Annotated in this window: 72 protein-coding genes; 61 read left to right on the top strand and 11 right to left on the bottom strand. The window is 34.1% G+C overall.

Translation table 11 applies throughout. From position 1 onward, the window contains the following. From CD127_RS00955 to CD127_RS00920, 8 genes are all read left to right on the top strand, one after another. The coding region (locus CD127_RS00955) for a transcriptional regulator, SarA/Rot family (RefSeq protein WP_206168807.1) at positions 1–593 on the top strand (593 nt) is incomplete at its 5' end. 19 nt (positions 594–612) lie between these two features. After that, on the top strand, positions 613–936 hold the full coding sequence (locus tag CD127_RS00950) for a PH domain-containing protein (RefSeq protein WP_103365414.1): 324 nt from the start codon (positions 613–615) through the stop codon (positions 934–936). Positions 937–1,218: 282 nt separating this feature from the next. Next, positions 1,219–1,563: a transcriptional regulator, SarA/Rot family gene (locus tag CD127_RS00945; RefSeq protein ID WP_103298870.1), complete on the top strand. Its 345-nt coding sequence runs from the start codon at positions 1,219–1,221 to the stop codon at positions 1,561–1,563. Between the two features lie 171 nt (positions 1,564–1,734). Further along, complete coding sequence (locus CD127_RS00940) at positions 1,735–2,880, top strand: acyl-CoA dehydrogenase family protein (RefSeq protein ID WP_103365413.1); 1,146 nt, start codon at positions 1,735–1,737, stop codon at positions 2,878–2,880. A gap of 155 nt (positions 2,881–3,035) precedes the next feature. Continuing rightward, positions 3,036–3,959 carry an ABC transporter substrate-binding protein gene (locus CD127_RS00935; RefSeq protein WP_103365412.1) on the top strand — a complete coding sequence of 308 codons (924 nt, stop codon included), beginning with the start codon at positions 3,036–3,038 and terminating at the stop codon, positions 3,957–3,959. A gap of 107 nt (positions 3,960–4,066) precedes the next feature. Continuing rightward, positions 4,067–5,011 carry a nucleoside hydrolase gene (locus tag CD127_RS00930; protein WP_174694751.1) on the top strand — a complete coding sequence of 315 codons (945 nt, stop codon included), beginning with the start codon at positions 4,067–4,069 and terminating at the stop codon, positions 5,009–5,011. A gap of 73 nt (positions 5,012–5,084) precedes the next feature. Continuing rightward, positions 5,085–5,633: a biotin transporter BioY gene (locus CD127_RS00925; protein ID WP_103365410.1), complete on the top strand. Its 549-nt coding sequence runs from the start codon at positions 5,085–5,087 to the stop codon at positions 5,631–5,633. A gap of 37 nt (positions 5,634–5,670) precedes the next feature. Further along, positions 5,671–6,435 (top strand): GNAT family N-acetyltransferase, encoded by a 765-nt coding sequence (locus CD127_RS00920; protein ID WP_103365409.1) that lies wholly within the window; start codon positions 5,671–5,673, stop codon positions 6,433–6,435. 29 nt (positions 6,436–6,464) lie between these two features. On the opposite strand, the gene fdhD is transcribed toward CD127_RS00920, so the two are convergent. Next, positions 6,465–7,265, bottom strand: a complete 801-nt coding sequence (gene fdhD, locus CD127_RS00915) for a formate dehydrogenase accessory sulfurtransferase FdhD (protein ID WP_103298876.1) — start codon at positions 7,263–7,265, stop codon at positions 6,465–6,467. 235 nt (positions 7,266–7,500) lie between these two features. Between fdhD and modA the strand changes: the two genes are divergently transcribed. From modA to CD127_RS00885, 5 genes are all read left to right on the top strand, one after another. After that, the gene (gene modA / locus CD127_RS00910) at positions 7,501–8,295 is read left to right on the top strand and encodes a molybdate ABC transporter substrate-binding protein (protein ID WP_103365408.1); all 795 of its coding nucleotides are present in this window, start codon (positions 7,501–7,503) and stop codon (positions 8,293–8,295) included. Between the two features lie 11 nt (positions 8,296–8,306). After that, a complete protein-coding gene (gene modB / locus CD127_RS00905; RefSeq protein ID WP_103365407.1) occupies positions 8,307–8,978 on the top strand; it encodes a molybdate ABC transporter permease subunit in 672 nt (223 codons plus the stop codon). Further along, positions 8,979–9,584 carry an ATP-binding cassette domain-containing protein gene (locus CD127_RS00900; RefSeq protein ID WP_103298879.1) on the top strand — a complete coding sequence of 202 codons (606 nt, stop codon included), beginning with the start codon at positions 8,979–8,981 and terminating at the stop codon, positions 9,582–9,584. 475 nt (positions 9,585–10,059) lie between these two features. Continuing rightward, positions 10,060–11,064 (top strand): ThiF family adenylyltransferase, encoded by a 1,005-nt coding sequence (locus CD127_RS00890; protein WP_103365405.1) that lies wholly within the window; start codon positions 10,060–10,062, stop codon positions 11,062–11,064. Positions 11,065–11,077: 13 nt separating this feature from the next. Next, complete coding sequence (locus tag CD127_RS00885) at positions 11,078–11,584, top strand: MogA/MoaB family molybdenum cofactor biosynthesis protein (RefSeq protein ID WP_103365404.1); 507 nt, start codon at positions 11,078–11,080, stop codon at positions 11,582–11,584. 80 nt (positions 11,585–11,664) lie between these two features. Here CD127_RS00885 and moaC read toward each other — a convergent pair whose 3' ends face one another. Beyond that, complete coding sequence (moaC, locus tag CD127_RS00880) at positions 11,665–12,147, bottom strand: cyclic pyranopterin monophosphate synthase MoaC (protein WP_103365403.1); 483 nt, start codon at positions 12,145–12,147, stop codon at positions 11,665–11,667. Between the two features lie 61 nt (positions 12,148–12,208). On the opposite strand from moaC, the gene CD127_RS00875 reads away from it, so the two are divergent. The 7 genes from CD127_RS00875 to CD127_RS00845 all read left to right on the top strand — a co-directional run bounded on the left by CD127_RS00875 (position 12,209) and on the right by CD127_RS00845 (position 16,920). Next, complete coding sequence (locus tag CD127_RS00875) at positions 12,209–13,468, top strand: molybdopterin molybdotransferase MoeA (RefSeq protein ID WP_103298883.1); 1,260 nt, start codon at positions 12,209–12,211, stop codon at positions 13,466–13,468. Then, on the top strand, positions 13,465–13,935 hold the full coding sequence (gene mobB / locus CD127_RS00870; RefSeq protein WP_103365402.1) for a molybdopterin-guanine dinucleotide biosynthesis protein B: 471 nt from the start codon (positions 13,465–13,467) through the stop codon (positions 13,933–13,935). Before CD127_RS00875 ends, mobB begins: the two co-directional genes overlap by 4 nt. 8 nt (positions 13,936–13,943) lie before the next feature. Further along, the gene (locus CD127_RS00865) at positions 13,944–14,393 is read left to right on the top strand and encodes a molybdenum cofactor biosynthesis protein MoaE (protein ID WP_103298885.1); all 450 of its coding nucleotides are present in this window, start codon (positions 13,944–13,946) and stop codon (positions 14,391–14,393) included. Between the two features lies 1 nt (position 14,394). After that, a complete protein-coding gene (gene moaD / locus CD127_RS00860; protein ID WP_103298886.1) occupies positions 14,395–14,628 on the top strand; it encodes a molybdopterin converting factor subunit 1 in 234 nt (77 codons plus the stop codon). A 6-nt stretch (positions 14,629–14,634) separates the two neighbouring features. Beyond that, positions 14,635–15,240: a molybdenum cofactor guanylyltransferase MobA gene (mobA, locus tag CD127_RS00855; protein ID WP_103365401.1), complete on the top strand. Its 606-nt coding sequence runs from the start codon at positions 14,635–14,637 to the stop codon at positions 15,238–15,240. Between the two features lie 13 nt (positions 15,241–15,253). Then, positions 15,254–16,276 (top strand): GTP 3',8-cyclase MoaA, encoded by a 1,023-nt coding sequence (gene moaA, locus CD127_RS00850; protein ID WP_103298888.1) that lies wholly within the window; start codon positions 15,254–15,256, stop codon positions 16,274–16,276. A 293-nt stretch (positions 16,277–16,569) separates the two neighbouring features. Then, positions 16,570–16,920: a SarA family transcriptional regulator gene (locus CD127_RS00845; protein ID WP_103365400.1), complete on the top strand. Its 351-nt coding sequence runs from the start codon at positions 16,570–16,572 to the stop codon at positions 16,918–16,920. Positions 16,921–16,986: 66 nt separating this feature from the next. Here the strand turns inward: CD127_RS00845 and CD127_RS00840 are convergent, their stop codons facing one another. Together CD127_RS00840 and CD127_RS00835 are read right to left on the bottom strand one after the other, a co-directional pair. Then, positions 16,987–18,192: an MFS transporter gene (locus CD127_RS00840; protein WP_103365399.1), complete on the bottom strand. Its 1,206-nt coding sequence runs from the start codon at positions 18,190–18,192 to the stop codon at positions 16,987–16,989. Further along, positions 18,189–18,629 carry a MarR family winged helix-turn-helix transcriptional regulator gene (locus CD127_RS00835; RefSeq protein WP_103365398.1) on the bottom strand — a complete coding sequence of 147 codons (441 nt, stop codon included), beginning with the start codon at positions 18,627–18,629 and terminating at the stop codon, positions 18,189–18,191. Before CD127_RS00835 ends, CD127_RS00840 begins: the two co-directional genes overlap by 4 nt. A gap of 168 nt (positions 18,630–18,797) precedes the next feature. On the opposite strand from CD127_RS00835, the gene CD127_RS00830 reads away from it, so the two are divergent. After that, a complete protein-coding gene (locus tag CD127_RS00830) occupies positions 18,798–19,559 on the top strand; it encodes a VOC family protein (protein ID WP_103298892.1) in 762 nt (253 codons plus the stop codon). 3 nt (positions 19,560–19,562) lie between these two features. Here CD127_RS00830 and CD127_RS00825 read toward each other — a convergent pair whose 3' ends face one another. Continuing rightward, positions 19,563–19,814, bottom strand: a complete 252-nt coding sequence (locus CD127_RS00825) for a hypothetical protein (protein ID WP_103365397.1) — start codon at positions 19,812–19,814, stop codon at positions 19,563–19,565. Positions 19,815–19,988: 174 nt separating this feature from the next. Between CD127_RS00825 and CD127_RS00820 the strand changes: the two genes are divergently transcribed. Continuing rightward, complete coding sequence (locus CD127_RS00820; RefSeq protein ID WP_103365396.1) at positions 19,989–21,251, top strand: lipid II:glycine glycyltransferase FemX; 1,263 nt, start codon at positions 19,989–19,991, stop codon at positions 21,249–21,251. Positions 21,252–21,378: 127 nt separating this feature from the next. Further along, positions 21,379–24,573: an efflux RND transporter permease subunit gene (locus CD127_RS00815; RefSeq protein WP_103365395.1), complete on the top strand. Its 3,195-nt coding sequence runs from the start codon at positions 21,379–21,381 to the stop codon at positions 24,571–24,573. Between the two features lie 87 nt (positions 24,574–24,660). Here CD127_RS00815 and mspA read toward each other — a convergent pair whose 3' ends face one another. Next, complete coding sequence (gene mspA, locus CD127_RS00810; protein ID WP_103365394.1) at positions 24,661–24,978, bottom strand: membrane stabilizing protein MspA; 318 nt, start codon at positions 24,976–24,978, stop codon at positions 24,661–24,663. Between the two features lie 72 nt (positions 24,979–25,050). Further along, positions 25,051–25,218: an SE1832 family protein gene (locus CD127_RS00805; RefSeq protein WP_103365393.1), complete on the bottom strand. Its 168-nt coding sequence runs from the start codon at positions 25,216–25,218 to the stop codon at positions 25,051–25,053. Between the two features lie 139 nt (positions 25,219–25,357). Between CD127_RS00805 and CD127_RS00800 the strand changes: the two genes are divergently transcribed. Then, positions 25,358–26,266 (top strand): AEC family transporter, encoded by a 909-nt coding sequence (locus CD127_RS00800; RefSeq protein WP_103298897.1) that lies wholly within the window; start codon positions 25,358–25,360, stop codon positions 26,264–26,266. A gap of 125 nt (positions 26,267–26,391) precedes the next feature. Here the strand turns inward: CD127_RS00800 and CD127_RS00795 are convergent, their stop codons facing one another. The 3 genes from CD127_RS00795 to CD127_RS00785 all read right to left on the bottom strand — a co-directional run bounded on the left by CD127_RS00795 (position 26,392) and on the right by CD127_RS00785 (position 29,127). Beyond that, entirely contained in the window at positions 26,392–27,183 is a 792-nt protein-coding gene (locus CD127_RS00795) for a glucose 1-dehydrogenase (RefSeq protein WP_103365392.1), read from the bottom strand. 26 nt (positions 27,184–27,209) lie between these two features. Then, a complete protein-coding gene (locus tag CD127_RS00790; protein WP_103297678.1) occupies positions 27,210–28,073 on the bottom strand; it encodes a GRP family sugar transporter in 864 nt (287 codons plus the stop codon). 178 nt (positions 28,074–28,251) lie between these two features. Continuing rightward, the gene (locus tag CD127_RS00785) at positions 28,252–29,127 is read right to left on the bottom strand and encodes a GNAT family N-acetyltransferase (RefSeq protein ID WP_103365391.1); all 876 of its coding nucleotides are present in this window, start codon (positions 29,125–29,127) and stop codon (positions 28,252–28,254) included. A 151-nt stretch (positions 29,128–29,278) separates the two neighbouring features. On the opposite strand from CD127_RS00785, the gene CD127_RS00780 reads away from it, so the two are divergent. Then, a complete protein-coding gene (locus CD127_RS00780) occupies positions 29,279–31,414 on the top strand; it encodes a DNA topoisomerase III (protein ID WP_103365390.1) in 2,136 nt (711 codons plus the stop codon). Positions 31,415–31,526: 112 nt separating this feature from the next. After that, a complete protein-coding gene (locus CD127_RS00775; protein ID WP_103365389.1) occupies positions 31,527–32,861 on the top strand; it encodes an NCS2 family permease in 1,335 nt (444 codons plus the stop codon). Positions 32,862–32,921: 60 nt separating this feature from the next. Here the strand turns inward: CD127_RS00775 and CD127_RS00770 are convergent, their stop codons facing one another. Continuing rightward, on the bottom strand, positions 32,922–33,317 hold the full coding sequence (locus tag CD127_RS00770; protein WP_103365388.1) for a hypothetical protein: 396 nt from the start codon (positions 33,315–33,317) through the stop codon (positions 32,922–32,924). Between the two features lie 398 nt (positions 33,318–33,715). On the opposite strand from CD127_RS00770, the gene rpsJ reads away from it, so the two are divergent. The 35 genes from rpsJ (at position 33,716) to rpsI (ending at position 52,373) form a co-directional block, all read left to right on the top strand. Continuing rightward, on the top strand, positions 33,716–34,024 hold the full coding sequence (gene rpsJ / locus CD127_RS00765) for a 30S ribosomal protein S10 (RefSeq protein WP_001118667.1): 309 nt from the start codon (positions 33,716–33,718) through the stop codon (positions 34,022–34,024). Between the two features lie 28 nt (positions 34,025–34,052). Continuing rightward, positions 34,053–34,715 (top strand): 50S ribosomal protein L3, encoded by a 663-nt coding sequence (rplC, locus tag CD127_RS00760; protein ID WP_103297682.1) that lies wholly within the window; start codon positions 34,053–34,055, stop codon positions 34,713–34,715. A gap of 26 nt (positions 34,716–34,741) precedes the next feature. After that, complete coding sequence (gene rplD, locus CD127_RS00755; RefSeq protein WP_103329036.1) at positions 34,742–35,365, top strand: 50S ribosomal protein L4; 624 nt, start codon at positions 34,742–34,744, stop codon at positions 35,363–35,365. Next, positions 35,365–35,640 carry a 50S ribosomal protein L23 gene (gene rplW / locus CD127_RS00750; RefSeq protein ID WP_002448403.1) on the top strand — a complete coding sequence of 92 codons (276 nt, stop codon included), beginning with the start codon at positions 35,365–35,367 and terminating at the stop codon, positions 35,638–35,640. Before rplD ends, rplW begins: the two co-directional genes overlap by 1 nt. Positions 35,641–35,679: 39 nt before the next feature. Further along, positions 35,680–36,513: a 50S ribosomal protein L2 gene (rplB, locus tag CD127_RS00745; RefSeq protein ID WP_103297684.1), complete on the top strand. Its 834-nt coding sequence runs from the start codon at positions 35,680–35,682 to the stop codon at positions 36,511–36,513. A 64-nt stretch (positions 36,514–36,577) separates the two neighbouring features. Beyond that, positions 36,578–36,856 (top strand): 30S ribosomal protein S19, encoded by a 279-nt coding sequence (rpsS, locus tag CD127_RS00740; RefSeq protein WP_001829710.1) that lies wholly within the window; start codon positions 36,578–36,580, stop codon positions 36,854–36,856. A gap of 27 nt (positions 36,857–36,883) precedes the next feature. Then, a complete protein-coding gene (rplV, locus tag CD127_RS00735) occupies positions 36,884–37,237 on the top strand; it encodes a 50S ribosomal protein L22 (RefSeq protein WP_103297685.1) in 354 nt (117 codons plus the stop codon). 23 nt (positions 37,238–37,260) lie between these two features. Continuing rightward, positions 37,261–37,914, top strand: a complete 654-nt coding sequence (gene rpsC / locus CD127_RS00730; protein ID WP_103297686.1) for a 30S ribosomal protein S3 — start codon at positions 37,261–37,263, stop codon at positions 37,912–37,914. A 2-nt stretch (positions 37,915–37,916) separates the two neighbouring features. After that, positions 37,917–38,351, top strand: a complete 435-nt coding sequence (rplP, locus tag CD127_RS00725) for a 50S ribosomal protein L16 (protein ID WP_103297687.1) — start codon at positions 37,917–37,919, stop codon at positions 38,349–38,351. Beyond that, positions 38,341–38,550, top strand: coding sequence for a 50S ribosomal protein L29 (gene rpmC / locus CD127_RS00720; RefSeq protein WP_000644737.1), 210 nt, complete (start codon positions 38,341–38,343; stop codon positions 38,548–38,550). Before rplP ends, rpmC begins: the two co-directional genes overlap by 11 nt. A 26-nt stretch (positions 38,551–38,576) precedes the next feature. After that, positions 38,577–38,840, top strand: a complete 264-nt coding sequence (gene rpsQ / locus CD127_RS00715) for a 30S ribosomal protein S17 (protein WP_011275131.1) — start codon at positions 38,577–38,579, stop codon at positions 38,838–38,840. Positions 38,841–38,871: 31 nt separating this feature from the next. After that, a complete protein-coding gene (rplN, locus tag CD127_RS00710) occupies positions 38,872–39,240 on the top strand; it encodes a 50S ribosomal protein L14 (RefSeq protein WP_002466492.1) in 369 nt (122 codons plus the stop codon). Positions 39,241–39,275: 35 nt separating this feature from the next. Next, the gene (rplX, locus tag CD127_RS00705; protein ID WP_002448459.1) at positions 39,276–39,593 is read left to right on the top strand and encodes a 50S ribosomal protein L24; all 318 of its coding nucleotides are present in this window, start codon (positions 39,276–39,278) and stop codon (positions 39,591–39,593) included. 25 nt (positions 39,594–39,618) lie between these two features. Further along, entirely contained in the window at positions 39,619–40,158 is a 540-nt protein-coding gene (gene rplE, locus CD127_RS00700) for a 50S ribosomal protein L5 (protein ID WP_103297688.1), read from the top strand. 23 nt (positions 40,159–40,181) lie between these two features. Next, complete coding sequence (locus CD127_RS00695; protein WP_001140799.1) at positions 40,182–40,367, top strand: type Z 30S ribosomal protein S14; 186 nt, start codon at positions 40,182–40,184, stop codon at positions 40,365–40,367. A gap of 30 nt (positions 40,368–40,397) precedes the next feature. Then, positions 40,398–40,796, top strand: a complete 399-nt coding sequence (rpsH, locus tag CD127_RS00690; RefSeq protein ID WP_002448514.1) for a 30S ribosomal protein S8 — start codon at positions 40,398–40,400, stop codon at positions 40,794–40,796. 24 nt (positions 40,797–40,820) lie between these two features. Next, on the top strand, positions 40,821–41,357 hold the full coding sequence (gene rplF, locus CD127_RS00685) for a 50S ribosomal protein L6 (RefSeq protein ID WP_103297689.1): 537 nt from the start codon (positions 40,821–40,823) through the stop codon (positions 41,355–41,357). A gap of 54 nt (positions 41,358–41,411) precedes the next feature. Further along, a complete protein-coding gene (rplR, locus tag CD127_RS00680) occupies positions 41,412–41,774 on the top strand; it encodes a 50S ribosomal protein L18 (RefSeq protein ID WP_103297690.1) in 363 nt (120 codons plus the stop codon). Positions 41,775–41,794: 20 nt separating this feature from the next. Beyond that, positions 41,795–42,295, top strand: a complete 501-nt coding sequence (gene rpsE / locus CD127_RS00675; RefSeq protein WP_103297691.1) for a 30S ribosomal protein S5 — start codon at positions 41,795–41,797, stop codon at positions 42,293–42,295. A 16-nt stretch (positions 42,296–42,311) separates the two neighbouring features. Continuing rightward, positions 42,312–42,491, top strand: coding sequence for a 50S ribosomal protein L30 (gene rpmD / locus CD127_RS00670; RefSeq protein ID WP_001096576.1), 180 nt, complete (start codon positions 42,312–42,314; stop codon positions 42,489–42,491). A gap of 19 nt (positions 42,492–42,510) precedes the next feature. Continuing rightward, positions 42,511–42,951, top strand: a complete 441-nt coding sequence (gene rplO / locus CD127_RS00665) for a 50S ribosomal protein L15 (protein WP_011275139.1) — start codon at positions 42,511–42,513, stop codon at positions 42,949–42,951. Next, positions 42,951–44,243 (top strand): preprotein translocase subunit SecY, encoded by a 1,293-nt coding sequence (gene secY / locus CD127_RS00660; RefSeq protein WP_103297692.1) that lies wholly within the window; start codon positions 42,951–42,953, stop codon positions 44,241–44,243. Before rplO ends, secY begins: the two co-directional genes overlap by 1 nt. A gap of 18 nt (positions 44,244–44,261) precedes the next feature. Further along, the gene (locus tag CD127_RS00655) at positions 44,262–44,912 is read left to right on the top strand and encodes an adenylate kinase (protein ID WP_103297693.1); all 651 of its coding nucleotides are present in this window, start codon (positions 44,262–44,264) and stop codon (positions 44,910–44,912) included. Positions 44,913–45,111: 199 nt separating this feature from the next. After that, positions 45,112–45,330: a translation initiation factor IF-1 gene (infA, locus tag CD127_RS00650; protein WP_001829792.1), complete on the top strand. Its 219-nt coding sequence runs from the start codon at positions 45,112–45,114 to the stop codon at positions 45,328–45,330. A gap of 31 nt (positions 45,331–45,361) precedes the next feature. Beyond that, positions 45,362–45,475 (top strand): 50S ribosomal protein L36, encoded by a 114-nt coding sequence (gene rpmJ, locus CD127_RS00645; protein WP_001829709.1) that lies wholly within the window; start codon positions 45,362–45,364, stop codon positions 45,473–45,475. Positions 45,476–45,497: 22 nt separating this feature from the next. Further along, positions 45,498–45,863 carry a 30S ribosomal protein S13 gene (rpsM, locus tag CD127_RS00640; RefSeq protein WP_002448629.1) on the top strand — a complete coding sequence of 122 codons (366 nt, stop codon included), beginning with the start codon at positions 45,498–45,500 and terminating at the stop codon, positions 45,861–45,863. 23 nt (positions 45,864–45,886) lie between these two features. Then, positions 45,887–46,276: a 30S ribosomal protein S11 gene (gene rpsK / locus CD127_RS00635; RefSeq protein ID WP_000101625.1), complete on the top strand. Its 390-nt coding sequence runs from the start codon at positions 45,887–45,889 to the stop codon at positions 46,274–46,276. A gap of 84 nt (positions 46,277–46,360) precedes the next feature. Continuing rightward, positions 46,361–47,305 (top strand): DNA-directed RNA polymerase subunit alpha, encoded by a 945-nt coding sequence (locus CD127_RS00630; protein ID WP_103365387.1) that lies wholly within the window; start codon positions 46,361–46,363, stop codon positions 47,303–47,305. Between the two features lie 21 nt (positions 47,306–47,326). Further along, positions 47,327–47,698: a 50S ribosomal protein L17 gene (gene rplQ / locus CD127_RS00625; protein ID WP_011275144.1), complete on the top strand. Its 372-nt coding sequence runs from the start codon at positions 47,327–47,329 to the stop codon at positions 47,696–47,698. 298 nt (positions 47,699–47,996) lie between these two features. Further along, positions 47,997–48,809, top strand: a complete 813-nt coding sequence (locus tag CD127_RS00620; protein ID WP_103365386.1) for an energy-coupling factor transporter ATPase — start codon at positions 47,997–47,999, stop codon at positions 48,807–48,809. Next, on the top strand, positions 48,806–49,669 hold the full coding sequence (locus CD127_RS00615) for an energy-coupling factor transporter ATPase (protein WP_103365385.1): 864 nt from the start codon (positions 48,806–48,808) through the stop codon (positions 49,667–49,669). The genes CD127_RS00620 and CD127_RS00615 overlap by 4 nt, the downstream gene beginning before the upstream one ends. Continuing rightward, positions 49,659–50,465, top strand: coding sequence for an energy-coupling factor transporter transmembrane component T family protein (locus tag CD127_RS00610; RefSeq protein ID WP_103365384.1), 807 nt, complete (start codon positions 49,659–49,661; stop codon positions 50,463–50,465). Before CD127_RS00615 ends, CD127_RS00610 begins: the two co-directional genes overlap by 11 nt. Positions 50,466–50,469: 4 nt before the next feature. Next, positions 50,470–51,273 carry a tRNA pseudouridine(38-40) synthase TruA gene (gene truA / locus CD127_RS00605; protein ID WP_103365383.1) on the top strand — a complete coding sequence of 268 codons (804 nt, stop codon included), beginning with the start codon at positions 50,470–50,472 and terminating at the stop codon, positions 51,271–51,273. A 250-nt stretch (positions 51,274–51,523) separates the two neighbouring features. Then, the gene (gene rplM, locus CD127_RS00600) at positions 51,524–51,961 is read left to right on the top strand and encodes a 50S ribosomal protein L13 (protein ID WP_103297697.1); all 438 of its coding nucleotides are present in this window, start codon (positions 51,524–51,526) and stop codon (positions 51,959–51,961) included. Positions 51,962–51,980: 19 nt separating this feature from the next. Then, positions 51,981–52,373 (top strand): 30S ribosomal protein S9, encoded by a 393-nt coding sequence (gene rpsI, locus CD127_RS00595; RefSeq protein WP_011275150.1) that lies wholly within the window; start codon positions 51,981–51,983, stop codon positions 52,371–52,373. Positions 52,374–52,684 lie beyond the last annotated feature (311 nt).

Below are 52,684 nucleotides of genomic sequence, written 5' to 3'. Positions count from 1 at the left end.
GAGTATATATAGAAGATTTAATTAAGACAATGCATATGTCTAAACGGAATATTAGATATAATTTAGAACATTTATATCATTTAAAGTGGATTATTAAAATTCGAGATGATGCTGATCAGCGACGTTTATTAATTTTACCAACTGACTTATATCATAAAAAGCTAGACATTTTATTTATAGAAGTTGAAGAAGTAATTAACTTAAAATATTTCAGTACAAATATGAAACATCTTAATTCTTTGAAACTATCTTATGTCATTATTATTTATAGTGCTTTAAATCAAGTGAAGCAAATTGCACAACAATTTAATTTAACATTAGATGAGTTATTTGTCTTAGGAAAATTAATATACTATCACGATACCATTTCATTAAAGTCAGTATGTGGTTTCTCTCATCATTGTTTAATAGGAATTCCTAATACCATTAATCGTTTGTCTCAAAAAGGTTATATCACTAAATGTAGGAATAATAACGATGAACGTTTAGTTAATATTAAAATAGTAGAATCACGAGCAAATGAAACAGAAACTTTATTTATTCAATGTTACAATAAACTTCAAATGGAAATGATAATTAATGATTTAACATGAAGCAAGAAGGAGTTTTTTTATGATATTGGATAATGTAAATCCTGAAGATTTATTCCCAACTGAAAAAAAGGGGCCTTCAGTGTTAGGTATGATTGAATATAAAGTACAAGGACAAACTGAGTTTGAAGGTGCCTATATAGCTACATCTGAACGCTTAATTATGAATGTAGATATGAATGGGCGATTTTATTATAGAAATATTCCTTATAATGAAGTGGAAAGTATTCAATACGATGGTGAAAATATTATTTTCACATTTAATGTTGGTAAAGTACCTATGACACAAATTCAAACAAAAGATATTCAATCTTTTGTAGATTATGTTGAGGAAAAAATCAACTAAATAAAATGGAATGATAATAGCTAGGATGGTTCTTAAATTTTATGAAAGAACTATCCTAGTCTTTTTATAATTCGAATTATATGTCTTAATTGATTAAGTATAATTTAATTGAGCGAATTAGAATTTAATATATAATATCATTTTAAGTTCATAAAAATATTGAAATATTATACTTAAATGTTATAAAATAAATTTTATAGCATAAGAAATGTTTAGTTTAGTAGTAATAGTATACATGAACCTTGTAGCAACGAGATGTACATCAGAGGAGTGGTTTAGAATATGGGACAAATTAAAGACATCAACGATTTAGTTAACGCAACATTTCAAGTGAAAAAATTTTTTAAGGATACTAAAAAGAAATATAACTTAAATTATGAAGAAATTTATATTTTGAATTATATTGTTAAAAGTAAGACCAATGAAATAACTTCAAAAGAAATTGCGACTTATTCAGAGTTTAAACCTTATTACTTAACTAAAGCATTACAAAAATTAAAAGATTTACAGTTATTATCAAAAAAACGTAGCATACAAGATGAAAGAACAGTTATTGTTTATGTAACAGATGAACAACGCGAAAAGATTAATAAGTTAATTGCTGAACTAGAGAAATACATTAAATAATACGTTGGCATTAATATAATAATTATGTGTGTAGACTAAGATATGGGGGACATATCTTAGTCTTTTTATTTTGCATAGTTTTTGTCATCTTGCCAGTTAACTTTAATTTGTTAAAGTCGAGTGTTAAACTAAGATTAAACGATACTTTATACAATGAATAGGTGAGGTAAGATGAAAGATTCATTTTTAATAAATTCTGAAATTCAAAAAAAGTGGATTAAAAAGTTTGAAACCATTGAAGATACTTTTAAAGAAAGAGCGGCATATAATGATATCCATTCAAGTTTCCCTTTTAAAAATATTGAATGGTTAGTAAATGAAGGATACAGTTTGCTTACTTTACCAGTTGAATATGGTGGCGAAGGGGCCACAATTGAAGATATGGTCGTATTACAAAGTTATTTAGGTTCGCTTGATGGTGCTACAGCGCTCTCTATAGGATGGCATTTAAGCGTAGTAGGACAGTTATATGAACAACATATGTGGGATGAAGCGATGTTAAAACAGTTTGCTGGTGACATCAGAAATGGTGCTTTAGTAAACAGAGCGGTAAGCGAAGCAGATACTGGTAGTCCAACACGTGGTGGACGTCCCGCAACACATGCCACTAAAACTGAGAATGGCTATAAATTAAATGGTGTTAAGACGTTTACTTCGATGAGTAAAGCACTTACACATTATATAGTGGCTGCTTATGTAGATGACATCGAAGAAGTTGGCTTTTTCCTAGTTCCGCGTGAAATGAAAGGTGTAGAAATCGCTGATAATTGGAATATGGTAGGCATGCGAGCAACTGAAAGTCATGATTTAGTACTTAATGATGTGTATGTTCCTTTCGAGAATTTTGTTGAAGGAAAACGAAAACCACAACCTAACGGGTGGATTTTACACATTCCAAGTACGTATTTAGGAATAGCACAAGCGGCTAGAGATTACGCAATTGACTTTGCTAAGCAGCATTCACCTAATAGTATCAAAGGTACTATTGCAGAACTACCGACCGTACAACAAAATGTCGGTAAAATGGAATCTTTATTACTTTCAGCAAGACACTTTTTATGGAGCACTGCTAAGGGCTATCAAACTATTGATCAAAATCCTAACGTATGGAATGAAACGTCAGCAAGTAAAATTTTAGTAATGAATCAAGGCTTAGAGGTTATTGATTTAGCGATGAGAATCGTAGGTGCTAAAAGTTTAGAAATGGACAGACCGTTACAACGTTACTATCGTGACATGCGTGCTGGCTTGCATAACCCACCTATGGAAGATGCAGCCTATACGAATATAGCGAAATCGGTACTCGATTTATTTTAAATTTCATAAATAATAACTTTAATAATTAGCTTAAATCAATAAATATTGATTTGGCTAATTATTTTTTATTTAAATATTGAAAAATTTATTGTAAATTTGCAGACCCTCTTGTATAATTTTAATGAAATTGATAATCGTTTTCACTAGGAGGAAATATGAAAAAGTTAATTTTTCCATTAATCGCTTTAATGATCGTTTTAGCTGCATGTGGGAATGGCGGTTCAAATGATTCAAGTAAATCAGGTTCAAAAGAAGAAACAAAATCATATAAGTTAGATAGTGGTAAAACAATTAAAATTCCTAAAGATCCGAAACGCATTGCAGTCGTTGCTCCAACGTTTGCAGGTGGTTTACATAAATTAGGCGCTAATATCGTTGCTGTAAGCAATCAAGTAGATCAAAGTCCGATTTTAAAAGATAAATTTAAAGATGTAACTAAAATTGGTGACCAAGACGTAGAAAAAGTTGCTAAACAAAAACCGGATTTAATTATCGTTTACTCAACTGATAAAAACATTAAAAAATACGAAAAAATCGCACCAACAATTGTTGTAGATTATGGTAAACATAAATACTTAGAACAACAAGAAATGTTAGGTAAAATTGTTGGTAAAGAAGATGAAGTTAAAAAATGGGAAGATAAATGGAAAGAACAAACTGACAAAGATGGCAAAGAAATCAAAGATGCCATTGGTAAAGATTCAACTGTTTCAATCTTCGATGAATTTGACAAAAAATTATACACTTACGGCGACAACTGGGGCCGTGGTGGCGAAGTAATGTATCAAGCCTTTGGTCTAAAAATGCCTAAAGGTCAACAAGAATTAGTTAAAAAAGAAGGTTGGGCTGAAGTAAGCCAAGAAAAAATTGAAGATGTAGCAGGAGACTACATCGTTTCAACAGGCGAAGGTAAATCAAAACCAAGTTACGAAAATACAAATATTTGGAAAAACTTACCAGCAGTTCAAAAAGGTCATGTAGTTGAAGTGAAAGCAGAAACTTATTGGTATAACGATCCTTATACTCTTGACTTCATGAGAAAAGATTTAAAAGACAAATTAATCAAAGCAAGTAAATAAAAATTATTTAATAGCGACTATCAATTTAAGTTATTTAGTTATGAAGAAAGCTATGGTTACGTATAATGTAATCATGGCTTTTTATTTTTCAAATTAAAGGAGATGTAATAATGACTAAGGTATATTTCAATCATGACGGAGGCGTAGATGATTTAATTTCTCTCTTTTTACTCTTACAAATGGAGAACGTTGAACTTATTGGTGTGAGTACCATTGGTGCAGATTGTTACTTAGAGCCATCGCTTAGTGCGTCTTGTAAGATTATTAACCGCTTCTCTAACGCTTCGTTAAAAGTTGCGCCATCATATGAGCGTGGGGCTAATCCTTTTCCAAAAGAATGGCGAATGCATGCTTTCTTCATGGATGCCTTACCTATATTAAATGAACAGACTGCGAACACTCAATCTACTATGAGCCACTTAGAAGCGTATCAAGATATTATTGAAACGTTAACGCACTCTGAAGAGAAGGTAACCTTACTGTTCACTGGTCCACTTACAGATTTAGCTAAAGCATTAAAGACCAATCCAGACATTACAAACAATATTGCTAAACTTGTTTGGATGGGCGGGACTTTTCTTGAAAAAGGAAATGTAGAAGAACCTGAACATGATGGCACAGCCGAATGGAATGCGTTTTGGGATCCAGAAGCGGTAAAAACTGTATTCGACAGCGACATTGAAATAGACATGGTTGCCTTAGAAAGTACCAATCAAGTACCATTGACACCTGTTATACGACAAATGTGGGCAAGCGAACGTTCATATATAGGCGTTGATTTCTTAGGAGTTAGTTACGCAGCAGTACCACCACTCACACATTTCGTGACCAATTCAACTTATTTTTTATGGGATGTATTAACAACAGCTTACGTAGGTAAAGCGGATTTAGTTCACTCAATAAAAGTTAACGTGGATGTAGAAAGTCGAGGTCCAAGTCAAGGACGCACATATCTTACAGAACAAGGGCGCCCAATCCATGTAGTTACAGAAGTAAAACATGATGAATTCTTTAAATATATTACTGATTTAGCGAAAAAAATAGAAATGTAAATCAAATGTAAACTTTTTATACAAATAAGTTTACATTAGTGGTATAATCATCTTCGTAAAAGGAGGATGTATGATGAGTACAAAGAATTTAGTATATACAGCATTAATGACAGCAATTATATGTGTATTAGGATTAGTTCCTGGTATTCCGCTTCCATTTATGCCTGTACCTATTGTTTTACAAAATATTGGGATATTTTTAGCAGGGATTATTTTAGGTAGAAAATATGGTGCCTTAAGTGTCATTGTATTTTTATTACTAGCAGCTGCCGGTTTACCAGTTTTATCTGGAGGTCGTGGTGGTATTGGCATATTTGCAGGACCATCAGCAGGTTTCTTATTCTTATATCCTGTAGTAGCATATTTAATTGGCTTAGTAAGAGATCGCTATATTCACAAAATTAATTTTATCGTGTTGTTCATTCCAACACTTGTATGTGGCATTTTACTTTTAGATATTGTAGGCACAATTATTATGGGCTTCATTATTGGTATGCCAGTAGGTAAAGCGATTGTATTTTCATTAACATTTATGCCGGGGGATTTAATTAAAGCTATCATAGCTTGTTTAATCGGTACTACAATGTTAAACCACTCTCGTTTTAAAAATTTGATACAATAAACGTATTAAATTTTTAAATACATAGGGGATGAACGATATGAGTGCAATATGTATGGAAAACATTGCTCAAGCAGGTCAACGTTATTTAGAAGATGAACAAAAAATCATCTATTTAACACCTTCTGAACCATTGAAATATGATACGAATAAGTGGATTTATAAAACACTTCCTACTTTAGAACAATGGCATCAAGATATGGCACAACAGTTTAAATTACATAAGCAACAATCTTCTAACCACTTAGCATTTACTTTTCCGGAGAATGAATCGCTCAATCAAACATGGCTTTCTGAAATTAAAAATGAAGGCTTTCAATTAGGCGTATTAGAACTATATATAATAGAAGGAACAGAGTTAGCTCGATTTAAACGACGACCTGATATTACAATATGCCGAGTAGATGATAATAATATAGAAGATTATTTAGCTATCTATCATTCATTTGCTTTACCTTACGGAGAAGACTTCGCAAATGAGAGTGTTAACAGTACAAGAGAAACCATAATAAATAAGGAAGATGCGGTTTCAAGATGTGTAGCATATTTAGAGGGAAAAGCAGTAGGGACTGTAGATGTTATCGAAACAGATGAAACGGTAGAAATTGATAGTTTTGGTGTATTAGAAGGTTACCAACATCAAGGTATTGGTACAACAATACAGTCTTATATTGGCAAAATAGCAGGGGAACGTCCTGTTATACTTGTAGCAGATGGAGAAGATACTGCGAAAGATATGTATATCAAACAAGGCTACACCTATCAAAGTTTCATTTATCATATCGTTAAAGAAAATGTAGAATAGAAATTAAAAGAAGCGGCGTCATCAAATATTTAATTTGATGGCGTCGCTTTAATTCTTTCAGGATGGCTATAGACATTAAAGTTGCCATCTCTTATAAAACCAATGGCTGTAATATTTAGATCATTAGCGAGTGTGATTGCTAACGTGGTAGGTGCCGACTTAGATAAGATCACACCTACACCAATTTTTGCTGCCTTAAGCAAAATTTCAGATGAGATACGACCGCTAAAGATAAGTACTTTATTTCTAACAGGAATATGACGTTGCAAACAGAACCCATAAAGTTTGTCTAACGCATTATGACGACCAATGTCTTGCCTATGCTCAAAGAATTCATTTCCATCACTGATGGCCGCATTGTGTAACCCACCAGTCTTCTTAAATAAGGTACTTGCACTTTGTAACGCGGTCATCATATTCAACACTTGCTTAGGAGTCAAAGTGATTTTAGACATAGATGTTTTAGCAACGGCTGCATCATTATGGAAGTAAAACTCACGACTTTTCCCACAACAAGAAGCAATCATACGTTTAGTAGAGTATTCAAATCGATCGCCCAAATCTTTCGTCAATTCTACATGCGCGAACCCTTTACTATCATCAATTTGCAAAGATTTTATTTCTTCTTTTTTGAAAATGGCGCCCTCAGAAGCTAAGAAACCGATGACTAACTCTTCCATATGAGTAGGGCTACAAATGACAGTCGCAAATTCAGAGCCATTAACCATAATAGTTAATGGGAACTCAGTAACATAACTATCTGTGGTTTCAAACAACTTGCCATCTTCATAGCGCATGATGGATTGTCCTTTTAAAACATCTTCATCCATTAATCTATCTCCTTTTTTAAATACTCATTACTATATTATAGCTTAAATAAAAATATTGAAATATATTTGTTCTTTGAAAATGTAAAATTAAGTATTTGAAAAAAATTATTATAAAAATATGTAATGTCACGATAATGTAACACAATTTAATTTAATTTGAAAAAAATTATTTTATCGTCTTCTAAACAAGTGAAAAAAGTGTATAATCGATTATATAACAAGGAGGTATTTATTAATGAATATTAAACATTTCTTGGCTGTCATTGCCACATTAGCTATTATTTTAGCGGGTTGTTCAAATTCAGGTGGTAGTGATGATAACAAAAAATCATCAGACTCAAGCAACAAAGATAGCGACAAAAAACAAGAACTTCGCATTTCTGCTGCAGCTAGTTTAGGTGACGTAAGTAAAGAATTAGAAAAAGAATTTAAAAAAGATCACAAAAATGTTGATGTTACATTTAACTATGGTGGTTCAGGTGCATTAAGACAACAAATTGAAAAAGGTGCGCCAGCGGATGTATTCATGTCTGCAAATACTAAAGACGTAGATGCATTGAAAAACAAAGACAAAGCTCACGATACATACAAATACGCACATAACAAACTTGTTTTAGTGGGCGATAAAAATAGTGATGACTCATCAGTAAAAGATTTAAAAGGTAATGAAAAATTAGCTATTGGTGAAGTTAAAACTGTACCAGCTGGTAAATATGCAAAACAATATCTTGACGATCAAGGTTTATACAACAGCGTTAAAGATAAATTAGTTTATGCAAAAGACGTTAAACAAGTATTAAATTATGTTGAAAAAGGCAACGCTCAAATGGGCTTTGTTTACAAAACTGATTTATACACTGACAACAAAAAAACTGACAAAGTAAACGAAATTAAAGAAGTAGACTTGAAAAAACCAATCACTTACGAAGCAGGTGCAACTTCAGATAAAAAACTTGCTAAAGAGTGGATGGATTTCTTAAAATCTGATAAAGCTAAAGACATCTTAAAAGATTATCACTTTGAAGTTTAAGGAGGTTTAACATGCCTGATATAACACCTTTTTGGATATCTATCAAAGTAGCCGTCATAAGTACAATTATAGTGTCAATACTAGGTATTTTTGTATCGCGACTACTTTATAAAAGGAAAGGGCATTTAACTAAACTCCTTGAAAGCTTTATTTTATTACCTATTGTTCTACCTCCAACGGTACTAGGGTTTATTTTGTTAATCATATTCTCTCCTAGAAGCATGGTAGGTAACTTTTTTACAAATGTACTACATCTTCCAGTAGTATTTACAATGACAGGTGCAGTAATTGCATCTGTCATTGTTAGTTTTCCGTTAATGTATCAACACACAATTCAAGGGTTTAGAGGTATCAATCCTAAAATGCTCAACACTGCACGTACAATGGGCGCGAGTGAGAATAAAATATTTTACCGTCTTATATTACCGTTATCCAAGCGTTCAATTATGGCAGGCGTAATGATGAGCTTTGCGCGTGCAATAGGTGAATTCGGAGCCACGCTTATGATAGCAGGATATATTCCTAACAAAACAAATACCTTACCATTAGAGATTTATTTCCTAGTTGATCAAGGAAGAGAAAATCAAGCGTGGTTATGGGTACTTGTGTTAGTAGCATTTTCAATAACAGTGATAGGGGTATTGAATTTTGCGAATAAAGATAAGTCACAGGAGGTGGAGTAGATGTTACGTCTTAAATTGCAATATCAATTAAAGAAGACATTTATTGATATCGATATCAACGATACGGTTCCTAAGATTTATGCGATAAGAGGACCTTCAGGTATCGGTAAAACCACTGTGCTAAATATGATTGCCGGTTTACGTAAACCAGATTATGCGTATATTAAAATCAATGATCGTCTGATTATGGACACCAAGAATAAAATCAATACGAAAATTCAAGATCGACGCATTGGCTATCTATTCCAAGATTATCAACTGTTTCCTAATATGACGGTTCAGAAAAATATTACATTTATGGCAAAGCCTTCAGTACATATTGATTATTTAGTGAAAACGTTAAATATTAAACATCTAATGAATCAGTATCCAGTCACATTGTCCGGAGGCGAATCTCAACGTGTGGCGTTAGCACGTACTTTAAGTACTAAGCCAGATTTAATTTTGTTAGATGAACCTTTTTCAAGTTTAGATGAAAACACTAGAGACGAAGGTATTAAACTAATAAAACGTATTTTTAAAGAATGGAAAATACCAATCATCTTTGTAACCCATTCAAACTTTGAAGCAGAAGTACTAGCAGATCGAATCGTCAAAATCGGATAATAAATGAAATCATACGACAACTAATTGATTTAAAATTATTATTGAATATAAGCGTTCATATATTTACATTGAATAGTAGTTCTAAAATGGATAGTGGAACGTAGTTGAGCGACGCCTGAGAGGGTGTTAGAGTTATTGATAAAGGTAAGTGTTCATACACTTACGTAAGTAGTTCTAAGATAGATTACGAAGTGTAGTTGTGAAGACTCCTAGGGGAGCAGTGCTAGTCGAAGACTACAGGCTGAGACAGCACCCCTGGAAAGCGCAACAACTTAAACGAGTAAACATCTATCTAAGAACTACTTTACAAGACCGTGGCTCGACTCAGCCTCCTAGGCAAGCGTCTCAACCTAAGTGGAATAAAAATCCATTTAAGAACAACTTTATCATTAGGCTAAGAGCACCTTTTTGAAAAAAAGGTGCTCTATTAGTTATAATAATATTAATTGACTTTAAAATTAGAGAGGATAAATCAATGACTCAAGCACGGTATTCGAGACAAATCTTATTTAAACATATTGGAGAAACAGGGCAAGAGAAGATTAGTCATAAACATGTATTAATTATAGGAATGGGTGCATTAGGTACACACGTTGCTGAAGGTTTAGTTCGTGCAGGTGTTAAAGCTTTAACCATTGTTGATAGAGATTACATTGAATTTAGTAATTTACAACGTCAAACCCTTTTCACTGAAAAAGATGCTGAAGATATGCTACCTAAAGTAGTGGCTGCTAAAAACCACCTTACCCAAATCAACTCGGATATTCATATTAATGCCTATATTCAACATGTAGATTATTATTTTTTAGATACGCATGCTAAGGATATCGATTTAATTATAGATGCGACAGATAACTTTGATACACGTCAGTTAATTAATGATTATGCTTATAAGACGAATATCCCGTGGATTTATGGTGGAGTAGTACAAAGTACGTATGCCCAAGCAACCTTTATTCCTGGACAAACACCATGTTTTAATTGTGTGATGCCACAGTTACCATCGATTAATTTAACATGCGATACCGTGGGTGTGATTCAACCTGCCGTAACTATGACGACAAGTTTTCAACTTCGAGATGCGCTTAAGTTATTAACTGGTAATGAAATACCAACAAAGCTAACGTATGGTGATATTTGGGATGCTAGTCATTACACTATTGGATTTAGTCGAATGCACCGGGAAGATTGTCCTACTTGCGGAAGTAAACCAACTTTTCCGTATTTAAATCAAAATCATACATTATATGCTACATTATGTGGTAGAGATACAGTACAGTATGAAAATCCAGATATTACTCAAGATATGATAGTGACATTTCTTAATGATCATAACTTGAAATATAAATCCAATCAGTACATGGTAATGTTTGAGTTTAAAGGACATCGATTTGTAAGCTTTCAAGGTGGACGCATACTTGTTCACGGCACAACCACGACGTCAGAGGCTATCAATTTAATTAACCAATTATTTGGATAAAGGAGTGTTTAAGATGCATCAACATGAACATGAAAAAGTAGAAAGAAATATTCGTTGCGCAGTTTTAACAATTTCAGATACACGTGATAAGGAAAGTGATAAAGGCGGTCAATTAGTCCAATCTTTATTACACGATATGAATGTAGAAGTAGATGAGGATCATTACACTATTGTGAAAGATAATAAAGAAGACATTCAATCTCAAATTGACAGTTGGTTGGCTTCTGACATTGATGTCATTATCACTACTGGTGGTACAGGTATCTCTCAAAAAGATATTACAATAGAAGCAATACGCCCATTACTAGATAAAGAAATTGAAGGCTTTGGCGAATTGTTTAGATACTTAAGTTATACAGAAGATGTAGGTACGAAATCACTTCTATCAAGAGCGATTGCTGGTACTGTAATGAATAAATTAATCTTTACACTTCCAGGTTCAACTGGTGCAGTTAGACTAGCAATTGAGAAATTGATTAAACCTGAATTAAATCATATGGTGTATGAATTGAATAAATAATAAAAAAGTCATGAGCGAGTAAAAATGATAGGTTTCCCTAATTTAATTACAAGCTCATGACTATTATAATTAAAAAGAATTTAACGTTGATAATCTCCTGATTTGCCACCAGACTTAGACTCAAGGTATGTTTCACCAATAATCATACCTTTATCGACTGCTTTCGTCATATCATAAACTGTTAAAGCAGTGGCTGAAGCTGCCGTTAATGCTTCCATTTCAACGCCAGTTTTACCAGTAGTAGAGACGATGGCTGTTATGTTTAATGTGTAAGTATGATCCTCATTATCTTGCCATGAGAAGTTGACATCTATACCAGTTAAAGGTAGTGGGTGGCACATTGGAATAATAGTGGCTGTATTTTTAGCAGCCATAATACCTGCAATTTGTGCGGTATTTAAAACGTTACCTTTATTATTTGTATTATCAATGATTTGTTGATAAATAGTGTGATTAACTGTAATGCTTGAATGGGCTTGTGCAGTACGCTTTGTAATGTTTTTATCTGAAACGTCTACCATTTTAGCATTACCTTGTTCGTTAATATGCGTGAATTCTGACATAATAACCCTCCTAGTAGGGTTAGTATATCATGAATTTTATTATTTTATGGAGATGAGAAGAATGGCTGTAGAAAAAAGAAATCCAATACCTGTAAAAGAAGCAATTCATCGAGTAGTAACGCAAGATATTTTTACGAAGCATACTACTGTGAATTTAGAAGATAGTTTAGGTCATATATTATCTGAAGATATCGTGGCAACTTATGATATTCCACGTTTCAATAAATCACCTTATGATGGCTTTGCGATTAGAAGTGAAGATTCAGCAGGGGCTTATTCTGAGAACCGTAAACAATTTAAAGTAATTGATCATATTGGTGCAGGTTCTGTTTCTGAAAAAACATTAGGCCAAAATGAAGCTGTACGTATTATGACAGGTGCACAACTTCCTGAAGGCGCTGATGCAGTAGTGATGTTCGAACAAACGGTTGAAGATGGTGATACATTTACTATTCGTAAACCTTTTGAAGCATATGAAAATGTTTCGCTTAAAGGTGAAGAGACAACAACTGGTGATGTTGTACTGAAAAAAGGACAAGTGATTAATCCAGGAGCTATAGCTGTATTAGCTACTTATGGTTATACTGAAGTACCTGTTACTCAAAAACCTAGCGTAGCAATTATAGCAACTGGAAGTGAATTGTTAGATGTACATGAAGAGTTACAACCAGGTAAAATTCGTAATTCTAATGGGCCAATGATTCAAGCATTAGCAGAAAAATTTGGCTTAAAAGTTGAGAATTATAAAATTCAACAAGATGATTTACAAAGTAGTATAGAAGTTGTCAAAGATGCGATGGCCACACATGATATTGTTATTACAACTGGTGGCGTGTCAGTAGGAGATTTCGATTACTTACCTGAAATATACAAAGCTGTAGATGCAGAAGTATTATTCAATAAAGTAGGAATGCGTCCTGGTAGTGTGACTACTGTTGCTGTAGCGAATGGCCAATATTTATTTGGTTTATCAGGTAATCCGTCTGCTTGTTTCACTGGTTTTGAACTTTTCGTGAAACCAGCTGTACAACATATGATGGGTGCTACAGCTTATTATCCACAAGTTGTTAAAGCAACTTTAATGGAAGACTTTTCAAAAGCTAATCCATTTACTCGTTTTATTCGTGCACATGCCTCTTTCTCTCACAGTGGTGCGACAGTTGTGCCATCAGGATTTAATAAGTCAGGTGCAGTAGTAGCGATTGCGCATAGTAATGCAATGATAATGTTGCCAGGAGGAACACGTGGATTTAAAGCGGGACACACAGTCGATGTAATTCTAACTGAATCAAATGTGTTCGAAGAGGAAATGACTTTATGATTCTTCAAATAGTAGGTTTTAAAAATTCTGGCAAAACAACGCTCATGCAACAAACGATAAAATTTTTAAAATCTCATGGCTATACTGTAGCTACTATTAAACATCATGGACATCAAGGTGAAGATATTGCTTTGCAAGACGCCAAAGTGGACCATATGAAACATTTTGAAGCGGGTGCAGATCAAAGTATCGTTCAAGGTACTGAGTATCAACAAACAGTTACACGTGCGCATAAACAAAACCTTACTCAAATTATTGACGAATCTGTTACAATAAGTTGTAATATCATTTTAGTTGAAGGTTTTAAAAATGAAGACTTTGACAAAGTGATTGTGTATCGTAACCAAGAAGAACTTGATGAATTATCAAATTTAAGTCGCGTGCGTTATCGTTATCATTTTCAAGAAGAGAATGCACTCGAACATTACGAAGAATGGTTACTAGATTGGATTAAACAAAAGGACTGACATATATAATGAAACAATTTGAAGTCGTTACTGAGCCAATTGAAACTGAACAGTATCGAGACTTTACTTTAAACGAACACCAAGGTGCAGTTGTAGTCTTTACAGGACATGTACGTGAATGGACGAAAGGTGTTAAAACAGAATACCTTGAATATGAAGCGTATGTACCTATGGCAGAGAAGAAACTTGCGCAAATTGGTGATGAGATAAATGAGCGCTGGCCTGGGACGATTACTACGATAGTGCATCGCATTGGACCGCTTCAAATTTCTGATATCGCAGTGCTTATCGCGGTATCATCCCCTCATCGTAAAGATGCGTATCGAGCAAATGAATATGCGATTGAACGTATTAAAGAAGTCGTGCCAATTTGGAAAAAAGAAATTTGGGAAGATGGCGCCGAATGGCAAGGCCATCAACGTGGTAGTCACGAAGAAGCAACTAAAGGAGATGTCTAACGTGAAGGTGTTATACTTCGCAGAGATTAAAGAGATATTACAGACTGACTCTGAAATGATAGATAGTAATGAGGAGCTTAGCGTAGAACACTTTGAACAAATGTTATTTGAACGTCACCCCTCTATTAAAGATAAAAAATTTCAAGTTGCAGTCAACGAAGAATTTGTAAAAAAAGAGGATATCATACAGCCAACTGATGTTGTGGCGTTGATTCCACCAGTTAGCGGGGGTTAATAGGGAATGAAAGCAATTATATTAGCAGGCGGTCATTCAGAACGTTTCGGCAAAGCGAAAGCCTTTGCTGAAATTGATGGCCAAATGTTCTATCAACGTATTATTCATGTGCTTGAAGAAACGAACATGTTTAATGAAATTATTATTAGCACGAATGATCAGCTTGCTAACCAATTTAAACACGACAACATTATTGTCGATGATTCAGAAGAGAAAGATAAAGGTCCACTTGCAGGTATCTATACCGTAATGAAAGAGTATAGTGATGAAGAATTATTCTTCGTCGTATCTGTAGATACACCGATGATTACTGGGAAAGCAATTAGCGCGTTATATCAATTTATGGTGTCTAAATTAATTGAAGATCAAATTGATATTGCTGCTTTCTCTGAAAATGAAAAAATTATACCAACTATCGCATTCTATAGTCCAGATATCTTAAATATTATGGAACAAGCATTGAAGTCAGATGATTATAGCTTACGACATGTCTATCAACAGGTGAATATTAAGACGTTAGACGTTGGTGAAATCAACTCACCTGACTATTGGTATAAAAACATTAACTATCAACATGACTTGGACACTTTAAAACAACAAATAAATTATTAAGGAGGTCCGTGTTATGGTAGCTCAAATTAAGGATAAACTAGGACGACCTATTCGAGATTTGCGTATATCAGTAACTGATCGTTGTAATTTCAGATGTGATTACTGTATGCCGAAAGAAATCTTTGGTGATGACTTCGTATTCTTACCGAAAGATGAATTATTAACATTCGAGGAAATGGTCAGAATCGCTAAAGTTTATGCTGAATTGGGTGTGAAGAAATTACGTATTACCGGTGGAGAGCCGTTGCTAAGACGCAATTTATATCAGTTAATTGAAGAACTTACGCGTATCGATGGCATTGAAGATATTGGGATGACGACGAATGGCTTATTATTAAAGAAACATGGTCAAAAGCTTTACGATGCTGGATTACGTCGTATTAATGTGAGTTTAGATGCGATTGATGATGAAGTCTTCCAAGCTATTAATAATCGTAATATTAAAGCCTCTACAATATTAGACCAAATTGATTATGCAGTGTCGATTGGTTTCCACGTTAAAGTAAATGTGGTTATCCAAAAAGGTATTAATGATGATCAAATTCTCCCAATGATTGAGTATTTCAAAGATAAAGATATTGAAATTAGATTCATAGAATTTATGGATGTTGGTAACGATAACGGTTGGGACTTTAGTAAAGTAGTTACTAAAGATGAAATGCTAGAAATGATTGAAGAACAATTTGATATTGAACCAGTGCCTCCAAAATATTATGGAGAAGTGGCTAAATATTATAGACACAAAGATAACGGCGCGAAATTTGGACTCATTACAAGTGTTTCAGCGTCTTTCTGTTCTACTTGTACACGAGCGCGTCTCTCTTCAGACGGGAAATTTTACGGCTGTTTATTCAGTACAGTAGAAGGATTTAATATTAAATCATTTATTCGCTCAGGCGTTACAGACGATGAATTAAGAGAACAATTAATTAGCTTATGGAATGTACGTGATGATCGTTATTCAGATGAACGAACAGAACAAACGGTGAAGAACCGTCAACGTAAAAAAATTAATATGAATTATATCGGTGGCTAAATACTAGGCTATAGCAATATGGTTAATCAATATCAATTGCTATAGCTTTTTTTATTTGTTATGAATAAGGACGGTTTTGCTATCAGTTAGTTAGATGGAAAAAATATGGTTAAAGTATAGAATGTATGAGTAGAGAAGACCTCATGAAAAACAAGTTTTATATTAAATAAGTAATGATATTAAAATAAAATTTGTAATAGATTAAATTGTACATATGTTATATAATTAAATTAAGCAATTTTAATTATATAATGCATTTACTACAACAGAGAATCAACATTGGAGGCATTTTTATGGATAACAAAGTACAACGTTTTATAGCAGCTGAAAGAGAACTAAGTCAATTGAAACATTGGTTAAAATCATCATACAAAATTTCAATTGAAGAATTTGTCGTACTTTTTAAAGTTTACGAGGGTAAAAAAATTAGTGGTAAAGAATTACGTGATACACTGCATTTTGAAATGTTATGGGATACAAGTAAAATTGATGTGATTATCCGTAAGATTTATAAAAAAGAACTTATTTCTAAATTACGTTCTGAAACAGATGAAAGACAAGTCTTTTATTTCTTTAATGCTAAGCAACAACAATTATTAGACAAAATGAAAAGTGAAATTGAAGTAATTGGTATTGCTAACTAATAATATATCATTAAAAAACCGCAGTGACGTTAACTCAATAGCGTCATTGCGGTTTCTTTATAAACTCTAATATGTTGTACCTTTAACTTTACGTCCGTGTACGAAGAAGTAAAGGATAGCACATAATACGGCTACTACGGCCATAATAATATAAACTTGAGTATATGTGATTGAATTAGTGAATAAACCTAATAATGAAGGTCCGAATCCAATACCAATATCTAAACCAATGAAGTAAGTAGAAGTAGCAATACCATACTTACTTGAAGGTGAAACTTTAATAGCAATTGCTTGCATTGAAGATGATAAGTTACCATATCCAACACCTAAGAAGACACCTGAAAGTAATAACATCCAACTGCTATGACTCATTACTAATAAAACGAATGAAATGACTAATGCAACAAATGCTGGGTAAACTACCACATTTTCATTCTTAGCATCAATTAAACGACCAGCAATTGGGCGAGTAATTAATGAAGCAATGGCATAACATATAAAGAAATAACTAGACGCTTCTACTAAGTGACGTTGCTCAGCAAAGAACTTTAAGAACGTTAAAATTGAAGCATAGTTTAAACCGATAACCATCATCACAATTGCTACAGGTACGGCTTCTTTAGCCACAAAGTTATGGATGCTGAAGCCTGAAGCTTTCGCGATTTTTTTATCTGTATCATTGCCAGTAGGGTTGAAGTCAATTTTAATGAATAGCGAAATAAGTAAGCTAATTACCCCAAGGATAACGCAGATAATAAATAATAGGTTAATTGAAAAAGATTTGATTAATAAAATTCCGAAAAACGGACCGATTGCTGTTCCTAATACTAAACTTAAAGAAAATAGGCTAATACCTTCACTTTTACGTGCTACAGGGGTAACGTGTGCAGCAATTGTACCCGTTGCTGTGGTAGCTACTGCAGTCGCAATACCATTAATTAAACGCACGAACATAAGGAAGCCAATTGATCCTGGAATGAAATAAAGTAATTGCGTAATAATTAAGAAGATAAGCCCCGTAATTAATATTTTTTTAGGACCAAATTTGTTTACATACTTCCCAGTAGCAAAACGTCCAATTAATGAGCCTACGATAAAGAGACCTACAACTAGACCTGAAAGACTGTCTGAAGCATGAAACGATGTTTTACTATAATCGGCAATAATGACAAGTAGTAAATACATACATAAATACACGAAGAAATTAATCACGAAGTTAACAGTGAAACTCTTCGTAAAGATAGGTTGCTTTAAATCTTGAACTTGATTCATTCTTTCTCTTCTTCCTCCTCAGATAATGTTTGGTGTAACTTAGACATAGTTGAAATAACATGTTCTAAATCTTCAATAGTTAGATCTGATTTTTCAAGCAAATGATTTTGAATAGGGGTTACTCGATTATTTACATCTTCAAATAATTTTTGGCCTTTGTTAGATAGATTTAAAATCTTCTCTCGTTTATCTTGACCTGGTGTAATAGTGAGTAATTCTTTTTCAGATAATGCTTTAATAATCTTTCGAGTGGTAGGTTTTTCAATAAAACGACGCTTAGAAATTTGAACTAATATAGTGGGCGCGCTATTGGCTATATCTCTTAGTACTAACCACTGACCTGTATGTAAATCAAATTCATCTAATATAGGTTGCGTACGTTTAACATAAGGACGATAAATACCGATGAAACTATTAAAGAATTCATTTGTAAGCATAAAATAACTCCTTTTAAAAAAGGTTAGCAAAGCTAACTATTTTCGAACGACAAAAAATATTATATGACGAAACTGTGAAATTTGCAATAGCAAGATAAATGGAAGTAATCTCATCTACATTTTGATAAAATGAAATTGAATTGAAATTTAATAAAAGGGGAACAACCGATGGAATTGAGATTTGACCATATTATTCATTATGTCGATCAGTTAAATAACTTTAAATATCCTGGTAACATTTTGAAATTAAGTGCTGGAGGAAAGCATCATAAGTTTGGCACATTTAATCGTTTAGCATATATTAATGAAAATTACATTGAATTATTAGATGTAGAAGATGTTGAAAAGTTAAAAAAAGAAGCTAAAACAGAAGAAGGTCGTGTGGCGTTTGCTACGAAGATTGTACATGACCATTTTCAACAAGGCTTTAAAACAATGGCATTTAGAACATCAGATATGGCAGCATTACAACAAACGCTTCATGAACATAATATAGAGACGATTGGCCCTATTGAAATGCATCGAGAAAATAAAAAAGGGGATAAAACAGGTTGGAAATTATTATATATTGCTGACCCTGATTACATGGTTAAGCCACCATTTTTTATAGAGTGGGATGATAATGAGGAAGAGCGCAATGAAAAGCTAGACCATCTATATCAAAAACAATTTACAATCGACCGTATTATTATTCATAGTTCTAAGCGTTCTAAGACACTATCTAAATGGCAAAAATGGTTTAAAATGCGCATTATTGATGAAGGTGAAGATTACACAGACTTACAACTTACAGATGATAATATTATTTATCGTGTTCAAGATGGTCCGACGTCTGGCTATCAAACGGTCGTCTTTAAAGATAAAGAAGCGACTGCGCCTTATTCTATTATTGTGAAAGGCGCTAAATATCGCTTCGAACCAGTTGATTGATATTTAATATAAATAAACATAAGTGCTATGTGCGATTAAGGCGATATGCACTAATACTAATATTAATGACAGAATGCTTAAAATTGTCGACACACGTGTCGTTCTAAGTAATAGAAATAGCACGGTTAACACTAAACTTAAGCCAACAAACATGACTCTTAAACTAAAGTAGGCAATTGAAAGCGGTTGGCTTATCGTGATTATAATAGCAATGAGATTAATAATGATAAAGATAGATAATAATATATTTCTCAATGTTCATTACCTCTTTTATATAAAAAATTGGAAATTTTAATTTTAAAGTCTATATAGTATAGCAGATTTTAGAGAATTTAAATAATCTCAAACTTCAATAGTATGTTTGTCGACACTCACTATTGTAGACTGTATAATGATAATTAATGTGAAAATAAAGGAGTTTTTTATAGCATGGAAAAGATGAATATCACTAATCAAGAACATGACGCATTTGTAAAAAACCATCCTAACGGCGATTTATTACAACTTACGAAATGGGCAGAAACAAAACGTTTAACTGGATGGTATTCAAAACGCGTTGCCGTTGGAGAAAATGGTGAGATTAAAGGTGTAGCTCAATTATTATTTAAAAAAATACCGAAATTACCGTTTACATTATGCTATGTATCCCGTGGATTTGTAACGGATTATAGTAACAAAGCTGCACTTGAAACACTTTTAGAAGAAACAAAAAAAGTCGCTAAAGCTGAAAAAGCATATGCTATTAAAATCGATCCAGATGTTGAAGTGGAACATGGAACGGAAGCACTTAAAAACTTAAGAGCATTAGGCTTTAAACATAAAGGCTTTAAAGAAGGCTTATCAAAAGATTACATTCAACCGCGTATGACAATGATTACACCTATTGATAAAACAGATGATGAAATCTTTAAAAGTTATGAACGTCGTAACCGTTCAAAAGTACGTCTAGCTTTAAAACGTGGTACTAAAGTAGAACATTCAGATCGTGAAGGTTTAAAAACATTTGCCAATTTAATGAAGATTACTGGTGAACGTGATGGCTTCTTGACACGTGATATTAGTTACTTTGAAAATATTTATGATTCATTACATGAAGATGGCGACGCTGAATTATTCTTAGTTAAATTAGAACCTAAACCAGTGTTAGAACAAATTAATAAAGATTTAGCTGAACAAGAAGCGGAAAAAGAAAAACTTCAAACTAAATTAGAAAATAAACCGGATGATAAGAAAACAGCAAATAAACTTAATGATGTTGAGAATAAAATATCTAAATCAACAGAATTAAAAAATGATATGGAAGACTTAAAACAAAAACATCCAGAAGGCGTATACTTATCAGGTGCTTTACTTATGTTCGCAGGTAAAAAATCATATTACTTATATGGTGCCTCTTCAAATGATTACCGCGACTTTTTACCAAACCATCATATGCAATATGAAATGATGCGTTATGCAAGAGAACATGGTGCGACAACATATGATTTCGGTGGTACTGATAATAATCCACCTAAAGGTTCAGAACACTATGGATTATGGGTATTTAAAAAAGTATGGGGGACTTATTTAAGTGAAAAAATTGGCGAGTTTGACTATGTATTAAATCAACCGCTTTATCAGTTAATTGAACAAGTTAAACCTAGATTAACTAAGGCTAAAATTAAGCTTTCTCGCAAATTAAGACGTAAATAAAGATAACAGTATTCAAGTAATGACATCTGAACGGTTCTATAATGACAGAGGCGTTCAGATTTTTTTAGATAAAATGATAAACTCAATTTAAGCTATGAGTTTTTAAAACGTTTAGGGAAGTGACGCAATGATTAAGAAAATGCTTCAATTCTCATTAGGTAATAAATTCGCTATCTTCTTAATGGTAGTATTGGTTATTTTAGGTGGCGTTTATTCGAGTGCGAAATTGAAACTTGAATTATTACCTGATGTTGAAAATCCAGTGATATCTGTGCAAACAACAATGCCTGGAGCTACACCACAGACCACACAAGATGAAATAAGTTCAAAGATAGATAAACAAGTAAGGTCTTTGGCTTATGTTAAAAGTGTTAAAACGCAATCTATTCAAAATGCTTCGATTGTAAGTGTGGAATATGAGAATAATACTGATATGGATAAAGCTGAAGAAGTCTTGAAAAAAGAAATTGATAAAATCGACTTCAAAGATGGGATTAGTGAACCAGAATTAACACGAAATTCAATGGATGCATTCCCAATTGTCGCTTATTCATTTACAAATAGTAAAAATGATTTGAAAAAAACGACAAAAGAAATTAATGAACAATTAATTCCTAAACTACAAACTGTAGATGGGGTGCAAAATGCACAATTAAATGGTCAAACAACGCGTCAAGTTACAATAAAATTTAAGCAAGATAAACTTGATGAAGCAGGATTAACTGCCGACGATGTTGAGAATTATATTAAAACAGCTACTCGTGAAACACCACTTGGTTTATTCCAATTTGGTAATAATGAAAAATCATTAGTTGTTGACGGACAATTTAAATCCGTTGATGCCTTAAAAGATTTAAAAATACCACTTACTATAGGGGGACAAGGTCAATCAAGTAGTGGAGATAGTGATTCTGATAGTAAGAGCATGAGTAGTACTGGAGATGATGCTTCTACTTCAAGTAGTGGTCAAAAATCTCAAAATAGTTCAATGTCAATGGGCGCTAATGGGGAGATGCCAAGCGTACCATTAAAAGATCTTGCTAAAGTCACTGTGGGAGATGAACGCTCATCTATTTCTAAAACGAATGGTAAAGATGCAGTTAACGTTCAAGTGATGAAAGCACAAGATGCCAATACAGTCCAAGTCGCTCGCGAAACTCAGAAGAAAATTGATGAGTTTGTAAAAAATAATAGTGATATTAAAGCCACTAAAACGATGGACACTGCTAAACCAATACAAGATTCACTATATACAATGGTTGAAAAAGCAGCATTAGGTACTATAGTAGCAATTATCGTTATCCTATTATTCTTAAGAAATATTAAAACAACAGCGATTTCTATTGTTTCGATTCCATTATCTATTTTAATTGCATTAATTGCTTTGAAATTAAGTAACGTATCGTTAAACATTTTAACGTTAGGTGCGTTAACTATCGCAATTGGACGTGTAATCGATGACTCCATTGTAGTAGTAGAAAATATTTATCGACGATTATCTGACCCAGATGAACCATTAAAAGGCGATAATTTAGTAATTAGTGCCACACGTGAAGTGTTTAAACCTATTTTATCTTCTACTATCGTGACAATCATTGTATTCTTACCACTTGCCTTTGTATCTGGTTCAGTGGGTGAGATGTTTAGACCATTTGCGTTAGCGATTGCTTTCAGTCTATTAGCATCATTATTAGTTTCTATTACCGTTGTGCCGGCGTTGGCTTCTACATTTTTCAAAAAAGGAATTAAAACAAAACAACGTCCGTCTAGTACGAATGAGACTAAAAGTCTTGGTGCGATTAGTAGAGGCTACCGACGTATATTAAGTTGGTCATTAAATCACAAATGGATTGTTATTATTATCAGTTTAGTGATATTAGTTGGAAGTGTCGTGCTCGGTGGTGCAAAATTAGGTACAAGTTTCATTTCAGCAGGGGAAGATAAATTCTTAGCTGTAACGTATACACCTAAACCTGGTGAAACGAAAGAAGCAGTACTTGATCACGCTAAAGAAGCACAAAAATACTTACAAAGTAAGAATAAAGTTAAAACTGTGCAGTATTCAGTAGGAGGACCTTCTCCAGCAGATCCAACAGGCAGTACAAATAGTATGGCCATTATGGTGGAATACGACAAAGATACGCCTAACTTCGATGAAGAACCTGACAAAGTCGTTTCGCATTTAGCGAAGATGAAGGACCCAGGAGAATGGAAAAATCTAGATATGGGTACGGGTGCTGGTAACAACTCAATAGAAGTAACAGTCAAAGGACCATCACCTGAGGCAATTAAAGGTACTATTGCTAAAGTTGAGGATAAAATGAAATCTGTCGATGGCATAGCAAATGTGAAATCAGATTTATCTCAAACTTACGATCAATATGAGATTAAAGTTGATCAAAATAAAGCGACAGATAAAGGTATTTCAGCTGGACAGTTAGCATTAAACTTAAATGAAAACTTACCAGAGAAAACAATTACCACTGTTAAAGAAGACGGTAATAAAGTAGATGTTAAAGTAAAACAAAATAAACAAACAGACTGGTCACGCGATAAAATCAATAATATTGAATTACAATCGCCAACTGGTGAAAAAGTGAAATTAAAAGATATTGCTAAACTTGAACATACGACAACACCGAGTCAGCTTAACCAAGAAGATGGTGATTATTCAACTACTGTTTCAGGTAAAGTTATCGCTTCAGACGTAGGTGGTACATCAAGTAAAGTTATGCAAAAAGTGGATAAAATCGATAAACCAGATAATGTGAAGATTAATGTTGGCGGTGCGACGGATGATATTAATCAAGCTATGAGTCAATTAGCCTTTGCGATGTTAGTTGCTATCGTGATTGTTTACTTAGTATTAGTTATTACATTCAAAGGCGGTTTAGCGCCATTTACAATCTTATTCTCATTACCATTTACGGTTATTGGTGTCGTGCTTGCATTACTTATTACAGGCGAAACGATTTCTGTGCCAAGTTTAATTGGTATGTTAATGTTGATTGGTATCGTAGTAACCAATGCTATCGTATTGATTGATAGGGTCATTACGAATGAGAAACAAGGTATGCCAATGAAAGAGGCATTACTCGAAGCGGGTGGCACACGTATTAGACCTATCTTAATGACAGCGATTGCTACAATCGGTGCATTATTACCGCTTCTATTCGGTCAAGATAGTTCAATCCTTATTTCTAAAGGTATGGCAGCTACAGTTATTGGTGGTTTAGTATCATCTACATTACTTACATTAATTGTAGTACCAGTCATTTATGAAATTCTATTTACTTTGAAAAATAAATTAACACGTAGATAAATAAAAAATAGAGAGGGCGGCGCCTGTTCTTGAAACAGGTGCACACCCTCTCTTTTTTGATATGAAAATTGTAATGTAGTTTAATCCTTAATACATTACGAAAGTTAAAATAATGTATATTACGAATAATATTAAAGATAAAATATTTAGAATTGAAACACCTTTGTGATCATTCTTTAAGGCTTTGAATGCAGTAACTTCCACATTACCTACTAGAAGAACTAGAACGACGAAGACCCACCAATTCTCTGTAGGGAATTTTAAAGTAGTAATGGCCACTACAAACAATAATAAAATGCCCATAATAATTCTTAAAATACGTGTAAATACAGAGTGCATTTTAAAAATAGTGATGTAACTAACGATAAGATATAATATAGGTAATAAAAGTAGGTAAAGTTTCACCTGATAACATCCTTTCTATCATGACTAATATCATAGCATTCTGCTATCTTTCTGACTAGAGGCTTCTACCTCTTATTTCTGACGTAATTTTGAACGAATGTTAGCAATTTCTTTCTCGATATCTTCTAATTGTTTCAATAAAGGGTCTATATTTTGATTTAATGATTCACGTTTCTCTAAATCATTCTGTAAACGCGTGTAATCATATTTAAGTTCAGCTAATTGAGATTCGAAATCCATGATGTTTGGCACTCCTTTTTATGTTTGGCATTATAATTTAGTTGAATTATAGCATGAACAAGACACTTCTAAAAATTATGTAAATTGTGTTACAGTTATTAACTGTAATAAGACAGTAAATGAGAAAGAAGGAATTGATGTGACAGAGCAATTTGTAATGATCATTTTATTAATTGCATTAGGATATCTCTTGAAGAGAATTAACTTCTTAAAAGCAGCAGACAGTCAAGTACTTTCCACACTCGTTTTAAATGTCACATTACCTTCTTTAGTTATCGTTAATCTAAATAGTGCTGATTTAGATTTTTCATTTTCAATTCTACCGATTATGATGATTGTTTATGGTGTAATTGCCAAGTTAATCGTTATCACGCTATTTAGGAAATATGATAACCATATTAAGGGTTCAGTAGGGATGATGACAGCTTCATTAAATATTGGTTTATTTGCCTATCCATTAGTTAATACAATTTGGCCGAAGGACGGCATGGTTTATTTCGGTATGGCGGATATAGGCGGTGCCATTATCATGTTTGGTGTTACGTACTTTGTAGGAAGTTATTTTAGTGAAGGTGCCGACCAATTCAATTTTAAATTTTTAGGGAAAAAGTTAATTTCCTCAGTGCCACTAGTAACATATATCGTCATGTTTATCTTGAATATGTCTAATATTCACTTACCACACGTAGCTATTGATTTCTTTACTATTATTTCAAAAGCTAACATGCCACTATCAATGATTTTACTAGGCGTGATGCTTAACTTTAAAATTGAACGTCACTTCTTACCAATTGCAATCAAATACTTAGTCGCACATTACGGCTTAGGTTTATTCGCCGGTCTAATGGTACACTATTTCTTACCAGTATCAGATGACATGATCAAAACGACGTTACTTATCGCTTGGTTATTACCAGTAGGGGTAGCTATTATTCCGTATTCTATCCAATTTAAATATAAGACGCTGCCACTTATAGGTATGGTAACCAATATTTCCATTGTAATAAGTATTATTATTTTATATGTATATCAAGCATTATTTGTATAATGAATTGATTTAGTATGGAAAAAGCAAGCAACTCACGGATTGAGTTGCTTGCTTTTTTAATAAGTATGAAACTTTCTTATGAATGATGTTGGACTCTATAGTGAATTGGACACGTAAGTATTTGATTATCCTTTTCCACCCATAAAGGCAGGATAATTTGTCATTCCACCATCCACGTAAATTGTTGTACCGTGAATATAGCTTGCCATGTCAGAAGCTAAGAATAACGCTACATTTGAAATATCTTGTGCTTCACCAATTTCTTTAGCTGGAATCATTTCTAACGTTTCAGCTCGAGTTTCAGGATCAGAGAATTTCTCTTTCGTATGTTCAGTGACAATTGCGCCTGGTGAAATGTTATTAATACGAATTCCATATTGCGCATATTCCATAGACATTGTTTCCATCATTAATTTTAAGCCGCCTTTACTTGCAGCGTAGTTAACATAGTTTGGCCATGGAATTGTATCATGTACGCTTGATGTATTAATGATGACACCTTTTTTATCTTCTTTTAAGAATTGATTAACCGCTTCACGTGAACCAATGAAAGCACCTGTTAAATTAATATCGATCACTTTTTGCCATTCATCTAATGACATTTTATGAGAAGGGATAGGTTTCTCAAAGCCAGCATTATTAATCATGATGTCTAACGTACCAAATTCTTTAACAGCTGATTGAACTAAATTTTTAACGTCATCTTCCACAGCAACATCGCCTTGAACAGCAATCGCTTGGCCACCAGCATTAGTAATTGTATTTTTTAGTTCTTCAATCTCATCTAAGTGACGATCAGAGCGATAATTTAATACAACTTTTGCTTTTGCTTGACCGAAATTTTCAGCAAAAGATTTACCGATACCACTACCGGCACCTGTAATAACCACTACTTTGTTTTCTAAATCTGGAAACATCTTAATTCCTCCTTAATGAAATTGAGTTATTTTAAGTTACCTAAGATAACTGCAGCAATGATGATTAATACGATACCTGACCAAATACCAATCATTTGGCGTTTATCTTTTTTCTCACCTAAAAGGAAGATACCACCAAGTGTAGAAACAATAACAAGTAATTGTGATAATGAGAAACTTGTAGCTACACCGACTTTAGGTTGTGAATAGAACATAAATAAGTTACCGACTGCCCAAACAATACCAGGGATAAGGTTCAATGCAGTTGATTTGATGTTTGTTTCGTGTTTCATTGATAGTAAGAAACCACCAATAGCCATACCAATTGATTGGAAGAATAAAGCATCCGTACCGCTAACACCGAAGATATCTCCAATAACTACATAACCGACATAGCCAATTGTAGAGATGATTAAAATCATCATCGCTTTTTTAAATTCAGGGTCATTAGATTTTCTTTCGTTTTTAGCTTTTAAAGAAGTTAATGCGATACCAGTAACAAGTAATACCATAGCGATAAGTCCCATTGTTACTTGAGTCCCTGTACTCCATTCTCCTAAGAAAATGGCACTAAATAATGTTGTACCTACTAATTGCATCCCTGTTGAAATAGGCATCGTTTTAGATACACCAATAAGTTGTACAGAACGTAATTGGTTACCTTGACCAAATGCCCAAAGCGCACCAGAAATTAAACCGACAATAATAACAGTCATGTTATCGAATTCAGCTTTACCGCATAGCAGTAATATAATCCCAACGATTAAGGTACCTAGCGTTGTACCACGAATTTGGTTGTAAGGTCCGCCACCAACGAACACATTGATTAAAACAACGCTCCCCCAAAATAGCGCTGGTAATAATGCGATTAAGAAATCTATAAATTGCATTATTCACTCACTCTCCTTATACATTTATTACAGTGTTCCTTTCTTATAACACATGAAATTAGTGTATCTGAAATTATATTACGTGAGAATTGAATTGCTCACGAATACCAAACTTTTGAAAATAAAAAATGCCTACGATTTCGAATTTTTGAAAAATCGTAGACATACGTTATTCATTTTATTGTAAATGAGGAGTTGAAGATAGGTATTTATATTTCTTATATTCCGTATCTATTTCAAAACCTAATTCATTAAAGCGTTCCACTAAAGTCGCATTTTTACTGCGAATTTTAAAATAGACTTTCTCTAATTCATAGTTGTTAAATGCATAATCAATAGCAAAGGATAGTAAATCGAAGGCAATACCCATCAAACGATAATCGGTGTGCGAACTAAAATAACGAATTTCGGCGACAGAAGTTTGAGGGAAGACTTGTAAATATAAGTAACCTTTCAATAATCCTTCACTAACAAATAAGAATAGATGATTATTTTCATCAAGGGAATTTACAATTTCTTGAGCTGAAAGTACGCTATGTTTAAATGTCTGTTGATGTAATTTAGTAAAAGCACGTTGGAAACCTGGTTGATATTCAATAATATTTTGGAGATGATCAGACTGTTGTATAGGTGACGCTACATTGAGATAATAATCGGTAAAATTATAACTCGCATCTATATCCTTCATTAACGGTTTAGAAGTTTGAACGCATTCATTATATGAAAAGTTAAACACAGCCTCATTATCTTGAGAATCACGAAGTGCATTAAATAATAAGTGATAGTCACTTTGACTAAATGATACTTCAGAGTTTACGAATGGTCCTACTACCTTAAATTTATTCTCTTCATACTCAATAGCGGTAATTAAAGCATTGATAATATCATTTTCACTTAGTGAGTATATACCGGGAGATGTAAGGGATTGTTCCAATAAATCTTTCATTTCATCTTGATTAGTAGGTAATTTGTATATATAAGAGGCAAATTCGTTTGACGATGTTTCTAAAAAAGACAGAATTTGGTTTAAATCGCTTAATTTAACTATATCCATAGCGTACCTCCATTTCGGTCTGAATTTCTACATTAATTATAAATTCATTTACATTTAAATGAAAGTTATGTCCATTGCTTTACATGTTACAATTAGAGACATATGAATAAAATTTGTCTATAACCAAGTGTTATATTGAAAGGAAAGTTTTATGAAATCACTTATCTTAGCGGAAAAGCCTTCAGTCGCACGTGATATTGCTGAAGCTTTAAATATAAAAGGGAAACGTAACGGCTTTATTGAAAATGAGCGTTACTTTGTTACTTGGGCACTAGGGCATCTTGTGACCAATGCACAACCAGAACATTATGATAAAGCTTATAAAGAATGGAAACTTGAAGATTTACCTATCATTCCTAAGCACATGCAAACGATTGTGATTGGAAAGACTAGTAAGCAATTTAAAACGGTTAAATCCCTCATTTTAAAAAAAGAAGTAAAAGACATTATTATTGCGACAGATGCTGGTCGAGAAGGGGAACTTGTCGCACGTCTTATATTGGATAAAGTAAGAAACAAGAAACCCATTAAACGTTTATGGATTAGTTCGGTGACTAAAAAAGCGATTCAACAAGGATTTAAACATTTAAAAGACGGTAGAGCCTATAATGATCTGTATCGCGCTGCATTAGCACGTAGTGAAGCGGATTGGATTGTTGGTATTAATGCGACACGCGCGTTAACTACGAAATATGATGCGCAATTATCATTAGGTAGAGTACAAACTCCAACAATTCAACTTGTGCAATCTCGTCAACAAGACATTAATCATTTCAAGCCTCAGAAATACTATACATTAGGCGTACAAGTTAACGGCGTGACTTTTCAATTAAAAACAGATAAGCGCATAATGCATAAAGGTGAAATTGATACGATTGCTGAAAAGGTTAAACATGCACAGGGGCGCATTGAGTATGTAGAATCAAAAATGAAGAAAAGTTATCCTAGACCACTTTATAATTTAACGGATTTACAACAAGAAGCCTATCAACGATTCAAAATGGGGCCTAAAGAGACGTTAAATACTATTCAAAATTTATACGAACGCCATAAAATATTAACGTATCCACGTACGGATTCTAATTATTTATCAGAAGATATGGCAGATACAATTAAAGAACGTCTACAGGCGTTGTTAGCTACAGATTATAAGGAAAATATCCGTCCATTAATTAATAAATCATATTCATCTAAAATGCGTATCTTTAATAATCAGAAAGTATCGGATCACCATGCTATTATTCCAACAGAAGTACGTCCAGATATGCAAAGTTTGAGTAATAGGGAAGAGAAAGTTTATTTAATGGTAGCAGAAAGATTTTTAGAATCGTTGATGATGCCATATGAATATGAAGCGGTTAAAGTGAAGTTAGATGTCAACAATTATAGCTTTGAGTTTAATGACAAAGTGACACGTCAATTAGGATTTAAGGCGCTTAGAAAAGATTCAGAACATCAAGTACAGGAACTTCATTTTCAAAAAGGGGAAACGTACAAAATTCAAAATATTAAAGTGAATGAACATGAAACGACGCCGCCTGAGTACTTTAATGAAGGTACGTTGCTTAAAGCGATGGAGAATCCTCAAAACTATATTCAGTTAAATAATAAAAAACACGCAAATACGCTTAAACAAACTGGCGGTATTGGTACAGTTGCGACTAGAGCGGATATTATTGAAAAACTGTTTAATATTAATGCGATTGAATCAAGAGACGGCAAGATCAAAGTAACGTCAAAAGGTAAACAAATATTAGAGTTAGCGCCTCAAGAACTCACTTCACCATTATTAACGGCTGAATGGGAAGAGAAGTTATTGATGATTGAAAAGGGGAAATACAACGCCCAACAATTCATCAACGAAATGAAAGGTTTTACGAAAGATATCGTCAATAAAATTAAAAACAGCGAACAAAAATATAAGCATGATAACTTAACAACGACAGAATGCCCGACATGCGGGAAATTCATGATTAAAGTAAAAACGAAAAATGGTCAGATGCTTGTTTGCCAAGATCCGTCATGTAATACGAAGAAGAATGTGCAACGTAAAACCAATGCACGTTGTCCAAACTGTAAAAAGAAAATGACGTTATTCGGCAGAGGGAAAGATGCAGTCTATCGTTGCGTGTGTGGACATACAGAAACGCAAGCACATATGGATCAACGATTGAAAAATAAAACGAGCGGTAAAGTTTCTAAAAAAGATATGAAGAAATATATGAATAAAGATGAAACAATCGACAATAATCCGTTTAAAGATGCACTGAAAAATTTAAAACTTTAGATAAAATCGAACTTAAAGCGTTATCTTTTAATGAAAGTTCGTTTTTAGTATTGTATTTTTTGGAAAGTAATATTAAAATATTAAAGTATTTCAAAAAAAGGAGTTTAAAGCCGTGAAAAAATACTTCCAATTCGACAAGTATGGTACTAACTATAAGAAAGAAATCATCGGTGGTATCACAACTTTCTTATCAATGGCGTATATCTTAGCCGTTAACCCACAAGTTTTAAGTTTAGCTGGAGTCAAAGGCGTATCTGAAGATATGAGAATGGATCAAGGCGCAATCTTTGTTGCGACAGCACTAGCCGCTTTCGTTGGTTCATTATTCATGGGACTTATCGCTAAATATCCAATCGCTTTAGCGCCAGGTATGGGACTTAACGCATTCTTCGCTTTTACAGTTGTTTTAACAATGGGTATTCCTTGGCAAATTGGTTTAACTGGTGTGCTTTGTTCAGGAATATTCTTCGCTATCTTAACTGCTACTGGGTGGCGAGAGACGATTATTAATGCTATTCCTTATCAGATGAAGATGGCTGTTTCAGCAGGTATCGGGTTATTTATTACATTTGTAGGTTTACAAAGTGCAGGAATTATTGTGAAAAATGATTCCACTTTAGTGACACTTGGACATTTAACAAAAGGTCCAGTATTATTAGCAATCTTTGGTATTGTAGTAACAATTATTCTTTATGCTAAAAAAGTACCTGGTTCAATCTTCATTGGTATGATTATTACTGCGGTTACAGGTATGTTAACTGGTTTAATTCATCCACCATCAGGCGTGGTAGGTAAGATTCCAAGTATCACACCAACATTCGGTGCAGCATTTGAAGCATTTAAAGATCCAAGTCAATTATTTACTATTCAATTCTTAATTGTTATCTTAACTTTCTTCTTTATTGATTTCTTTGACACTGCAGGAACATTAGTTGCAGTTGCAACACAAGCAGGAATGATGAAAGATAATAAATTACCAAGAGCAGGTAGAGCTTTATTTGCTGATTCATTAGCGACAATTGTAGGTGCTATCTTTGGTACAACAACAACTACATCATATATCGAATCAACGTCAGGTGTAGCTGTAGGTGCACGTACTGGATTTGCTAGTGTTGTTACAGGTTTCTGTTTCTTATTAGCTCTATTCTTTAGTCCATTAATTGAAGTGGTTACAAGTGCTGTAACTACGCCAGCATTAGTAGTAGTTGGTATTTTAATGGCTGCAAACTTTGCGGAAATTAATTGGAAGAAATTTGAAGTAGCTGTACCAGCATTTATTACAATTATTATGATGCCTTTATCATATTCAATTGCGACTGGTATTGCATGTGGATTTGTATTCTATCCTATTACAATGTTAATTACTAAAAAACATAAAGAAGTACATCCAATTATGTATGTATTAATGGTATTATTCATTTTATACTTTGTATTTGTACACGGTTAAAAATAAAAGACGAGGCAGCCTTTAAAGGAGGTTGCCTCGTCTTTTGTCTATTATTAAAAATTATCTGCGATGTTCATCTCTGTCTTTATGTTGAGTATAAATTACGCGAGCATCTTTATTAGGAAGATACGTTGGTGCACTTAAAACGATAAATAAAAAGAATACCATTAAGAAGAAGAGCACCCAGTGCGTAAACATACCGACAACAGGAATAAAAGCAATAAATGAACCAATAATACCTATTAAAGGAATAACTGCCATTGGTTTAATAGCGTTTTGAGAATCAACAAGTAAAACAATTCCTACTATTAAATATAAGAAAGCATTCAGTAAAAGAGGATGCCAACCAAAACTTAAAATGACGCTGCCTCCTAAAAATGGAATGCCATAGAAAAATTCACATGCTAATAGAAAGATACTTAGAATCGCTAATGTAACTTTAACACTGCTTTTCATTAATCATTCACCTCCATATTATTCATGAGCATGAAATAAATGAGATATTTTAGTTATTAAAACATTCATTAATGTAGTGAAATTGACTTCATCTCATTACTTTATATACCCATTATAATGAAATTTAGAAAAAAAGGGAAAAAATTTACCCAAAATGGTTGAACTACATAAACATTTCCAGTACAATACTAAAGTATGTGTTAGACAAGGACATAAAAAGTTACAGAAAAACCTTGATTTATCAATGTTTTTCATGTATCATATCTAATGTTGGACTTGAAGAAAGCGATGAAGCGAAAGGTTACTGACACACCCGGCCGCTTTGCCATGGCGTTGTGTGAGATAGTTTTCGTGGAGAAGTCTATCACTTAAATGTAGACGAACAAGGAGGGAAAATTATGGCAAAACAAAAAATCAGAATCAGATTAAAAGCTTATGATCACCGAGTGATTGATCAATCAGCAGAGAAAATTGTTGAAACTGCAAAACGTTCTGGTGCAGATGTTTCTGGACCAATTCCATTACCAACTGAGAAATCAGTTTATACAATCATTCGTGCGGTACACAAGTACAAAGATTCTCGTGAACAATTCGAACAACGTACACATAAACGTTTAATCGATATTGTTAACCCAACACCAAAAACAGTTGATGCTTTAATGGGCTTAAACTTACCATCTGGTGTAGACATCGAAATTAAATTATAATAGATAAATTTTAGGAGGTGGACTTTCGATGACCAAAGGAATCTTAGGAAGAAAAATTGGGATGACTCAAGTATTCGGAGAAAACGGTGAATTAATCCCAGTTACAGTAGTAGAAGCAAGTCAAAACGTAGTATTACAAAAGAAAACTGAAGAAGTTGATGGTTATAACGCTATCCAAGTAGGTTTTGAAGACAAAAAAGCATATAAAAAAGATGCTAAATCAAATAAATATGCTAACAAACCAGCTGAAGGTCACGCTAAAAAAGCAGGCACAGCACCTAAGCGCTTCATTCGTGAATTCAGAAACGTTAATGTTGATGAATACGAAGTAGGTCAAGAAGTCACAGTTGATACTTTTGAAGCTGGAGACATCATTGATGTAACAGGTACTTCAAAAGGTAAAGGTTTCCAAGGTGCAATTAAACGTCATGGCCAAGCACGTGGACCAATGGCTCACGGTTCTCATTTCCACAGAGCGCCAGGTTCAGTAGGTATGGCTTCAGATGCTTCAAGAGTATTCAAAGGCCAAAAAATGCCTGGACGTATGGGTGGTAACACAGTTACAGTTCAAAACTTAGAAGTAGTTCAAGTTGACACTGATAACAATGTTATTTTAGTAAAAGGTAATGTACCTGGACCTAAAAAAGGTTTCGTAGAAATCCAAACTTCAATTAAAAAAGGTAATAAATAATAAGTAGCGAAAGGAGGAAAAGCATAATGGCTAATTATGATGTATTAAAAGTAGACGGATCTAAATCAGGTTCAGTTGAATTAAGCGATTCAGTATTCGCTATCGAACCAAACAACAGTGTTCTTTTCGAAGCAATTAATTTACAACGTGCTTCATTACGTCAAGGAACTCACGCAGTTAAAAACCGTTCAGCAGTACGCGGCGGTGGACGTAAACCATGGAGACAAAAAGGTACAGGACGTGCGCGTCAAGGTACAATTCGTGCTCCACAATGGCGTGGTGGTGGTATCGTATTCGGACCAACTCCAAGAAGTTACGCATACAAAATGCCTAAGAAAATGCGTCGTTTAGCATTACGTTCAGCATTATCATTCAAAGTTCAAGAAAACAACTTTACAATTGTTGATACTTTTGGTTTTGATGCTCCAAAAACAAAAGAATTCAAAAATGTATTAACTACACTTGAACAACCTAAAAAAGTTTTAGTTGTAACTGAAAATGATGACGTAAATGTTGAATTATCTGCACGTAACATCCCTGGTGTACAAGTAAGCACTGCACAAGGTTTAAACGTATTAGATATTACTAGCGCTGATAGTGTTATTATCACTGAATCAGCTGCGAAAAAAGTTGAGGAGGTGCTCGGATAATGGAAGCAAGAGATGTTCTTAAGCGCCCCGTAATCACTGAAAAATCTTCTGAAGCTATGGCTGAAGACAAATATACTTTTGACGTAGATACTCGTGCTAACAAAACACAAGTTAAAATTGCAGTTGAAGAAATTTTCGACGTAAAAGTTGAAAGTGTTAACATCATCAACTACAAACCTAAGAAAAAACGTATGGGCCGTTACCAAGGCTATACAAACAAAAGAAGAAAAGCGATTGTTAAACTTAAAGAAGGTTCAATCGATTTATTCAACTAAAAAATAAAATAAATGTTACCATTAAGGAGGTAAGCGACAATGGCTCTTAAAAAATATAAGCCAATAACAAATGGTCGTCGTAATATGACTAGCTTAGATTTCGCAGAAATTACGAAATCAACACCTGAAAAGTCATTATTACAACCGCTACCGAAAAGAGCGGGCCGTAACAACCAAGGTAAATTGACTGTTCGCCATCATGGTGGAGGACACAAACGTCAATACCGTGTTATCGATTTTAAACGTAATAAAGATGGAATCACTGCAAAAGTTGATTCAATTCAATATGATCCAAACCGTTCAGCAAACATTGCATTATTAGTATATGCAGATGGTGAAAAACGCTACATCATCGCTCCTAAAGGATTACAAGTAGGCCAAACAGTTGAAAGTGGTGAAAATGCAGATATCAAAGTTGGTAATGCATTACCATTACAAAACATTCCAGTTGGTACTGTAATTCATAATATCGAATTAAAACCTGGTAAAGGTGGACAACTTGCTCGTTCAGCAGGTGCAAGTTCACAAGTACTTGGTAAAGAAGGTAAATACGTATTAATCAGATTACGTTCTGGTGAAGTTCGTATGATCTTATCAACATGCCGTGCTACAATCGGTCAAGTTGGTAACTTACAACACGAATTAGTTAACGTTGGTAAAGCCGGACGTTCAAGATGGAAAGGTATCCGTCCTACAGTTCGTGGTTCTGTAATGAACCCTAACGATCACCCACACGGTGGTGGTGAAGGTCGTGCTCCTATCGGTAGACCATCTCCAATGTCACCATGGGGTAAACCAACTCTTGGTAAGAAAACTCGTCGTGGTAAAAAATCATCAGACAAACTTATCGTTCGTGGACGTAAGAAAAAATAATAACAACTTATTTGGGTGTGCGGCGTAACAGCTGCACGCACACAATAAGAAGGGAGGCGCCCAAATGGCTCGTAGTATTAAAAAAGGACCTTTCGTCGATGATCATTTAATGAAAAAAGTAGAAGCTCAAGACGGAAGTGAAAAGAAACAAGTAATCAAAACATGGTCACGTCGTTCTACAATTTTCCCAAATTTCATCGGTCATACTTTTGCAGTATACGATGGTCGTAAACATGTACCTGTATATGTAACTGAGGATATGGTAGGTCACAAATTAGGTGAATTTGCTCCAACTCGTACATTCAAAGGACATGCTGCAGACGATAAAAAAACTAGAAGATAATAAATAGAAGTAGAGGAGGAAATCCTAATGGAAGCAAAAGCGGTTGCTAGAACAATCAGAATCGCACCTCGTAAAGTAAGATTAGTTCTTGACTTAATTAGAGGTAAAAGTGCTGGAGAAGCTATTGCAATTTTAAAATTAACTAACAAAGCTTCATCACCAGTAATCGAAAAAGTATTAATGTCCGCTTTAGCAAATGCTGAACACAACTATGACATGAACACTGATGAGTTAGTTGTTAAAGAAGCATATGCAAACGAAGGACCAACTTTAAAACGTTTCCGTCCACGTGCACAAGGTCGTGCAAGTGCAATTAACAAACGTACAAGCCACATTACAATCGTCGTAAGTGACGGTAAAGAAGAAGCTAAAGAAGCTTAATAATTATTTAAGGAGGGAATACTGTGGGTCAAAAAATTAATCCTATCGGACTTCGTGTCGGAGTCATCCGTGACTGGGAAGCTAAATGGTACGCTGAAAAAGACTTCGCTTCACTTTTACACGAAGATTTAAGAATCCGTAAATTTATTGATAACGAATTAAAAGAAGCATCAGTTTCTCACGTTGAAATCGAACGTGCTGCTAACCGTATTAACATTGCTATTCACACTGGTAAACCAGGTATGGTAATTGGTAAAGGCGGTTCTGAAATTGAAAAACTTCGTAACAAATTAAACACATTAACTGATAAAAAAGTACACATTAACGTTATCGAAATCAAAAAAGTTGATATCGATGCTCGTTTAGTTGCTGAGAATATCGCACGTCAATTAGAAAACCGTGCTTCATTCCGTCGTGTACAAAAACAAGCTATTTCAAGAGCTATGAAACTTGGTGCTAAAGGTATCAAAACTCAAGTATCAGGTCGTTTAGGCGGAGCTGACATTGCTCGTGCTGAACAATATTCAGAAGGAACTGTTCCACTTCATACTTTACGTGCTGACATTGATTACGCACACGCTGAAGCTGACACTACTTACGGTAAATTAGGTGTTAAAGTATGGATCTATCGTGGTGAAGTTCTTCCTACTAAGAATACTAGTGAAGGAGGAAAATAATAATGTTACTACCAAAACGTGTTAAATATCGTCGTCAACATCGTCCAAAAACAACTGGTCGTTCTAAAGGCGGTAACTTTGTAACATTTGGTGAGTATGGTTTACAAGCAACTACAACTTCTTGGATCACATCTCGTCAAATCGAATCTGCTCGTATTGCTATGACACGTTATATGAAACGTGGCGGGAAAGTTTGGATTAAAATCTTCCCTCATACACCATATACTAAAAAACCTTTAGAAGTACGTATGGGTGCCGGTAAAGGTGCTGTTGAAGGCTGGATCGCAGTTGTGAAACCAGGTAGAATCTTATTTGAAGTTGCGGGTGTATCTGAAGAAGTAGCTCGTGAAGCATTACGTTTAGCAAGTCACAAACTTCCTGTAAAAACTAAGTTTGTAAAACGTGAAGAATTGGGTGGTGAAACAAATGAAAGCTAAGGAAATTAGAGACTTAACCACTTCAGAAATCGAAGAACAAATCAAATCTTCAAAAGAAGAGCTTTTTAACCTACGCTTTCAGTTAGCTACAGGTCAATTAGAGGAAACTGCACGTATTCGTACAGTTAGAAAAACGATTGCACGTCTAAAAACTGTTGCTCGTGAAAGAGAAATCGAACAAAGTAAAGCTAATCAATAATTTATATGAAAGAGGAGGTTACAAAAGTGAGTGAAAGAAACGATCGTAAAGTTTATGTAGGTAAAGTTGTTTCAGATAAAATGGACAAAACTATTACTGTACTTGTTGAAACTTACAAAACACACAAATTATACGGCAAACGAGTAAAATACTCTAAAAAATATAAAACTCATGATGAAAACAACTCAGCTAAATTAGGGGACATTGTTAAAATTCAAGAAACTCGTCCTTTATCAGCTTCTAAACGTTTCCGTTTAGTAGAAATTGTTGAAGAATCAGTAATTATTTAATTCAAGATTAGAGATAAGGGAGGTTTAACTAATGATCCAACAAGAAACACGTTTAAAAGTAGCAGACAACTCTGGTGCTCGTGAAGTTCTTACAATTAAAGTATTAGGTGGATCTGGTCGCAAAACAGCGAACATCGGCGATGTTATCGTATGTACTGTTAAAAATGCAACACCAGGTGGCGTTGTTAAAAAAGGTGACGTAGTCAAAGCTGTTGTAGTTAGAACTAAATCAGGCGTACGTCGTAATGATGGTTCTTATATCAAATTTGATGAAAATGCATGTGTTATCATTCGTGATGACAAAGGCCCACGTGGTACTCGTATCTTTGGTCCTGTTGCTCGTGAATTACGTGAAGGTAACTTCATGAAAATCGTATCATTAGCACCAGAAGTACTTTAATATATATAAACCAAATCATTTAAGGAGGTGCCCACATGCATATCAAAAAAGGTGACAACGTAAAAGTTATCGCAGGTAAAGACAAAGGTAAAGAAGGTAAAGTTATCGCTACTGAACCTAAAAAAGACCGTGTCGTTGTGGAAGGTGTTAACGTTATTAAAAAACACCAAAAACCAACTCAATTAAATCCTGAAGGTGGAATCTTAGAAACAGAGGCAGCTATCCATGTTTCTAACGTACAATTATTAGACCCTAAAACAAATGAACCTACACGTGTTGGTTACAAATTTGTAGATGGTAAAAAAGTTCGTATCGCTAAAAAATCAGGCGAAGAAATCAAATCTAATAATTAATAACTAGTTGAAAGGAGGATCCACTTTGAACCGTTTAAAAGAAAGATACAATACTGAAGTTACTGAAAACTTAGTGAAAAAATTCAACTACAGTTCTGTAATGGAAGTACCAAAAATCGAAAAAATCGTTGTAAATATGGGTGTAGGTGATGCAGTTCAAAACTCTAAAGTATTAGATAATGCTGTTGAAGAGTTAGAATTAATCACTGGTCAAAAACCATTAATCACAAAAGCTAAAAAATCAGTAGCAACATTCCGTTTACGTGAAGGTATGCCAATCGGTGCAAAAGTTACTCTTCGCGGAGAAAGAATGTATGAATTCTTAGATAAATTAATCGCAGTTTCATTACCTCGTGTACGTGACTTCCAAGGTGTTTCTAAAACAGCATTCGATGGTCGCGGTAACTACACTTTAGGAATTAAAGAACAATTAATTTTCCCAGAAATCGATTATGATAAAGTAAGTAAAGTAAGAGGAATGGATATTGTTATCGTAACAACTGCTAACACTGACGAGGAAGCTCGTGAATTGTTAACAAACTTCGGTATGCCATTTCGTAAATAATCTCTAAAAAGGAGGCTAATTAAGTGGCTAAAACTTCTATGGTTGCTAAGCAACAGAAAAAACAAAAATATGCAGTACGTGAATATACTCGTTGTGAACGTTGTGGTCGTCCACATTCTGTATATCGTAAATTCAAATTATGCCGTATTTGTTTCCGTGAATTAGCTTACAAAGGCCAAATTCCTGGCGTACGTAAAGCTAGCTGGTAATATAAAGAGTCTGAAAGGAGGCAACAATCAATGACAATGACAGATCCAATCGCAGATATGCTTACTCGTGTAAGAAACGCAAACATGGTGCGTCACGAGAAATTAGAATTACCTGCGTCTAACATTAAAAAACAAATTGCTGAAATCTTAAAAAATGAAGGTTTCATTAAAAACGTAGAATATGTTGAAGATGATAAACAAGGTGTTATTCGTTTATTCTTAAAATATGGACAAAACAATGAACGTGTTATCACAGGATTAAAACGTATCTCTAAACCAGGTTTACGTGTTTATGCTAAAGCTAACGAAGTACCTAAAGTATTAAACGGTTTAGGTATTGCATTAGTTTCAACTTCTGAAGGTGTTATCACTGATAAAGAAGCTAGAAAACGTAATGTTGGTGGAGAAATTATCGCATACGTTTGGTAATAATAAATAAGGAGGTGCCATAACATGAGTCGTGTTGGTAAGAAAATTATTGACATTCCTAGCGACGTTACAGTAACTTTTGATGGTCATACAGCTACTGTAAAAGGTCCAAAAGGTGAATTAACTAGAACATTTAATGAAAGAATGACTTTCAAACAAGAAGAAAACACATTAGAAGTTGTAAGACCTACTGATTCTAAAGAAGACAGAACAGTTCACGGTACAACTCGTGCTTTATTAAACAATATGGTACAAGGTGTTTCTCAAGGTTTTGAAAAAACACTTGAACTTGTTGGTGTAGGTTACCGTGCTCAAATGCAAGGTAATGACTTAGTATTAAACGTTGGTTACTCTCATCCTGTTGAAATTAAAGCTGAAAATGGCATTACTTTCGCAGTAGAGAAAAACACAACAGTACGCGTATCTGGTGTATCTAAAGAACAAGTTGGAGCTATCGCTTCAAATATCCGTTCAGTAAGACCTCCAGAACCTTACAAAGGAAAAGGTATCCGTTACCAAGGTGAATATGTTCGCCGTAAAGAAGGTAAAACTGGTAAATAAAAGAAGGTAAAACTGGTAAATAATAGATAACTCTCTCAAGAAAGGAGTAATAGTATGATCAGTAAAATTGATAAAAACAAAGTGCGTTTGAAAAGACATGCTCGTGTGCGTACTAAATTATCAGGTACAGCTGAAAAACCACGTTTAAATGTATATCGTTCAAACAAACACATTTATGCTCAAATCATTGATGACGTTAATGGTCAAACATTAGCTCAAGCTTCATCAAAAGATAAAGACATTGCTAACGAATCTTCTTCAAAAGTTGATTTATCAACTAAAGTAGGAGAAGCAATTGCTAAAAAAGCATCTGACAAAGGTATTAAAGAAATCGTATTTGATCGTGGCGGTTACTTATACCATGGTCGTGTAAAAGCATTAGCTGAAGCTGCTAGAGAAAGCGGATTAGAATTTTAATTTAAAGGAGGGACAAATACATGGCTCGTAGAGAAGAAGAAACGAAAGAATTTGAAGAACGCGTTGTTACAATTAACCGTGTTGCTAAAGTTGTTAAAGGTGGACGTCGTTTCCGTTTCACTGCATTAGTAGTAGTTGGAGATAAAAATGGTCGTGTAGGTTTCGGTACTGGTAAAGCACAAGAGGTACCTGAAGCTATCAAAAAAGCTGTAGAAGCAGCTAAAAAAGATTTAGTAGTCGTTCCACGTGTTGAAGGAACAACTCCACACATTATCACTGGTCGTTATGGTTCTGGTAGCGTATTTATGAAACCAGCTGCACCTGGTACAGGAGTTATCGCTGGTGGTCCAGTACGTGCCGTATTAGAATTAGCAGGTATCACTGATATCTTAAGTAAATCATTAGGATCTAACACACCAATTAACATGGTTCGTGCTACAATCAATGGTTTACAAAACCTTAAAAACGCTGAAGATGTTGCTAAATTACGCGGCAAATCAGTTGAAGAATTATATAATTAAGGAGGGAAAATAAATAATGGCTAAATTACAAATTACCCTCACTCGTAGTGTTATTGGTCGTCCTGAAACACAACGTAAAACTGTTGAAGCTTTAGGTCTTAAAAAGACTAATAGCTCAGTAGTTGTTGAAGATAACCCTGCAATCCGTGGGCAAATCAACAAAGTTAAACACTTATTAACAGTTGAAGAAAAATAATTAAGGAGGTGCCTATAAAATGAAATTACATGAGTTAAAAGCAGCTGAAGGTTCACGTCGTGTACGTAACCGTGTTGGTCGTGGTGCTGGTTCAGGTAATGGTAAAACTAGTGGTCGCGGTCAAAAAGGTCAAAAAGCACGTTCAGGTGGTGGCGTAAGACCTGGATTCGAAGGTGGTCAATTACCTTTATTCCGTCGTTTACCAAAACGAGGTTTCACTAACATTAACCGTAAAGAATATGCTATTGTTAACTTAGACCAACTTAATAAATTTGAAGATGGTACTGAAGTAACTCCAGCTTTATTAGTAGAAACTGGTGTAGTTAAGAATGAAAAATCTGGTATTAAAGTACTAGGTAACGGTTCACTTGACAAAAAGTTAACAGTGAAAGCTCACAAATTCTCAGCTTCAGCAGTTGAAGCTATCGATGCTAAAGGTGGAGCACACGAGGTGATCTAATGTTCCAAACGCTAGTGAGCTTCTTTAAAACTAAAGAAGTTCGAAATAAGATTTTCTTTACCTTAGCAATGTTAGTTATATTCAAAATAGGAACTTATATTCCGGCTCCTGGTGTAAATCCAGAGCCTTTTGAACAACAAGGTTCTGATCAAGGTGTCGCTGCTCTTCTTAACACGTTTGGTGGCGGAGCCTTAAAGAACTTTTCAATATTTGCTATGGGTATTATGCCCTACATCACTGCATCTATCGTAATGCAATTATTACAAATGGATATTGTGCCTAAGTTCACTGAATGGGCCAAACAAGGTGAAGTAGGTAAAAGAAAACTTAGCAATGTAACACGTTATTTCGCTATCATATTGGCTTTTATTCAGTCAATTGGTATGGCATTCCAATTTAATAACTACCTTGGCGGTCGATTAATTGTTCATCAATCTGTCATGAGTTATTTATTGATTGCTATTGTATTAACAGCAGGAACTGCATTTTTAATTTGGCTTGGTGACCAAATCACTCAATTTGGTGTTGGTAATGGTATTTCAATCATTATCTTCGCTGGTATCTTGTCAACATTACCATCATCAATTATCCAATTTGCACAACAGGCATTTGTTGGTAATGATGATACTACGTTGGCATGGTTAAAAGTAATTGGGTTAATTGTCGGTTTAATTTTGCTTACAATGGGAGCTATTTACGTTTTAGAAGCGAAACGTAAAATTCCGATTCAATATGCAAAAAAACAAACAGGTCAAAGATTAGGTTCACAGGCAACTTATCTACCTTTAAAAGTTAACTCAGCAGGGGTTATCCCAGTAATCTTTGCGATGGCATTTTTCCTATTGCCAAGAACATTAACGTTGTTCTTCCCTAAAGCTGACTGGGCGCAAACAATATCTGAATATGCTAACCCTTCAAACACTTACGGCATGATAGTTTATGTAATTTTAATTATTGCATTTACGTATTTCTATGCCTTTGTTCAAGTTAATCCTGAAAAAATGGCAGACAACTTGAAGAAACAAGGTAGCTATGTACCAGGAATTAGACCTGGTGACCAAACGAAAAAATATATTACTAAAGTACTTTATCGCTTAACTTTTGTAGGCTCTATTTTCTTAGCTGTTATTGCTATCTTACCGATCTTAGCTACTAAGTTTATGAACTTACCTCAATCAATTCAAATTGGTGGTACAAGTTTATTAATCGTTATTGGTGTAGCAATTGAAACTATGAAATCACTTGAAGCTCAAGTGAGTCAGAAAGAATATAAAGGCTTTGGTGGTAGATAATTTGTAGGAGGGCAATTTATGAATATCATTTTAATGGGTTTACCTGGCGCAGGTAAAGGAACTCAAGCGAGTGAAATTGTTAAGAAATTCCCAATACCACATATATCTACTGGTGACATGTTCAGAAAAGCGATTAAAGATGAAACAGATTTAGGAAAAGAAGCTAAATCTTACATGGATCGTGGAGAATTAGTCCCTGATGAAGTTACTGTAGGTATCGTTAAAGAAAGAATCTCTGAAGACGATGCAAAAAAAGGATTCTTGTTAGATGGTTTCCCTAGAACAATCGATCAAGCTGAGGCATTAAACAACATTATGTCTGAGCTTGGTAGAAACATTGATGCTGTAATTAACATCGAAGTTCCTGAGGAAGAATTAATGAATCGTCTTACAGGTCGTCGTATCTGTGAGAAATGTGGTACAACTTATCATCTTGTATTTAATCCTCCAAAGGTTGATGGTGTATGTGATATCGATGGTGGAAAGCTTTATCAACGTGAAGATGATAATCCAGAAACAGTATCTAATCGCTTAAGCGTGAATGTTAAACAATCTAAACCTATCTTAGAGTACTACGAAGATAAAGGTGTATTGAATAACATTGACGGTGCGAAAGATATTGATCAAGTAACCAAAGATGTCATTGATATCTTAGATCAATTAAAATAGATCAACTTAGTACGGTCTATGTGTAAGTGAATTTTTGATTAGGTTTCTATGGCAAGAATTAATTTTCTGAGTGTCGAAAGACGATAATAATTCCCGCATTTTGTTAAACTTATAATAACTAGTCACTATATTAGATTCGTATCGTTGAAGTTGTCTATTGACGATTACCTTACTATTGTAAAAAGGGGGAAGTTAATCAATGGCGAAACAAGATGTAATTGAATTAGAAGGTACAGTACTTGATACTTTACCAAATGCTATGTTTAAAGTAGAATTAGAAAATGGTCATGAAATTTTAGCGCATGTAAGTGGTAAAATTAGAATGAATTATATTCGAATTCTACCTGGCGACAAAGTAACTGTAGAAATGTCTCCGTATGATTTATCACGCGGTAGAATTACTTATCGTTATAAATAATCGTCACTCCATAATATAGGGAGGTATAAAAATGAAAGTAAGACCATCAGTTAAACCAATTTGCGAAAAATGTAAAGTCATTAAACGTAAAGGTAAAGTAATGGTAATTTGTGACAATCCTAAGCACAAACAAAGACAAGGTTAATAAAAGAGAGGTGTAAATATATATGGCACGTATTGCAGGAGTAGATATTCCACGTGAAAAACGCGTTGTTATTTCATTAACTTATGTATACGGTATCGGTACTTCAACAGCTAAAAAAATCGTTGAAGAAGCTAACGTATCAGCAGATACACGCGTAAAAGATTTAACAGATGACGAATTAGGTCGTATCCGTGAAGTTGTAGACGGTTATAAAGTTGAAGGTGACTTACGTCGTGAACAAAACTTAAACATTAAACGTTTGATGGAAATTTCATCATACCGTGGTATCCGTCACCGTCGTGGTTTACCAGTTCGTGGACAAAAAACTAAAAACAATGCTCGTACTCGTAAAGGTCCAGTTAAAACTGTAGCTAACAAGAAAAAATAATAGGTAAAGGAGGCAAAATATAAATGGCACGTAAACAAGTATCTCGTAAACGTAGAGTTAAAAAGAATATTGAAAATGGTGTAGCTCACATCCGTTCAACATTCAATAATACAATCGTAACTATCACTGATGAATTTGGTAATGCTTTATCTTGGTCATCAGCTGGTGCATTAGGTTTCAAAGGATCTAAAAAATCAACACCATTCGCAGCTCAAATGGCATCTGAAACTGCTTCAAAATCAGCAATGGAACATGGTTTAAAAACTGTAGAAGTTACAGTTAAAGGACCTGGACCTGGTCGTGAATCAGCTATCCGTGCATTACAATCAGCTGGTTTAGAAGTAACTGCAATCAGAGACGTTACTCCAGTACCACACAACGGTTGTCGTCCACCAAAACGTCGTCGCGTCTAATTTTTAATGATTGTTATTGTTACAGGTCACTGAGCGAAACAGTTTAAAAAAATAAGTCGACGTATTTAAGGAGGATTTTTGTAAATGATAGAAATTGAAAAACCTAGAATTGAGACAATTGAAATTAGTGAAGATGCTAAATTCGGTAAGTTCGTTGTTGAACCACTTGAACGTGGCTACGGTACTACACTAGGAAACTCCTTACGTCGTATCCTACTATCTTCATTACCAGGTGCTGCCGTTAAATACATTGAGATCGAAGGTGTTTTACACGAATTCTCAGCTATAGATAATGTCGTTGAAGATGTTTCAACAATTATTATGAACATCAAAAAATTAGCGCTTAAAATCTATTCTGAAGAAGATAAAACATTAGAAATCGATGTTAGAGATGAAGGCGAAGTAACTGCAAGTGACATTACGCATGATAGTGATGTTGAAGTTCTAAACCCAGAACTTAAAATCGCAACAGTGTCTAAAGGTGGACATTTAAAAATTCGTCTTGTTGCTAATAAGGGTAGAGGTTACGCATTAGCAGAACAAAATAATACTAGTGATTTACCAATTGGTGTAATTCCTGTTGATTCACTATATTCACCTGTAGAACGTGTTAACTATACAGTTGAAAATACACGTGTAGGTCAAAGTAGTGATTTTGATAAATTAACTTTAGATGTTTGGATTAATGGTTCAATCACTCCACAAGAGTCAGTATCATTAGCTGCTAAAATTATGACTGAACATTTAAATATTTTCGTTGGTCTTACTGATGAAGCTCAAAATGCTGAAATCATGATTGAAAAAGAAGAAGACCAAAAAGAAAAAGTACTTGAAATGTCTATCGAAGAATTAGACTTATCAGTACGTTCATATAACTGTTTAAAACGCGCAGGAATCAATTCTGTACAAGAATTAGCTGATAAATCAGAAGCTGATATGATGAAAGTGCGTAATTTAGGTCGTAAATCTCTTGAAGAAGTTAAATACAAATTAGAAGATTTAGGATTAGGTTTAAGAAAAGAAGATTAATAAGTTAAAGGAGGTCAACTCATGGGTTACAGAAAATTAGGTCGTACTTCTGATCAACGTAAAGCTATGTTACGTGACTTAGCTACTTCACTTATCGTTAGTGAACGCATTGAAACTACAGAAGCTCGTGCAAAAGAAGTTCGTAGTGTTGTTGAGAAATTAATCACTTTAGGTAAAAAAGGAGATTTAGCTTCTCGTCGTAATGCTGCAAAAACATTACGTAATGTTGAAATCTTAAACGAAGATGAAACTACACAAACTGCACTTCAAAAATTATTTGGTGAAATTGCTGAACGTTATACAGAACGTCAAGGTGGTTACACTCGCATCCTTAAAGTAGGCCCTCGTCGTGGTGACGGTGCTGAATCAGTAATTATCGAATTAGTAGATTAATTCTATATATAAATACACTAACTACTTATACTAAAGCAAATGAGTGCAACGATAATGTTTGCCACATACAAATATTGTCTAGCTCAGAGTGCCCCATCAATTAAATATTATTCTAAAGCGTGAACTCAACTAAAATATGATGGGGTGCGCGCTTTTTTATTTTATATATATTGCTTAAGAGAGACATAGAACCTTTCCATGTCTCTCTTTTATTTATGCATTGGTATTCGCTCATATACAGAATGCAAGGAATCATGTAAAATATGATAGTAACTACGTTTTTAGGAGGAGGAGCAAAGTGAAGGCACAACAAAACAATATTATTGAGCTTAAACACGTTGATTTTCAATATCAAGGAGATTCATCCTTCACGCTTAAAGATGTGTCCTTTGCTCTCCCTAAAAACAAATGGACTTCAATTGTAGGACATAACGGGTCAGGTAAGTCAACTTTAGCTAAATTGATAGTTGGTATTGAAACAGCTACTGAGGGAAATATTTATTTCAACGATCATAAGTTGACGGAAGACAATCTTAGAGACATAAGAAATCATATTGGAATTGTTTTTCAAAATCCTGAGAATCAGTTTGTAGGATCAATTGTGAAATATGATGTTGCATTTGGTCTTGAGAACCATTCTGTCCCTCATGACGCAATGCATGAAATTGTAAAGCAGGCTTTAGAAGATGTTGGGATGTTAAGCTATGAAGATTATGAACCTCAATCTTTATCAGGTGGACAAAAGCAAAGGGTAGCGATTGCTGGAGTGTTAGCATTAAGCCCTTCTGTGATTATTCTTGATGAAGCCACATCAATGTTAGATCCATCAGCTAAACAATCACTCCTTAAACTTATTCATAAAGTGAAGCAAGAAAAAGATGTGACAATTATTTCAATCACCCATGACTTAACAGAAGCCATGGAAGGTGACTACATGGTAGTAATGAATGAAGGCCAAGTGTTTAAAGAAGGCACGCCTCAAACAATCTTTAAGGATGCTAATGAATTGAATGAGATTGGATTAGATTTACCTTTCTCTATGAAAATGAATCATCTGTTAGGCTTCAAAGATAATTATACTACCTACGAAGGGTTGGTAGATAAATTATGACGATTACATTTAATGATGTGACTTATACTTATCAAATAGGGACACCTTATGAGTATCAAGCATTAAATAATATCAATCTTACTTTAGAACAAGGTAAATATTATGCGATTGTAGGACAAACTGGAAGTGGGAAATCTACTTTAATTCAACACTTTAATGGCTTATTAAAACCTACGTCAGGATCTGTAGAATTTAACGATCTTACTATCACACATAAAACTAAAGATAAACACATTAGACCACTTCGTCAAAAAGTAGGATTAGTATTTCAATTTCCTGAATCTCAACTTTTTGAGGATAATGTAGAACGAGAAATTGAGTTTGGTCCACGTAACTTTAAGATGGATATAGAAGAAGTTAAAGCACGCGCATATAATTTACTAGTAGAACTTGGCTTTTCTAGAGATGTCATGGCATTATCCCCATTTCAAATGTCAGGAGGACAAATGCGCAAAATTGCGATTGTCTCTATACTAGCAATGAACCCAGACGTTATTATATTGGATGAGCCTACAGCAGGGCTAGATCCTAAAAGTCGTCACCAAGTGATGGAATTATTTAAAAAAATACAGCTAGAGCAAAACAAGACTATTATTCTTGTTTCTCATGATATGAATGATGTAGCTAAATATGCTGATGAAATCATCGTGATGAAAGAAGGAAGCATAGCGGAACAAATTTCTCCGAAAAAGTTATTTAAGCAAGAAACGCAACTTAATGAATGGCATATTGCGTTGCCAGATATCGTTCGCTTACAAAAAGACTTTGAACAGAAGTATCATACGGAGCTAAGTGACGTAGCTTTAACAGAAGAAGAATTTGTAAAACTATATCAGGAGTGGCAACAACATGAAGAATAAGTTAATCATTGGACGCTATTTACCACTAGATTCATGGGTACATCACTTAGATCCTAGAGCAAAAATTACATTTGTTTTCATGTTCATTGTGCTCATCTTCTTCGCTCATTCGTTTGCGACATTTGGTTGGATTATTTTATTAATTTTACTCATTATGATGTTATCCAAAATTAAATTTTGGTTTTTAATTAAAGGGTTAACACCTATATTTATCTTTTTAATATTTACTTTTTTAATGCATATCTTCTTTACCCATGGCGGGACAAGAATAGTAGAATTTGGATTTATTAAGATTGATAGTGAAGGTATATTAGAAGGTATTTATATCTCATTACGTTTAATTACTATCGTTATGATTGCGACAATCATGACATTGTCTACAAGTCCAATTGATTTAACTGATGCTTTTGAAAAGTTATTAACCCCACTAAAATGGTTTAAAGTGCCTGTGCATCAACTAAGCATGATTATGTCTATTGCATTAAGATTTATTCCAACATTAATGGATGAATTAGACAAAATTATCTTAGCTCAGAAGTCACGTGGCTCTGAAATTAGTTCAGGTAGTCTCGCAACGCGTATTAAAGCATTTATACCTTTAATGATTCCATTATTTATTTCAGCTTTTCAAAGAGCAGAAGAGCTCGCTATCGCAATGGAAGTGCGTGGATATGACGCTAATATTAAAAGAACGAGCTATAGAAAGTTACAATGGCGCTTAAGAGATACGATTTGTTTATTAAGTATCATTCCGATAGCTATTGTACTATTTATATTAAAATACATTGGAGTGTAATATAGTGCGAATTCTAGTAAATATTTCGTACCAAGGAAGTCAATTTTTAGGTTTTCAAATTCAACAGCAAGGACGAACAGTTCAGCAGCAATTTGAAAAAATATTAAAACGCATGCATCGTCGTCATGTACGCATTCATCCTTCAAGTCGTACAGATCGTGGTGTGCATGCCTATGAACAGTACTTTCATTTTGACACTGAATTAAATATTGCGCCACAACAGTGGAAGTATGCCATGAATAGTGCGTTACCTGACGATATTTATGTCAAAGAAGTGCAACAGGTTGATGAAGAATTTCATTGCCGTTATGACTGTGTAGGTAAACGCTATCGCTATAAAGTTTATCAAGCTGAGCATCGCAATCCCTTCGAAAGTGGATTAAAGACATTTATTAAAGACGAATTAGACTTAGACAAGATGAACGAAGCGGCACGTCACTTTATTGGCACACATGATTTCACAGGATTCTGTTCTCAAAAGACAGAGGTAGAAAGTAAAGAACGTACGTTATATCAAAGCGAAATAGTGAAGACTGCTGAAGGCTTTGATTACATCGTTACAGGATCTGGCTTTTTATATAATATGGTACGCGTATTAGTGGCATTTCTTATTGAAGTTGGAAAAGGTAAACGACAACCTGACGAGGTGCCAACACTTTTAAAAGAGAAAAATCGAAATAATGTACCATTTACAGCACCGGCAGAAGGACTATATCTAGAGAAGATATATTTAGCGCCAGAAGAACTTATTAACGACTTTGGAAACGATATAAAAATTCATTATAAAAAATCGTTACAAAATGACTAATTTGCATTGACAAACAAGAGTAAAAAATATAACATAGTTAACGGTATTGTTTTATATCATCCCACGATAAGCCCCGGAAACTTATTGTGTTACAAGATATATAAGCAGATTATACAGGATAAAATAAATGAACATTTACGCTTTGAAATCGTAACAGAATTAACTAGGTTGCAGGCCTCGTTCGTAGGTTCGACTGCGATGAGTACCTGCAATCTAAGACGAAGCATTTATTTTTAGGAGGACAATTATTATGCGTCAAACATTTATGGCAAATGAATCAAACATTGAGCGCAAATGGTATGTTATCGATGCTGAAGGCCAAACATTAGGTCGTTTATCATCAGAAGTAGCATCTATCTTACGCGGTAAAAATAAAGTAACTTATACACCACACGTTGACACTGGTGACTATGTAATCATCATCAACGCTGCAAAAATCGAATTAACTGGTAAAAAAGAATCAGATAAAATTTACTATCGTCACTCTAACCACCCAGGCGGTATCAAATCAGTTACTGCTGGTGAGTTAAAACGTAATAACCCAGAACGTTTACTTGAAACTTCTATCAAAGGTATGTTACCAAGTTCACGTTTAGGTGAAAAACAAGGTAAAAAATTATTTGTATATAGTGGCGCTGAACACCCACACGCTGCACAACAACCAGAAAACTACGAGTTACGTGGTTAATTAAAAGGAGGAAATTACATTGGCACAAGTTGAATATAGAGGTACAGGCCGTCGTAAAAACTCAGTAGCACGTGTACGTTTAGTACCAGGTGAAGGTAATATCACAGTAAACGAACGTGACGTACGTGAGTACTTACCATTCGAATCATTAATCTTAGACTTAAACCAACCATTTGACGTTACTGAAACTAAAGGTAACTATGATGTATTAGTTAACGTACACGGTGGTGGTTTCACAGGACAAGCTCAAGCTATCCGTCACGGAATCGCTCGTGCATTATTAGAAGCAGATCCTGAATACAGAGGTTCTTTAAAACGTGCAGGTTTATTAACTCGTGACCCACGTATGAAAGAACGTAAAAAACCAGGTCTTAAAAAAGCACGTCGTTCTCCACAATTCTCAAAACGTTAATGCTGGAAACGGACATGTTTTTATCAAGCACTTCTTGGAAATTTCCAAGAAGTGTTTTTTTATGGATTTTTATTTAAGTATGTGAATTACTAATTTCACTAATTTACATTTCTATTAGATAATTTAGTTCTTTTATGCTATTTTCTCGGAGTTATCAATTTAATTTTATCAACATAAATGACAAATAAAATAAAAAATATGAAAAATACCTTGATTATAATAAGTGATATAACTTTGTCTAATTATTTGACGTGCTATATTATTTAAATATTAAGAGTATAAAAAATCATTTTATAGTAGTTACCTAATAT

It is taken from the genome of Staphylococcus petrasii, from assembly GCF_002902565.1.
GTDB classification, from domain to species: Bacteria; Bacillota; Bacilli; order Staphylococcales; family Staphylococcaceae; genus Staphylococcus; species Staphylococcus petrasii.
This window is presented reverse-complemented; position numbering and strand designations above follow the sequence as displayed.

Bases quoted from the DNA above. Each gene is read 5' to 3' on its own strand.
- CD127_RS00950 (WP_103365414.1), top strand. From the start codon at position 613: ATGATATTGGATAATGTAAATCCTGAAGATTTATTCCCAACTGAAAAA.
- CD127_RS00945 (WP_103298870.1), top strand. From the start codon at position 1,219: ATGGGACAAATTAAAGACATCAACGATTTAGTTAACGCAACATTTCAA.
- CD127_RS00940 (WP_103365413.1), top strand. From the start codon at position 1,735: ATGAAAGATTCATTTTTAATAAATTCTGAAATTCAAAAAAAGTGGATT.
- CD127_RS00935 (WP_103365412.1), top strand. From the start codon at position 3,036: ATGAAAAAGTTAATTTTTCCATTAATCGCTTTAATGATCGTTTTAGCT.
- CD127_RS00925 (WP_103365410.1), top strand. From the start codon at position 5,085: ATGAGTACAAAGAATTTAGTATATACAGCATTAATGACAGCAATTATA.
- CD127_RS00920 (WP_103365409.1), top strand. From the start codon at position 5,671: ATGAGTGCAATATGTATGGAAAACATTGCTCAAGCAGGTCAACGTTAT.
- fdhD (WP_103298876.1), bottom strand. From the start codon at position 7,265: ATGGATGAAGATGTTTTAAAAGGACAATCCATCATGCGCTATGAAGAT.
- modA (WP_103365408.1), top strand. From the start codon at position 7,501: ATGAATATTAAACATTTCTTGGCTGTCATTGCCACATTAGCTATTATT.
- modB (WP_103365407.1), top strand. From the start codon at position 8,307: ATGCCTGATATAACACCTTTTTGGATATCTATCAAAGTAGCCGTCATA.
- CD127_RS00900 (WP_103298879.1), top strand. From the start codon at position 8,979: ATGTTACGTCTTAAATTGCAATATCAATTAAAGAAGACATTTATTGAT.
- CD127_RS00890 (WP_103365405.1), top strand. From the start codon at position 10,060: ATGACTCAAGCACGGTATTCGAGACAAATCTTATTTAAACATATTGGA.
- CD127_RS00885 (WP_103365404.1), top strand. From the start codon at position 11,078: ATGCATCAACATGAACATGAAAAAGTAGAAAGAAATATTCGTTGCGCA.
- moaC (WP_103365403.1), bottom strand. From the start codon at position 12,147: ATGTCAGAATTCACGCATATTAACGAACAAGGTAATGCTAAAATGGTA.
- CD127_RS00875 (WP_103298883.1), top strand. From the start codon at position 12,209: ATGGCTGTAGAAAAAAGAAATCCAATACCTGTAAAAGAAGCAATTCAT.
- mobB (WP_103365402.1), top strand. From the start codon at position 13,465: ATGATTCTTCAAATAGTAGGTTTTAAAAATTCTGGCAAAACAACGCTC.
- CD127_RS00865 (WP_103298885.1), top strand. From the start codon at position 13,944: ATGAAACAATTTGAAGTCGTTACTGAGCCAATTGAAACTGAACAGTAT.
- mobA (WP_103365401.1), top strand. From the start codon at position 14,635: ATGAAAGCAATTATATTAGCAGGCGGTCATTCAGAACGTTTCGGCAAA.
- moaA (WP_103298888.1), top strand. From the start codon at position 15,254: ATGGTAGCTCAAATTAAGGATAAACTAGGACGACCTATTCGAGATTTG.
- CD127_RS00845 (WP_103365400.1), top strand. From the start codon at position 16,570: ATGGATAACAAAGTACAACGTTTTATAGCAGCTGAAAGAGAACTAAGT.
- CD127_RS00840 (WP_103365399.1), bottom strand. From the start codon at position 18,192: ATGAATCAAGTTCAAGATTTAAAGCAACCTATCTTTACGAAGAGTTTC.
- CD127_RS00835 (WP_103365398.1), bottom strand. From the start codon at position 18,629: ATGCTTACAAATGAATTCTTTAATAGTTTCATCGGTATTTATCGTCCT.
- CD127_RS00830 (WP_103298892.1), top strand. From the start codon at position 18,798: ATGGAATTGAGATTTGACCATATTATTCATTATGTCGATCAGTTAAAT.
- CD127_RS00820 (WP_103365396.1), top strand. From the start codon at position 19,989: ATGGAAAAGATGAATATCACTAATCAAGAACATGACGCATTTGTAAAA.
- CD127_RS00815 (WP_103365395.1), top strand. From the start codon at position 21,379: ATGATTAAGAAAATGCTTCAATTCTCATTAGGTAATAAATTCGCTATC.
- CD127_RS00805 (WP_103365393.1), bottom strand. From the start codon at position 25,218: ATGGATTTCGAATCTCAATTAGCTGAACTTAAATATGATTACACGCGT.
- CD127_RS00795 (WP_103365392.1), bottom strand. From the start codon at position 27,183: ATGTTTCCAGATTTAGAAAACAAAGTAGTGGTTATTACAGGTGCCGGT.
- CD127_RS00790 (WP_103297678.1), bottom strand. From the start codon at position 28,073: ATGCAATTTATAGATTTCTTAATCGCATTATTACCAGCGCTATTTTGG.
- CD127_RS00785 (WP_103365391.1), bottom strand. From the start codon at position 29,127: ATGGATATAGTTAAATTAAGCGATTTAAACCAAATTCTGTCTTTTTTA.
- CD127_RS00780 (WP_103365390.1), top strand. From the start codon at position 29,279: ATGAAATCACTTATCTTAGCGGAAAAGCCTTCAGTCGCACGTGATATT.
- CD127_RS00770 (WP_103365388.1), bottom strand. From the start codon at position 33,317: ATGAAAAGCAGTGTTAAAGTTACATTAGCGATTCTAAGTATCTTTCTA.
- rpsJ (WP_001118667.1), top strand. From the start codon at position 33,716: ATGGCAAAACAAAAAATCAGAATCAGATTAAAAGCTTATGATCACCGA.
- rplC (WP_103297682.1), top strand. From the start codon at position 34,053: ATGACCAAAGGAATCTTAGGAAGAAAAATTGGGATGACTCAAGTATTC.
- rplD (WP_103329036.1), top strand. From the start codon at position 34,742: ATGGCTAATTATGATGTATTAAAAGTAGACGGATCTAAATCAGGTTCA.
- rplW (WP_002448403.1), top strand. From the start codon at position 35,365: ATGGAAGCAAGAGATGTTCTTAAGCGCCCCGTAATCACTGAAAAATCT.
- rplB (WP_103297684.1), top strand. From the start codon at position 35,680: ATGGCTCTTAAAAAATATAAGCCAATAACAAATGGTCGTCGTAATATG.
- rpsS (WP_001829710.1), top strand. From the start codon at position 36,578: ATGGCTCGTAGTATTAAAAAAGGACCTTTCGTCGATGATCATTTAATG.
- rplV (WP_103297685.1), top strand. From the start codon at position 36,884: ATGGAAGCAAAAGCGGTTGCTAGAACAATCAGAATCGCACCTCGTAAA.
- rplP (WP_103297687.1), top strand. From the start codon at position 37,917: ATGTTACTACCAAAACGTGTTAAATATCGTCGTCAACATCGTCCAAAA.
- rpmC (WP_000644737.1), top strand. From the start codon at position 38,341: ATGAAAGCTAAGGAAATTAGAGACTTAACCACTTCAGAAATCGAAGAA.
- rplN (WP_002466492.1), top strand. From the start codon at position 38,872: ATGATCCAACAAGAAACACGTTTAAAAGTAGCAGACAACTCTGGTGCT.
- rplX (WP_002448459.1), top strand. From the start codon at position 39,276: ATGCATATCAAAAAAGGTGACAACGTAAAAGTTATCGCAGGTAAAGAC.
- rpsH (WP_002448514.1), top strand. From the start codon at position 40,398: ATGACAATGACAGATCCAATCGCAGATATGCTTACTCGTGTAAGAAAC.
- rplF (WP_103297689.1), top strand. From the start codon at position 40,821: ATGAGTCGTGTTGGTAAGAAAATTATTGACATTCCTAGCGACGTTACA.
- rplR (WP_103297690.1), top strand. From the start codon at position 41,412: ATGATCAGTAAAATTGATAAAAACAAAGTGCGTTTGAAAAGACATGCT.
- rpsE (WP_103297691.1), top strand. From the start codon at position 41,795: ATGGCTCGTAGAGAAGAAGAAACGAAAGAATTTGAAGAACGCGTTGTT.
- rpmD (WP_001096576.1), top strand. From the start codon at position 42,312: ATGGCTAAATTACAAATTACCCTCACTCGTAGTGTTATTGGTCGTCCT.
- rplO (WP_011275139.1), top strand. From the start codon at position 42,511: ATGAAATTACATGAGTTAAAAGCAGCTGAAGGTTCACGTCGTGTACGT.
- secY (WP_103297692.1), top strand. From the start codon at position 42,951: ATGTTCCAAACGCTAGTGAGCTTCTTTAAAACTAAAGAAGTTCGAAAT.
- CD127_RS00655 (WP_103297693.1), top strand. From the start codon at position 44,262: ATGAATATCATTTTAATGGGTTTACCTGGCGCAGGTAAAGGAACTCAA.
- infA (WP_001829792.1), top strand. From the start codon at position 45,112: ATGGCGAAACAAGATGTAATTGAATTAGAAGGTACAGTACTTGATACT.
- rpmJ (WP_001829709.1), top strand. From the start codon at position 45,362: ATGAAAGTAAGACCATCAGTTAAACCAATTTGCGAAAAATGTAAAGTC.
- rpsM (WP_002448629.1), top strand. From the start codon at position 45,498: ATGGCACGTATTGCAGGAGTAGATATTCCACGTGAAAAACGCGTTGTT.
- rpsK (WP_000101625.1), top strand. From the start codon at position 45,887: ATGGCACGTAAACAAGTATCTCGTAAACGTAGAGTTAAAAAGAATATT.
- CD127_RS00630 (WP_103365387.1), top strand. From the start codon at position 46,361: ATGATAGAAATTGAAAAACCTAGAATTGAGACAATTGAAATTAGTGAA.
- rplQ (WP_011275144.1), top strand. From the start codon at position 47,327: ATGGGTTACAGAAAATTAGGTCGTACTTCTGATCAACGTAAAGCTATG.
- CD127_RS00615 (WP_103365385.1), top strand. From the start codon at position 48,806: ATGACGATTACATTTAATGATGTGACTTATACTTATCAAATAGGGACA.
- CD127_RS00610 (WP_103365384.1), top strand. From the start codon at position 49,659: ATGAAGAATAAGTTAATCATTGGACGCTATTTACCACTAGATTCATGG.
- rplM (WP_103297697.1), top strand. From the start codon at position 51,524: ATGCGTCAAACATTTATGGCAAATGAATCAAACATTGAGCGCAAATGG.